Source organism: Xanthobacter sp. NM-59 (assembly GCF_021401125.1).
Lineage (GTDB): Bacteria > Pseudomonadota > Alphaproteobacteria > Rhizobiales > Xanthobacteraceae > Xanthobacter.
In genome coordinates this window covers 1080404-1136273 of the sequence record NZ_JACBFQ010000001.1, presented here as the reverse complement: position 1 = coordinate 1136273, position 55870 = coordinate 1080404, and the positions used below count along the sequence as shown (strand labels likewise).

Below are 55870 nucleotides of genomic sequence, written 5' to 3'. Positions count from 1 at the left end.
GGTTCTGTTCTTCTCGTCCAAGGGGCAGGTGTACAAGCTGAAGGTGTGGCGCCTGCCGGCGGCGGCGCCGCAGGGGCGTGGCAAGGCACTGGTCAACATCCTGCCGCTCGAATCCGATGAGCGGATCACCTCGGTGGTGCTGCTGCCTGAGGACGAGGCGGAGAATGCGCGCCTGCAGATCATGTTCGCCACCACCTCCGGGACGGTGCGCCGGAACGCGCTTTCGGATTTCGCGCAGGTCAACCGCAACGGCAAGATCGCCATGAAGCTGGGCGAGGGCGAGGCCATTGCCGATGTGGGGCTGTGCACGGAAGACGATGACGTGCTGCTGACCACGGCGGGCGGAGCCTGCATTCGCTTCCCTGTGACGGACGTGCGCGTGTTCAAGGGGCGCGACAGCGTCGGCGTGCGCGGCATTCGCCTGGAGGATGACGACAGCATCATTTCCATGGCCATCATCCGCCATGTGGAGGCGAGTGCCGAGGAGCGCTTGGCCTATATCAAGATGCGCCGGGCTCTGCGCGGCGAGGCCGGCGATGCGGCCGAGACTGACATGGACGAGGACGGAAGCAGCGTCGGGCAGCTGGGCCAGGACCGGTATGTGGAGATGAGCGAGGCGGAGCAGTTCATCCTGACGGTGTCGGAGAACGGCTACGGCAAGCGCACGTCTTCCTTCGAGTATCGGGTGACCGGCCGCGGTGGCAAGGGCATCGTCGCCATGGCGGTGAACGAGCGCAACGGCCGGCTGGTGGCATCCTTCCCGGTGGAGGATCCGGACCAGATCATGCTGGTCACCGATGGCGGCCAGTTGATCCGGTGCCCGGTGGATGGCATCCGCATCGTTGGGCGCGCCAGCCAGGGCGTCATCGTCTTCAACACGGCGGATGGCGAGCGCGTGGTTTCGGTGGAGCACATCAGCGAGGATACCGCCGGCGACGATGTCGCGGACGATGCTGGTGACGACGAGAGCGGGGCGCAGGAGGAATGATTCCGCTGGAGAGCTTGGCCTTGTTCGTGCTCGCGTGCGTTGCCCTTGCGGCGACGCCCGGGCCGAATGTGGCTCTCATCGTCGGAACCAGCCTGAGATACGGCAGTCGGGCGGGCATCCTGACCGCCGCTGGAGTCAATGTCGGGCTGGTGGCCCAACTGGCGGTGGTGGCGGCGGGGCTCGCGTATCTGGTTGAAGCCTTCTCCCATCATTTCGACTTGGTTCGCTATGTGGGGGCGGGTTATCTGGTGTGGCTGGCCATCCGTCAGTGGCGCGGCGCGGGGGGCGGGCCTGCGACGTCCGCCCCATCCGCCCATGCCGCGTTCGGGCGTGGACTGGCGGTGGCGTTTGCCAATCCCAAGACGCTTTTGTTCCATGCGGCGTTCCTGCCGCAGTTTGTGACGGATACAGAGCAGCCGCTGGCGCAGATCGCGGTGCTGGCTTTCGTTTTTGCCGCGGTGGCCTTGGTCGGCGACGTGCTGTGGGCGCTGGCTGCGGATCGCGCTCGTGCTGCCCTTTCTGGCCGCTTCGCGCAGATCGCGGATCGGGTGTCGGCCGGCATTCTGGTGGGCGGCGCTGCTGTGCTGCTGGCGGCCGGGCGCCGTTAGAGCTCTTCGAGCGAAGTGGACACGGCTTCGCGCGAGGAAGGTGCGTTAATCGATAAAATGAAGGATTTTCCCGTTCGCGGATGAGGGGGGAATGATCCGGATTGCCGACGCCTGCACACGCTGCATGCCGGTCGAAGTCGCGCGTGATGGGCCTGAGAACATCGTGCGGCTCCAGGTTAGCGGGGCGTGTTCCTGGCCAACGATTGGCCGAGTCCTCTCCGCGATCTAGCTTTGCGTTGCTTTGAAGCACCGTCGTTTTCAGCGCGCAGGGCGTTGCCGCAGCGCGGCGCGTGATGAGGCGGGGTGGCCGCTTTGGTTTAGGCCCGATCGACATTCAGCGCGTGTGGCGCAGCCGATATGCCACCACCGCCGTATTCCTCATGGAGCGGCGTCCTCTCCCGTTTGCTGGGGAGAGGTCGAGGGCAAAACGTTGGGAAGGTGGCCCCGTCGGCGAGGCGAAGGGCAACGCTCCGAACATCTCAAAAGTCTTGACGCTCCTGTCGCTGCACACTGCGGCGGTTCCGGCCCAGGCCGTTCCGGCACAGGCGGTCCTGCCCCCTCTTTCACTCTCCCCTGCGGGCCGGAGAGGGAACGAGCCCTCGCAAACCGTGCGTCTCAAATGTCGATCGGACATAGAGCGGCCAGGATGGGCAACGTCAGAGGGCGAGACCGGGGGGAGAACGGTTGCTACCCCAGTTGTCTCCGGAGAGTCTTCCGCCTGTGTTGATCAGAACGAGACCTCATCGCGCCCCCAATACAGCCGGTGAGGCGTGTCGCGCGCCCTCCGCATGATCGGGCGACTGCCGGTCGCGAGGAGCATTGCGCGGCTCGATCCGCGGTGAGCTTTTGCGGGATGAGGGGGCCGTGTGGTCGAGAGGGGTACAACCCGTTGCATGCGGCCGATGTGCGGCCGAGGTCCCTTGCACGGGATGGGTCATGATCGGGCTCAACAATGAGCGGCTGGTGGGGTTTGACCGTCCGTGACAATCCAGGCCGTTGCGTGGCGGCTGTTCGGCTGATGAAACGCTGCTGGGCGGCGCAGGCGGCGGAGGCAGGTCTGCTCCGGGATGGGTCTTGAAAAGGGCGTGCGAGCGCGGCGCGGCCAACGGCCCCGGTTGCGCTGGCCGGCGGGGGCGGCTAACCCTTCCGCAGCGAAGGTCACGCGCATTCGACGCAGATCGTGGCCGAACCGCAGGGCAGGAACAGGGGAGGGCGCATGAAGCCCCGTACGGCCATTTATGGCGGCTCGTTCGATCCGCTCACCAACGGCCATCTGGACGTGGTGCGCGCGGCGTGCCGCCTGTCCGATCGGCTGGTGCTCGCCGTTGGCGTGCATCCCGGCAAGGCACCTCTTTTTTCGGCGGAAGAGCGCCTGGCCATGCTCACCGAGGTGTGCGCGCCGGTGGCGGCCGAGGAGAATGCCGCCATCGAGGCGATCACCTTCGACGGGCTCATCGTCAATACCGCGCGGGATGTGGGGGCGAGCTTGCTTATCCGCGGGCTGCGTGATGGCACGGATCTCGACTATGAGATGCAGATGGCCGGCATGAATGCCGCCATGGCGCCGGCCATCCAAACCGTTTTCCTGCCGGCCTCCCCCTCGGTCCGCCCCATCACCGCCACGCTCGTGCGGCAAATCGCGGCCATGGGCGGGGATGTCTCCGCTTTCGTTCCGGCGCCGGTGCTGGAGCGCCTGAAGACGCGCTTCCGGCGCTGAGCTGCCATCGCGGATCCCGCTTTCGTTTCGCCCCCCGTGGGGGGCATTTCCGAGGAGAACCTCATGCTGCGAGCAATCGGCCGTGTCTGCGCCGGACTTCTCATCGCGCTCGCCTTCGCCCTGCCGGCGGCGGCCCAGCCGAAGAGCGACCCGCAGAACACGCTTTATCTCGACACCCCCTACGGCCGGGTGGTGATCGCGCTGCGGCCCGATCTCGCCCCCAAGCATGTGGAGCGCCTGAAGCAGCTCAGCCGCGAGGGCTTCTACAACAACGTTCCGTTCCACCGCGTCATTGACGGCTTCATGGCCCAGACCGGCGACGGCCAGTATGGCAACGGCACCGGCGGTTCCAAATATCCGAACCTTCCGGCGGAGTTTTCCAACGTGCCGTTCAAGCGCGGCGTTGTGGGCATGGCGCGCGCCTCCAGCCCCAACAGCGCGAACTCGCAGTTCTTCATCATGCTGGACGAAACCCCGAGCCTGAACGGCCAGTACACGGTCGTCGGCGAGGTGGTGTCGGGCATGCAGTATATCGACAAGATCAAGAAGGGCTCCGCCGCCGCGAATGGCACGGTGACCAATCCCGATCGCATCGTGAAGATGCAGGTGGCCTCCGACGTCAAGGACGCCAAGTGAGAGCATGAGCGCCTGTTCTCCGCCACGGCCCGCTTGGGCACGGGTGGCGGAGAATCGCTCGCGGCGCGCCATTTCGTCCTCTGAAAACGCGCCCACCTGTAGTGAAATCCCCGCGCGGCGGCCTCGCGCCCCCGCCACGCTCCGAAAGGACAATCCCATGAGTGAAGAGATCCTGGTCCTCGAGACCACCCAGGGGCCTGTGACCATTGCCTTCCGTCCCGATGCCGCCCCCGGCCACGTGGCCCGCATCAAGGAGCTGGTGTCCGAGGGCTTCTACAATGGCGTGCCGTTCCATCGCGTCATCGAGGGCTTCATGGCCCAGACCGGCGATCCCACCGGCACCGGCATGGGCGGCTCGGGCAAGAAGCTGAAGGCTGAGTTCAATGCCCTGCCGCACAAGCGCGGCACCGTTTCCATGGCCCGCGCCCAGAACCCCGATTCCGGCGACAGCCAGTTCTTCATCTGCTTCGCCGACGCCCGCTTCCTGGACGGCCAGTACACCGTGTGGGGCGAGGTGATCTCGGGCATGGAGAATGTGGATAAGATCAAGCGCGGCGAGCCGGTGAAGGATCCCGACAAGATCGTTTCCGCCAAGCTCGAGGCCAAGGCCTGATCGGCTTTCGCGGCTGAAACGAAAAGGGCGCCCGCAGGGGCGCCCTTTTTTGTTGGTCGCTCAGGCCTCGTCGTCGGGCTTGGGCGGCACGTAGGTCTGCACCGCCTTCAGGTAGGGCGGGCGCGGAATGGAGCTGTGGGCGGCGCGCAGGGCGGCCGACCAGCGTTCGCGCAGATCATGGAAGTAGGGCTCGCCGGGCTCGATGCGATATTTCAGCTCGGCCTGGAGCTTGTCGGGGCACACCACCAGAACGTCGATGGGCAGCCCCACGCCGAGATTCGAGCGCATGGTCGAATCCATGGAAATGAGGCTGGTCTTGAGCGCGTCCGCAATCTCCATCTCGTAGGTCACGGCGCGATCGAGCACGGGCTTGCCGTACTTATGCTCGCCGATCTGGAGGAAGGGCGTGTCCTGCGTGCACTCGATGAAGTTGCCGGCGGAATAGATCATATAGAGGCGCATGGGCCCGCCGGCGATCTGGCCGCCCAGCAGGAACGACACCTCGAAATTGATGGTGCTCGACTGCTCCATCACGAGGCCGTTCATGTGATGCACCTGGCGGATGGCGCGGCCCACGAGCTGCGCCGCCTGGAACATGGTGCGCGCCTCGCGCAGCTGGTGGCGCTCGCCGGTTTCCGCGTCCTCCACACCCTCGTTCAGCAGGCTGATGACCGACTGGGTGACCGAGAGGTTGCCGGCGGAGGCGATGCCGATGACGTGGCGTCCCGGCTCCTCGAAGATCTGGAGCTTGCGGAAGGTGGAGATGTTGTCGAGTCCCGCATTGGTCCGGGTGTCGGCGATCAGCACCAGACCGTCGCGCACGAGAACTCCACAACAATACGTCATTTGCACCCCCTCATTGCGGGAGCGGCGACTATAGCGACGGCGCCTCCCGTCCCGCAACGTGGGGCAGAGGGAGAAATGGCATTCGGTTCAGGGGTGTGGCGTTCCTGCCAACGGTACCTTCGATCCGGGCGGAATCCGGGCCCGGGTCAGTCCTGTTCCGGCTCGCCGCCGCGGCGGAAGGGGCCAAGATCGGTCAGCACGGCCGCGTCCTCGGCCACATAGGTGCGCTCGTGCTCCAGATATTGCTCCACCGCGGCCCGCAGCCCTGGATGGGCGATGTAGTGGGCCGAATAGGTGGTGGTCGGCAGGTAGCCGCGGGCAAGCTTGTGCTCGCCCTGGGCCCCGGCTTCCACCACCTTGAGTCCGCGCGCGATGGCGAAGTCGATGGCCTGATGGTAGCAGACCTCGAAATGCAGGTAGGGGTGCTCCTCGATGGCGCCCCAATAGCGCCCATACAGGGCCTCCGCCCCGATAAAGTTGAGCGCGCCGGCTATGTAGCGGCCCTGGCGCCTGGCCATCACCAACAGGATCTGATCGCCCAGCCGCTCGCCCGCCAGGGAGAAGAAGGCGCGGTTGAGATAGGGCGAGCCCCATTTGCGCGCGCCGGTATCCGTATAGAAGGCGAAGAAGGCATCCCAGGCGGCTTCGGTGATCTGCGCGCCCGTGAGCCATTCGATGGTGATGTTATCCGCCAGCGCCTCGCGCCGCTCCTTTTTCAGCGCCTTGCGCTTGCGGGAGGCGAGGGCGCCCAGGAAGTCATCATAGCTGCCATAGCCGGCATTGGTCCAGTGGAACTGCCGGTCCGTGCGCTGCAGAAAGCCTTGCGCGGCAAGGCTTTGCCATTCCTCTTCCGTGGCGAAGGTAACATGGGCGGACGAGGCCTCGCGCAGCTGAACCAGCTGCTTCAGCCCGGCGGCCAGCGCCGGGCGGGCGGCGGGGTCGGCCGGATCGCGCAGCAGCAGGCGCCGGCCGGTGACCGGGGTGAAGGGCACAGCCACCTGGATCTTGGGATAATAGCTGCCCCCGGCGCGATGGTAGGCATCCGCCCAGCCCTGGTCGAAGACATATTCGCCGCGCGAATGGCCCTTCAGATAGGCCGGCGCCACGGCCGTCACTGTTCCATCGGCCCCCTCAAGCACCAGGTGCTGGGGCAGCCAGCCGGTCTTGGCGCTGACGCAGCCGGTCTCCTCCAAAGCGGAGAGAAAGGCGTGGCTGACGAAAGGCTCGGGCCGCGCCGCGCCGCCCGCGGCGCAGGCATCCCACTGGGCCGCCGGGATTTCGGACAGGGACGGGAGAATGCGAATGCGGGCGTCGGGCATAAGGATACAGTGTGCACCGCAGCGCCGCCCTGAAAGCGCGACGGACGGTCGCAGGGCCGCCCCTCAGGGCAGGAAGCCCTCGAAGATCATCTGGTCGGCATAGCGCGCGGCGCGGGCGCGATCCTCTGGGGTGCGGACGGTCCAGGTGAGCAGCGGCAGTCCGAACTGGCGGGCCATCTGCGGCGCCAGCGAATCGAGATCGGCCACGCGGTAGGCGACGAACTGGAAATGCGAGGCCGGCCAGTGCAGCAGATGGCCGAGCAGCATCCGTTGAAACACATTGAGGCCCGGCCAGTCGGGCCCGCTGAAGTCGAATTCGGCGACGATGCCTCGCGCGACGGCCGGCGCGTGTGTGCGCACAGTGGGCAGCAGGCGTGGATCAAACGACATGAGCGCGGCTGGGCCGTCATAGGCGGCGATGCGGCGGCTGGCGCGAACCGCAAGGTCGGTATTGGCGTGGCGCTCGCTCTTCAGCTCGATCACCAGGGGCACGCGGCCGTTCACGCGTTCCAGCAGATCGTCCAGGCGCATCATGTGGTCGGTGGAGCCCTTGAAGGGCAGGGCCTGGAGTTCGCGCGCGGTGAGGGCGACCAAAGGCCCCTGGCCGGCGGTGAGGCGCTCCAGGGTGGCATCATGGAACACCATGGGCACACCATCGGCGGAGAGCTGAAGGTCCACCTCGATGGAAAAACCGCCCGCAATGGCCGCATCCACCGCCGAAGGCGTGTTCTCCACGATGCCCTTTGCGGCATCGTGGAGCCCGCGATGGGCGATGGGCCGCGCCGTGAGCCAAGAAAAATCGCCCACCAGAGCTCACCCATCCTTGAGCGTTCTCGCGCGAACGGACCTTCGCTTCACCTGGAGAACGCGTGAACTCAAAACCCCGAAGTCGTTCCGCATCCCGTGGAGCGGGGAAGACTTCGGGGCGCTCCTGTTTAAAGACGTGTCAGGTTCAGGCCACTTCGATGACGGCTTCGACTTCCACCGCCGCGTCGAAGGGCAGGGCGGCGATGCCGACCGCGGAGCGGGCATGGCGGCCCTTGTCTCCGAGCACTTCCACCAGCAGGTCGGAGCAGCCGTTCACAACCTTGGGCTGGTCCACGAAGTCCGGGGTGGAGTTCACGAACGCCACCACCTTCACCACGCGCACCAGCTTGTCGAGATCGCCGATGGTGGCCTTGGTATGGGCCAGCAGGTTGATGGCGCACAGCTTGGCCGCAGCCGCGCCGGTGGCAATGTCCACGCCGCCGCCGAGCTTGCCGGTGATGATCTTGCCCGCCGCGTCGATGGAAACCTGGCCGGAGATGAACAGCAGATTGCCCGTGCGCACCACCGGAACATAATTGGCCAGCGGCGGATTGGGCGTGGGCAGGGTGATTCCGAGTGCGGCGAGCTTCTGTTCAATGGACGAGGTCATGAGGACTCCTTGCGGGTTCCTGCCACACGGTGTGCGCAATTGGGCCCTCCTCTTCGCTGAAGGCGGGGTGGGACGCAAGCGCATCCCTTTGGGAATGCCGGCCGGGAAATGTGGAGGAGAGGCGCGGATGAGGCTTCGATCGGGCGCGTTGGCGCTCCTGTGCATGGGCGGACAACTCGCCTTCTCCCTCGTCCTGTGCGGGCCGGCGGCGGCCATGGCGCTGCTGCCCCACCGGGCCACCTATGCGCTCACCCTGGACGGCTCGCGGCCCACGGGCCAGCTCGAGGACATGAGCGGGAGCATCAATTACCAGCTCACCGGCGACGCCTGCGCGGGCTACGACACCCTGACCCGACAGACCAGCGAGAGCCGGGGCGGGGAAAAGGGCGGCGCGCGGCAGACCGTCACCTCCAAGTCGTGGGAGGCGGGGGACGGCGCGGCCTATCGCTTCGAAAGCAAGACCGACAGCGATGACGAGGTCGAGGAGGTCGCCGCCAGCGTGACGCGCGAGGGGGCGGATACGCTGAAGGTGGTGGTGACCAGGCCCGATGACGCGGTCAAGGTCCTTCACGGCGCCATCCTGATGCCGACGCAGCACGTGCTGAAAGTTCTGGCGGCCGCTGCGGCCGGGGAGGGCACGCTTTCGGCCAAGGTCTATGACGGCGCCAGCGACCCCGCCAAGGTCTATGACACGCTGGCCGTGATCGGGCGGGCCGGCAGCGGCGGGGGGCGCCTGGCGCCCGCGGCCCGCGAAGCCCTGGCCGGGCATCTCTCCTATCCGGTGGCGGTCAGCTATTTCGAGCCCGGTGCCATCGACGAGGGGCCCGCTTATGTGATGAGCTTCACCCTCTATGACAATGGCGTGGTGGGCGACCTGAAGATCGATTACGGCCGGTTCGCGCTCATCGGCAGCATGACCTCCTTCGAGGCGCTGCCGGCGGGCGGCAACTGCCAGCCGTGACGCTCCGCGACAGGGGAGGTGCGCATGCGCGTGGTGCATATAACGTTGCGTGGCCGGGTGCAGGGCGTGGGCTACCGGGCCTGGTGCGCGTATGAGGCGCAGGTGCGCGGGCTGAAGGGCTGGGTGCGCAACCGCTCCAACGGAGCGGTTGAGGCGGTGGTTGCCGGCGACGAGGCGCTGGTGGCAGCCATGGTGGATGCCTGCCGCGCCGGCCCGCCCGGCGCACGGGTGGATGACCTGCTGCTCCACGATGCCGCCGACAGCGCCCTTGCTGCGGGGGGCGAGGAGGTGTTCGTCATCCTGGAGACCCTGTGACCCGTTTGCACCACCTCGGCCGCCTTGCGTTCCCCGGTGCCTTCGCCGTGTGGCGCCGGCGGCCCGATGCTGGTTATAGAAACGGGGTCGCAGGCCGTTGGAGTGCGTCAGTCCCGTGATCGAAATTCAAGCGCGCGCCCCGCACCCGGGTTCACCGAAGGAGAGCCCGGCGGGGATGGGCGAGGCCCTCCCGTTCTGGGCCACGCCAAGGGGTGTGGCCGTCATCGTCGGCATCTGGTGCCTGCTGCATGCAGCCATCGGCGCCTTCCTGGAATCGGCCATCAATGTCGACGACGCGGTCGAGAGCTATCTCGTCCAGTCGCTGGAGCTGAGCTACGTTCCGCGCAACCCGCCCTTCTTCGACTGGCTGCTCTATGGGCTCCAGCAGATCGTTGGCACCGGGCGGCTGAGCTTCGCGATCCTGCGCTACGCGCTGCTGTTCGCCTGCGCCATGCTGATCTACCGCGTCGCGCGGCGGGTGATTCACGATCCCCGTCTGCAGGCGGCGGCTGTCTATTCGCTCTCGGCCCTGTGGGTGATCGGCTATCACAGCCACCGCATCCTCACCCATTCCAACGTGATGATCGTGGCCATCGCGGGGGCCATGCTGACGCTCATCGCCATCGTGCGAAAGCCCAGCGCGGCCCTCTATGCGGGTTTGGGTGCCTGGATCGCGGTCGGCCTGCTGGGCAAGTTCGGGTTTGTGGCGTTCCTCGGCGCCCTGGTGGTGGCCTGCCTCTTCGAGCCCACCTACCGCCGTGCCCTGTTCGACCGGCGCATCCTGATCACGGCCCTGGTGGCGGCCGCGCCGCTGGCCGTCTATGGGCTCGCCCTGCATTTCCTGAAGCAGGACGTGGTGGCGGCCACCGCCCAGACCATCGGCGCCGCCCAATCGGGCTGGGGCGATGTGGTGCAGAGCTACGTGGTGGCGCTCGCGGGCTATGCGCTGCCGTTCGCGGCGCTCGCGGCCTTGATCTTCCTGCCCTGGAACCGTGGCGAAGGCGCGCGGGCGGGGGATGATGCGCAGCATGCCGGCGCCCGTCGCGTGCTGCGCAATGTCATCATCCTCGGCCTTGTGGCCGCGCTGGTCGGGGTGCTCGCCGCGGGTTCCACGAATCTGCGGGATCGCTACTTCCACGTGTTTCTGCTGATGCTGCCGGTCTACATGTTTGCGGAGCTGGAGCGGGTCGGCGGCTGGCGGGCGCGGCTGCCGGCCTATCTCGGCGTGCTGCTGGCGATCGCGGTGGGCGTGCTCGCTGTTCGGGTGGCGATTCCCCTGTGGCCCGATCCGCGGCTGTGTGGGCGCTGCGTGGCGGCGGAGCCGCTCCATCGGCTGGCTCCCACCGTGAAGCACCAGCTGGGCCCGGCGCCGACGCTGGTGGCCGACGACCGCACGTCCGCCGGTCGCCTGCGGGCCGCGGTGCCTGGCGCCCGCGTGGTGATCGTGACCGAGCTGCAATATCGCCCGCCCGCGCGGGAGAGCACCGGTTGTGCGCGCATCACCGGCATCGCCAACGGCCTGCCTTTCCGCCTGCTGCCGCCCCCGGGGCGCAACACCGTCGAAATGCCGGTGAAGTGGTCGTCTCCACTGATGAACCCTCATCGGTGGACCGACTGGCAGCTCACTCCTCTTCCTGCGGATGATCCCCTGTGCCGGTAAGACTGCATCCCGATGGACTGATTTTCCGCCTCGCGCACGAGCAGGACCTGCCCGCTGTGGTCGCCCTGTTCGCCGACGACGAGGTGGGCGGGCATGGCGACACCACCGATGCCGAGGCCTTCGCGGACTATCGGGCCGCGTACCAGGCCATCTGCGCCAACCCTTCCACTTGGCTCTATGTGGCGGAGATCGACGGCCGGGTGGTGGGCACCTTCGAACTCATCTTCGCCCACAGCCTGCCCGGCCGTGGCGTATTGAGGGCGATTCTCGAAGGGGTGCAGGTGGTGTCCGACCTGCGTGGCCGGCGAATCGGGGAGCGCATGGTCCGCCACGCCATGGCGGAAGCGCGTGCTGCGGGTGCCGTTACCCTGGCCCTGACTTCCAACCGGCGTCGCGAGGCCAGCCACCGTTTCTACGAGCGGCTGGGCTTCGCGTCCTCCCATTTCGGTTTCAAGATCGAGCTGACGTAGGGCTATACCTCTACCCGCCACGGACCTCTCAACCGGACCTCTCAACTGGACCTCTCTTGCCGATCCTGTGTGCTATGGTTAGGTCTTAACCATGCGCCGCCGGACGGGAACGTGAGCCCGGCATTACGGCGTGCGTCCCGATCCGAGCGGTCGAGACGGAAGTGGCGGCGGGGCGCGATGCCCCTGGTCGCCATTGGTTGACGTCCCACGGCCGCGAGGATCGGCCGGAACGACAGAGTTTCGGGGAGCGAATCGTGGCACAGGTGCAGACCCAGCCCATAGAGTTTTATTACTGGCCCACGCCCAACGGCTGGAAAATCTCCATCATGCTCGAGGAGTGCGGGCTTCCCTATGAGGTGAAGCTCGTGAACATCGGCAAGGGCGACCAGTTCAAGCCGGAATTCCTGGCCATCTCGCCCAACAACAAGATGCCGGCCATCCTCGACCCCGAGGGCCCCGGCGGGCAGCCCATCTCGGTGTTCGAATCGGGGGCGATTCTCCAGTATCTCGGCCGCAAAACCGGGCTTTTCTACCCGGCCGACGAGCGCGGGCGGGTGGAAGTGGACCAATGGCTGTTCTGGCAGATGGGCGGGCTTGGACCCATGGCCGGCCAGGCCCATCATTTCCGTATCTATGCGCCGGAAAAAATTCCCTATGCCATCGAGCGCTACACCCATGAGGTGCACCGCCTCTATGGCGTGATGAACGCGCGTCTGAAGGACCGGGATTATCTGGCGGGCGCGTATTCCATTGCCGACATTGCCTGCGTGGGCTGGGCCAAGCTGTGGGAACGGCAGGGCCAGAATATCGAAGAGTTCCCGCATGTTAAGGCTTGGCTGGCGCGCGTGATGGAGCGGCCCGCCGTGCAGCGCGGCTTGGCCTTGAGCGCCGAGGAGCGCAGCAACCTCGATATCGCCAAGGACAAGGATGCCCAAGCGGTCCTGTTCGGCCAGCGCGCCCGCGGGTGACATCGGCGCCCGTTCGGGCCTGCGCTCGGGGGCAATGCCGCGCGACGTCGCGTGCGGATTGGGTTTCCCTCCAACCATAGGTGCTCTAAGAGAGACGCCGAAAGCGCATCTCCAGGAGCCGCCGTCCCATGTCAACCGATGCACGTGCTGCCTTCAGCCGGGCGACTGAGCTGCATCGTCAGGGCAAGTTGGATGAGGCGATCGAGATCTACCGCCGGTTGGTGAAGCCCAAGCCGGTGTTCGAGGTGCAGCGCCTGCTGGTGTTCGCCCTGCTGCAGACCCGCCGCTTCAAGGAGGCGCTGCAGGCCGCCCGCCGCACCTGCGAGGCCTTCCCCTCTCTTGCCGGGGCGCATGTGCTGCTGGGGGCCGCCTATCAGGCGAGCCGGACCTGGGACAAGGCACTGGCCGCCTACGAGGCGGCCGCGACCCTCGACCCCACCCTGGGCGAGGCGCATTATCTGGCCGGCAACATGCTGGCGGCGCAGGGGCGCCACGAAGAGGCGGTGACCCGTTTCGACCGCGTTCTCGCGCTCGATCCCCGCGCCGCGGAGGCGTTGGCCAATCGCGCCACGGCCCTCTCGCGTGTCGGCAGGTCGCAGGATGCCCTGCGCGACTGCGAGACGCTCACCACCATGCAGCCGTGGGAGCCGCGCCATTGGATCTCCACCGCGGGCACGCTGCTGGAGCTCGGCCGCTTCGAGGAGGTCGCCGCGGCTGCCGACCGCGCCTTGCACATCGATCCCCGGATGGCAGACGCCCATTTCCTGCGTGGCCAGGGGTGTCTCGGCAATTGTGACCTGGCCGGCGCGCGGGCGGCCTTCAGCACCGCCCTGGCGGTGGCGCCGGATCGCGTCGCCTGGGCGGCGCCGCTGGCGCGCGTGCTGTGCCGGGAGCAGAAGCCGGACGAGGCCCTTGCCGTGTGCGACGATGCGCTGGCGCGCGACCCCGCCTGCGCCCCGGTGCTCCAGGAGCGGTCGGAGGTGAAGCGCCTCATGGGCGACACCGCCGGCGCCCTTGCCGATGCCGAGGCCGCGCTGACCCTCGACCCCACGCTGGCGCTGGCCCACATCTCGCTCGCCACCTTGAGGTTTGACATGGGCGATGTCGCCGGTGGAGAGCGGGCCGCCGCCGCGGCGCTGGCGGCAGATCCCGGCCTGCCCGTGGTTCGCTTCGTCTGCGGCGCGGAGAACCTCGCCCACGGGCGGTGGCCGGAGGGATGGACCGGCTATGAGGCGCGTGGCGGCTTGATGCCGCCGGCCTACGTGCCGCTGTCCTTCGCGCGGTGGGACGGGCGCGAGCCGGTGGAAGAACTGATCGTGCTCGGCGAGCAAGGGCTCGGCGACCTCATCCAGTTCGGCCGGCTGGTGAGGCTTCTGGCCGATCGCGGCATCCACGCCCGCTTCCTCACCGCGCGGCGGAATGCGCCGCTGCTGTCGCGAATCGATGCGCGCGTGCCCGTGATCAGCGATCTCGCCAGCGTCGACACCTCGCGGCCCGGATTGCGCTGGGTGCCGGTGGGCAGCTTGCCGGGGCTGATCGCCCCCAATCCGGCCGACTGGCCGTCCGCTCCCTATCTCACCGTGGATCCCGAGCGCGTGGCCCGCTGGCGGACATGGCGTCTGGCGGAAACGCTTCCGGAGCCGGGGGAGGACGACGCCGCGGCCGAGCCGCCGCCAGATCTCGACGCGCCGCCCGGCTCCGCCGAACCTTCCGCCGATGGCGCGGGCGCAGAGGATGCGCCGGAGGAACCTGCGCCGGTCGTGGTGCGGCCGCCGCCGCGCCTGCGCGTGGGTATCAACTGGCAGGGCAATCCGAGCTCGGCGGTGGATGTGGGCCGTTCGGCGCCGCTTTCGGCCTTCGCGCCGCTGGCGGAGCTCGAAGGGGTTGAGCTGGTGAGCCTCCAATGGGGGTATGGCGAGGAGCAGATCGACGACGTGCCCTTCGCGGACCGCATCGTGCGGCTCGCGGCTGACCGCGATGCCGAGGGCACCTTTGTGGATACCGCCGGCATTCTTCAGCATCTGGATGTGGTGGTGACCATTGATAGCGCGCTGGTCCATCTGGCAGGCGCGCGCGGCCGCCCCGCCTTCCTGGCGCTGCGCGCGGTGCCAGACTGGCGCTGGGGACGGGAGGGAGAGCGCACGCACCTCTATCCAAGTGTGCGCCTTTTCCGCCAAAGCCGGGCGGGGGAGTGGGGCGACGTGTTCACCCGCATCGCGGCCGCCGTCGAGGCGCTCCTGCAGGCGAAGGAGGCCCCATGAGCACCGCAGGCGTGATGATTCTCGCGCCGATCTCGGTTGGCGAGCTCTACGACAAGATCACCATCCTCATGCTGAAGATGGAGCACCTGACCGACGAGGCCCAGCGTGCCAACGTCTCTCGCGAGTTGGACGCGCTGCGGGAGCTGCGCACGTCATCGCGCTTGGCGGACAGTTTTGAAGACCTCTTTGGCGCTCTCCTGGACGTGAATCGCCGCCTTTGGCACGTGGAGGATGAACTGCGGCACCTGGAGGCCAGGCAGGATTTTGGCGCGCCCTTCGTCGCTTTGGCGCGCTCTGTCTATGTGCTGAACGACGAGAGGGCGGTCCTGAAGCGGCAGATCAACCTGCATTCCGGCTCCTGGCTGGTGGAGGAAAAGTCCTATGGCGCGGCCTCGGCGGGGGTCGCCGGCTGACGCCGACTTTGTGGGTTTCGCTGGAAAACCCACTTCAGTGCCTTGCAAAGCCGTCTTCGGTTCGGCATAGGAGAGCGAGCGGGAGACGTGGCCGAGAGGCTGAAGGCACTCGTTTGCTAAATGAGCAGACCCCCAAAAGGGTCTCGAGGGTTCGAATCCCTCCGTCTCCGCCACCTTCATTCTCTAGCTCTTTCCTTTCAATGGGTTAGAAGCGAAAGTGTCTAACCCTTCATTCGGGTTAGACGATTTTTGTTCTCCCTCCATTCCATAGGCGGCCGCCATGGCCTGTTCCGCGAGCAAGGCTTGGTTCGCCGCAGCGGTGTAGCGCGACACCTCCTGATCCGTTTTGTGGCCCGTGATGGCCTTGATCTGCTGATTACTGCACCCTGCTTCCGCGAGGCGGCGCGCTGCGGCCTTTCGCAGCCCGTGGGCCGAGCACTGAGGGAGGCCCGCCGCGTCGCATTGCTCTCGGAACCAGTTGCCGAATCCTGCCGGCGTGAACGGCTTTCCGAACGCCGTCACGAGGAAAGTCATGTTCTCCCGAGGCGTGCCCGCCATCACAGCGAGCAATGTGGGGTGCATCGGAATTTCGAGGCGCGCCGCGGTCTTTTGCTGGCGCACCTTGATCTTGTTGCCGGTGACGTGTTGCCGGCCCATCGTCACGGCATCTGAGCGGCGTTGCCCGGTGTAGAGCATGAGGGCGAGGGCAAGGCGGGGCTTGGTGCCGATCGCGTGCCGTCTTTCAAACGCCGCGATCTCGTCTTCAGTCCAAGTGTGGAACCCCTCGGTCTTGGCGCTATAGCCACGCATCCGCAAGGTTGGGTCATCCTGTCGCATGCCGATGTCGAGCGCGAGACCGAATAGGCTCTTGAGCCGATCGAGTAGATTATTTGCGGCGGCTGGCGTTTCGTGCATGGCGCCAATGATCGCCTTGATATGCTTGCGCTCGATCGCCACCACGCGCTTGTCGCCGTGCTTGGCCCGGAACCGCTCGATGATTCCGCGATAGGTTGCCTGGGTGCTCTTTGCCAGCCCCTGGAACTCGGGGGAGCCGTAATAGGTGGCAATGAGCGCGTTGAATGTGCCGGGCTTGGAGCGATTAAGGCCGGGCTGAACGACGGGCGCAGCCTCACGGGCGAGGCACGCCTGATATTCCTGCATGAACTCCGGCGTCCACGGGACCGACTGGAAATAATGATCCTCCTGCCCCTTCCGGCGGAAACGGACGCGCATCTTGCCGTGCCGGTCGGCGAACTCGGACACGTATCGGGGTAGGCGGCGGCTCATTTCTTCAGCACCTCGTCCCACTCGTTGGGGATGTCGGGATGCTCCTGCTTTTGCTCTCCGAAGAGAAGTACGGCGCCGTCACGCGTCAATTTCACCCCGGCAATCCGTTCCATGCCCACGCCAGCCGCCAGCGCCGCCTTAATGAGGCGGGTGATGTCAGCCTGGGTGCAGGGGGTGGAACGGCGCGCCATCGGTGCTCACACCTCCAGCGTTCGCAGAGGGGTGAGCATGGCGAGTTCGCCGGTAGCAGCTTCCACGCTGGCGCGGTTGTCGTAGCTCACGGCTACGCGCGCCAAGACGGCGAGCTTGAGGCGGTCGGGCACGTCGCCTTCACCGTTCCAGTCCGTAGCCACGTCGCCCACCGCGTCGGAGGCCGCGCCGATCAACAGAGCAATAAGCGTGTCATCGTCGGAATGATCGACGCGCAGATACAGCTTAGCCTCGGCCAGCGTCACAAGGTCAGCCATCGGCCTGCCCCTCTGCATTGCCCGGCGCGGGCTCGTTGATGGGAGCGGGCTCACGGCCGGCCGGGCGCGGGTTCCAGCCCTCCACCTGCCGCACCTCGTCGGGATCGAGGACGCCCGTGTCGATGGCGATCTTATGCGCTGCCCAGCGGGTGGCCGGGTCGCCGCGCAGAAAGCCGGACAGGTCGAGCTCCAATTCATAGGAGCCACCGGAAGGGAACACCGAACGGGCAAACTCCGCCTCGATCTTCCGCGCCCACGGGGCGAGGCAGAAGGTGGCGAACCAGAGGCCGGCCTGAGCGGCGTTCGTGAACGTGTTGTTCTCATAGGCCTGCACGATCGGTGGCGGCACCTGAAAGAGGCGGCACAGCTCGATCACGCCGAACTTGCGCGTTTCAAGCAGCTCCGCGTCCTCTGGCGAGATTTGCGAGGCGGTCCACTTCATGCCGCCGTCGAGGATCAGCGTGGAGCCGGCTTTGCCCGCGCCGCCGTGGCGCGCCTGGAAGCCCTCGCGCAGGGTGGCGCGCTGCTCCGGCTTCATGGTGCCCGGCACCTCGATCACGCCGGAGGGTGCGGCGCCGTTGTCGAGGAACGCCGTGGCGTGCCGATTCGCCGCCGTCACGCCGCTGACGGTGTCCGCCGCGCGGGAGAGGCGCGAGCGGCCGATCTTTCCGTCATCGGTGCGGTCGCGCAGGTGGAGCACCTCGCCTTCGAGATAGCGGCGGGTATTGCCCCGGCCATCCGACACGTCATAAGCGAGCCGCCCGCTCGACAGCTCCGCCACCGTCACCATGCCCCAGGGCACCCAGCGGAAGCCGGCGAGCTGCCCGTTGCCTCTGCGCAGGATCACGGCGAGGCCGTTCCCCGTTAGCAGGGTGCTCGCCACGAAATGCTCGAGGAAATCCGGCCACGTCATCTGATCGTTGACGCCGCCCCGCACGATCTTGCCCATGGGATGCGCCGGCATCTCGATCCGGTTGCCCTCGCCGTCGCGGAGATAGACCAGCGCGGGAACATAGGCGAGCGCGGTGGCAATGGCATTGGTGCAGGCGAGCACTGTCGAAAGGTTCTCTGCCGCCCGCGCAGAGAGCCCCGCATAGTAGCCGAGGCCCGGCGCCAGGGCGGGCCAGCTCGGATCTTCGGCGGCGCGCTTCTCATAGCCGGCCCATCCGGCAATGCGCTCGATCATGCCCATTTGGTGGCCTCCGCAAGGATCAGGGCGCGGCGGCGCCGTTCGGCATCGGCGCCATGCTGCCGAGCGCGCAAGGCGATCTCAGTCCCGGAATAGGCGGGCCATGCCTGCACGACAGAGATTTCAGCGAGGCCCACGGTGCGCAGAGTGCGCCGCGTGCCCTGCCAGCTCTCGCCGCCCTTCGGCACTGTGAAGCCGAACGACATGCCGCCCAGGTCGCCACGTTCCGCGAGAGCGAGCACGTCCCGGCCTGCCTGGGTGTCGGGCAGGTCGAGGGAGAAGGCGAGGCCCTTGGCGTCCTCAAGAAGCCGCAGGGTGCCCGAACGGGTGCGCCCCAGCACCTTGCCGGGATCGTGGTCCAGCAGCGCGAGCACGTCGCTTCCCAACGCACGGAAGGCGCCGGGGGCGATGATCTCAGTGAAGCCGGCAATGCGGGCTTCGGTGTTGAAGGTGGCGGCATAGCCTTCGAGGCGGCGCCCGGCGGCGCGCACCTCGGGGAAGGCCCTCCGCTCCATGTCAGGCGCCGCCATCGCTCAGGCCCCCATGGCCGGGGTCTCGGTCGTCACGTCCTCAATGGAGACGAATGCCTTGGGGTGGCGCACCGCGAAATCCACCGTCGCCATGGCACGGATTGAGACATTGCCCTTGGAATAGGCCGTGCTCTCGAAGGGGTTCACGAGGATGTCGATTTCCGACCAGATGCCAATCAGCAGCTCGGACCAATCCGCGTAGATCAGGCCATGCTCGGTGCCGGCACCGAGGGTCTTCGGCACCTGGTTCGAGAAGGACGTGGGAATGTTGTGGAACACTGTCGCCACACCGAGCGGCCGACCCATGCCGTCAAGGGCAAGGCTTGCCACCTTGCGCAGCTCCGGGGTGGTGAGGATGGCGCGGCTCGCCCCGACATTCTCGGTGTCGGCCTTGGCCTCGGCTTCCGCCACCGCCTCGAAGATGGAAGCGGGAGAGGCCACGGTTTGAATGCCGGTGGTGGAGAGCACACCTTTGGGCTCGTTGGTCCCGCCGCCCTGGATGGCCGCGCGGTCGATGGCGAGGGCAAGGTTGCGAGCCAGCATCTGGCGCAGCAGCCCTTCCACGTCAGGGCTTGCCTGCAAGAGCATGTTGCGGCTGAACTCGGAGAGCGCGCCGGCGTGCTTGGGCGAGAGGGTGATGCTGTCGAAGTCGGCATCGTCGGAGGTGAGGGCCGCGTTCTCCGCCACCCAGCCCACCGCAGGGCTATCCGTCTCGCGGGGAATCGAGAGGTTGCCGGTAAGGCCGGACAGGACGCGGGCGCCCAGGCCGCGCACCACAGAGGCGGCAGTGAGCGCATTCACATACTGGTCCGGACGATGGTCGGTCGGCACCAGCTCGGCGCCGGTGGAGGTGGTGAGCGCGCGCGTCTCGAACACCTCGGTCGGAATGAAGAAGCCCTCGGGAGAGCGCCCCGCGCGCTTCGCCAGCTCCGCTTGCATCTCGCGCTCGCGGCCCCAATCGACGCCTTGGAGGCCGGCGGCACCAGCAATGGCGCGGAGGATGGAGAACTGCCGCAGCTCCCGGTCCAACACCGTGTCACCGTGGAGGGGCTTGCCCACCTCGGCACGGTCGGCCGCATCGATCCTGCGGGCGCGCTCCAGCTTGGTGTCCAAGGCGCGCAGCTCGGTTTCCGCCGCCGTGAAGGTCGCGTCGTCGTCGGCCTCGTGGGCGGTGTTCATGCGAGCGACGATCGCCGCGCGCTGTTCGATCAACTCACTCGTTTTCGGCATGATAAGGGTCCTTCTATGGGACGGGCACGCCATCTCGGCGGGCCACCTCCGGCATGCGCCGGCGATCTTGGAAAGGGGGCAAATCAATGGTCGTCCTCGCGGAATGCGAGCGCGATCGCATCGACGACATCCGCCATAACCTTCTTCTCAACACGTATCAGGCTTTTGTATTTGTCAGACTTGTGCAGGTGAGCTTCCGTAAGCGCTGTTAGCTCCTCCGCGCTAAGCGGATCTCGATTCGTAATAATCAATGGGTCGTGGTAGTAATACACTCCGCCAGGGATATTTATTTTCGCATCTATATTAAATAGCCTAACTGTAATTTCGCAGAGCGGATTGTAGGAAAATGCCGGATGTATTTTCGGACATGCAGATTGAAAATAGCTCTTTGAGTTGTCGAATGCATAGATGTCGATCAGCGTACAGATGGCTTGCTCAAAGGTGTGATCCTCTGGAAGCTTGCGAGCCTTACGAAAATTGAAGTTCTCCCATTTGCCTGACTGGTGCGGAGTGAACTGTGAGCTGCGCAGAGATCCGAAATCAGAAACAGCCTCGGCAGCGCGGGAGGGCTTGTCTGTAATGATCATCGCCAGAAGTACGCGCGCAGCGTCGAGGGTTGTCATCTTTGGCGCATTCACTCCGCGTGCACCGCTCGTAATCAAACCTGATTCACGAAGAACGCGCGTGTAAACGGCAACAGTGGCCTCCGGCACTCCTGTCGCCTCCGCGATGGCCTTGACCAACTGTCCGATGAACACCGTTTCCCCCTATATGTGTGATAGACATATAGCGTTGGCCGGTGAGGCGCGCAAGCCCTATTTGAGTTTTGCGCTCATAGGCGCTGCGCTCGGTTCCGGTGCGAGCGACAGGTTGTCGTTTGCGGTGCTGTTCTTAGCTTTCCCGTCTGGCACGCCTAACGCTTCGAGCTGGCATGCAGGCTGGCGTAATAGGCCTCCTTCAATTCCTGGCAGAGGCGTTGAGTGTGATAGGCCGCGAACAGAAGCTGCTCGACATGCTCGCTCGGAAGGAAGTAGCAGTCCTCTCGGCCTCCGGTGAGCCCGGCTCTCACCTTCGGATCGCCGTCGAAAGCATCTTCCAACAGGGTCGAGGCGATGCCGGCCGTCAACACCATGTCGCAAACCATGGGCTCAAGGTCGGAGACGGTTGGAGCTTCAGGCATAGTGGTGGCGTTTGCCGCAAAGGTGGTCTTGGGCATTGGTTGCTCCAGATGTCGCGATATGCGATACCCGAAGCATTAATCAAGCCGTAGGGTCTCGTCAATACCCTAGGTATTAATAACGCCTGGGGTGAAATATGCTGACAAGTGAGCAAATTCGTGCGGCTAGAGCTCTTATCAGATGGGAGCAAAAGGACCTTGCCGAGGCGTCGAAGGTGTCTTTGCCATCGATCAAGCGCCTTGAGGCGAAGCCTGGCCCTCTTGCGGCTCAGGGTAGAACCGTAGAAGCTTTGCAGCAGGCCTTGGAGGCCGCCGGCGTCGAGTTCATCCCTGAGAATGGGGGTGGGGTCGGGGTGAGGCTAAAGAGGGGATGTCAATGCCCAGATATTATTTAGTTACATTCGATTTGCCAAACTCCAGTGGACGAACAAACGAATATAAAAAAATTCGTGACAAGCTCCAGTTTAGATTTGGGTGCACACATTATCATCAAATTGTAAAGCAGTGTGCAATAATAGAAACGTCAACAGATGCGAGGAGTGTTAGGGATGTTATCGTTCAAACTGTTGGAATAAATGTAAATATATTGGTTGTTCGTTTGCGTAAGGGGTATGCATATAAATTGCTAAATCCTATTCAGAGGCAGGTCGCAAAAACAGTTCTTTCCAAGATACCGTCTTCGTGAGGCGGACATATCTTCGTAGCGGAGAATGGCAAAGGGCCTGGCGTCAGGCTCAGAAAGGCTAAGGATGGTCGAGAACCTTAAGGGCCGAATGATCGAAGACGTTCCTTATAGCGGCCTTGTCGAGAGTCTGACGAAAATCACGCTGCTATGTCATACAGCAGGAGAGCTTAAGAATAATCTAACTAAGGATGATCTTATGAGTCTAATCTCTCAAATTGCGGAGATTGGACATAATGCGCAAGCTTTTTCGGGGGCTTCTCTCGAAGAGCTGCGATATGTATCAGATTATTTGCTGTCTGGTATGCATATTGATCGGGAGAGGAGTAACTAGCAAAATAGGTGTGAGAATCACGCTCGCACCTATCCTTGCCTACAGCCACATAGGCCCTTCCCCTCGATAGACCGCAGGCCCTTCATCCTTCGCCGCCAGCCCGCAGGCCATGATGGCGGTGACGATGCCGTCGATACGGTCCAGGCTCTTGGACTTCGAGGGCTTCCGGTTGCCGGCGGCGTCCTGCTCCACGATGACGTTGCCGGCCTGCCAGCGCAGCAGCGGATTGTTGTTGTGCTGCATTCGCCGTTCCAGCACCGTGCGCTCGAAGGCGTCGCAGGCTGCCGCATAGGTCTTGAAGCCCGGCACGAACTCCACCAACGGAAGTTCGATTCCCTCATCGTTCAGCAGCTTCGCCAAATCCTCGAAGCGCCAGCGATCGAAGGCGATGCCCCGTACATCATAGCTCTGTCGCACGTCCGCCAGCCGGCGCGCGATGGCTTGCCGGTCGGTGGCCCGGCCATTGGTGCGCTCGATCCATCCGTCATCTGCCCACCGGGGATAAGGCACCCTGTCGCGCTCTGCTCGCTCTGCGATGGTGTCCGCCGGCACCCAATGCCACGTCAGCAGCCTGCCGGCCTCCGGGAACCACAGAGAGAAGGCCGTAAGGTCGCGGGTGCTCGATAGGTCGAGGCCGCCATAGCAGGCTTGCCCCTCCAACTCGATCGGATCGAAGGGCTCGCCGTTGGCGTCCCAATCGGCTTGTTCGATGAAGCGCCCCTCGGCTGCAACGCGCTGGTTCAGGTTCAGCAGCCGGAAGGATGGCTCGAAGGATGGGGAGCGAAGCGCCCGCGCCGCCGCGTCCGCGAACTGGTCTTCGTTCAGGAACACCCCCAATGCGGGGTTGGCGGCTTGCCACGCCTCGCGATCGTCCAGGGCGCAGTCCTTCGGTGCGGTGTGAAGCTGCACATAGACGGTGGGGTCCGGCTCCGCGTCCAGCATCTCGGAGAAGAAATGCAGGTCGTCCGCCGCCTGGGTGGAGATGGTGACACCCAGCGCCTGGGCACGCTTTCCCATGCCGGTGGCGAGGTTGTCCCACAGCTCGCGGGAGCGCCATTGCGCCACCTCGTCGGCAATCCAGAAGGAGGGCGCCAGGCCGTGCGCCTTCCGGGCATCGGAGGTGAGGGCGCGCCAGATGGATTGCGACTGTTCGTCCACAACCTCCTTGTGCCAGTCCTTGATGTTGACACGCGCCGCCATCCACGGCGTGGCCTCGATATAGGCGCGCGTCATGCGGTACAGGACGCCCGCCTGCTCGCGATCGAGGGCGGCGGCATAGCACTCGCCATAGGGTTCCATCATCGGCCCCAAGAGATGCGCCAGGGACAGGCCCGCCAGCACCGCGCTTTTGCCGTTGCCACGCGCCACACTGAGCGCTGCCAGCCTCACCCGCCGCCGGCGCAGGTCGTCAACGTCGCCATAGACGCCGCGCACGAACTGTTCCTGAAAGGCCAGCAATTCCATGCTCTCGCCGGCCCTCAGGCCGGACACGATCGGCAGTTCGCGCAGGAAGGCCATTACGCGCTCGTCGGGCGGCATTCCTTCCTTGTCCCAGGGGTGAGAGACAATCGCGGGAGCCGCCTTTGCCGCCGCGCGCAGACGGCCGGCACCGGGTCCACGCTTGCCCATTACCGCCGCCTCCAGCCATCTAATTGAGTTTTCGTGTTCCGCGCCGGTCCTGCGCCGCCAGCCCTGAGCGATTTCCCATGCCAGGGGTGCGCCGGGTCGAGGGGCGAGCCATCCGGGTTGCACCCCTTCCTCGGCTTGGCGGTTCGGATCGCGCCGGCCTCATCACCACGCGCGGTCTTCGCGGAGTGACAAGACGGGCAGTAGCTCGCGAGCCCATCATGTCCGGGGAAGGCACTCCCGCCCTCGCTGATGGGCACCACATGGTCCACGGTGTTGGCACGGGTGAGCCGGCCTTCCCCTGCACACCCCCGGCACATGGGTTCGATCGCGAGGTGCGCAGCGCGCAGACGTGCCCAGGCCGCCGTGTTGTAGGGCCAATCAGCCATGGGCCGCCTCCCTCAGCTTCTTGGCACGGGTGCAGGCGGATTGCTTCGTGATGCCCACCACGCGGCCGGCTACGGTCGGGGAACACCCCGCATCGATCATCTCGCGGAACAGGGCCACGCCTTCAGAGGTGAGCGTCTTTCCCTTCCCACTCCCCACGCTCATGCCGCCGGACTGGAGCAGTGCTTTGGCGCGGGCACTCCATTCGAGAACACTGGTGCTGTTGTCCTTAGGGGACAGGTTGCCCTCCAGAGGATCACCGCCGCTAAGATCGCTAAGAACGCTAAGATCGGTCCTTTGACCATCAGGCAAACCCTTATCCTGATTGGGTTCAGCGGTGGTCTGTGACGCCTCCGGTTTCTTAGCCTCGCTTCTTAGGGGCTCATCGTTCTTAGGGATGTCATGGCCGCCGCTAAGATCGGCGTCATTCACCAGATCCAGCGCAAACCCTTCATCTTCAACGGGTTCCTCAGGGATTGACCGTCTGTCCTCTCCGTTTCTTTGTTTCTTAGCGTTCTTAGCGCCCCCTGCATCGTCGTTCCCGCTAAGAAGGTCTTTGCGGTCAGGGTGAACGTACTTCCCCCGTCCGGCCTTCAGCACTTCGCCGGCCTTGCCCATCTGGTGCAGGAGGTAGTCCACATTGTTCCGCTTCATGCTCGCGGCAATGGCGATCTCGCCCGGTGACATGGGCTCGTCCGCGCCCTCCAGAGCGTCGAGGATGGCGCTGCGCTCTGTGGTCCGGCGCACCGCGGCGGCATCGCCCGTGATGGTCCACAGCCCGCCGCTGAACAGCATGGCGGTTTCCTTCTCGTCTACGTCGCGGCCGCGCACATAGAGCGTGGTGCCACTGCTGTCCCGGTCCAACACCAAGGTCGTGTCGGCGCAGGCGGACAGGCCGTTGGAGCCGCTCAGACTTTCCAGGGGATCGTCCGCGCCGCCCTTGCGGGTGTGGTGGAGCCCGACGATGGCAATGCCGTGCTCGGTCGCCCACCGCTGAAGCGGGGACCAAGCCGCGTAGTCGTTCTCATAGCTGTTGCGGCTCGCGTTGCCCGCCGGCTTGATCCGCTGGAGCACGTCGATGATGACAAGGCGCGGCTGTCTCACGCTTTGGCGCCAGCCGTCCAGGGCCTCAATGAACCCCTTATCGAGGGCGGGAGCATCCGTCACCCACTCCAGACGGGACAGGTCCGGCCGGTCCTCCGCATTGGGATAGAGCGTGGCGATGCGGCGCTGGATGCGTCGCGGCCCGTTTTCCATGTCGATATAGAGCACATCACCGGCCTCGCACTCGACCGAGCCCATGGCATAGCCGCCTGTGGCGACGGCTAAGGCCCAGTCGATTGCCAGCCACGTCTTGCCGAGCTTCTGCCGTCCGGCGAGTACCGAAAGGCCCTCGGGCACATAGCCGTCCACGGTCCAGCGAATGGGCTCGAAGGCTGTTGCCATGATGGCAACGGTGTTGGTGCGCGTGAAAGACACATGCGGCCGGGTCGGTTCGCTCGTCATGCGCTGATAGTCGTCGATGGGGATCGGCTCATAGCGGTTCATGCGACCACCGCCTTTCTGGTCACCAGCACAGACAGTTCCGGCATGCGCGCGGGTTTCATGTGGCGCCGATAGAGAAACAGGAGATCTTCAGAGACGGCGATGCGCGAGGCATGCCGGAGATGATCGAAGGCCCGCGACCAGTCCAGCACCACACACCCGTCACAGCCGGCCTGAAGCCATGCCAGCGGATTGGCGTAGAGGTTCAGATTGCAGTCGAAGGCATAGGTGAGGGGATCGAGGATGGCACCTTCACCAAGGGCGAAGGCCCGCCCGTGCCATGTCGCGAGCGCTCCGGTGCGCGGTTGCCAGAACACCAGGTCTTCGGCTTCCTCGAACACCAGGAAGGGCGCACCCTCGGGGGCGTCGTCGAAGCATCCGTCATCTGCAACCGAGCCCTTGGCGACACGAATCGGCATGCGGCTCGTGATGGTTTCCACCGCGACACCGGCCCGACGCAGCCAGTCAAAATGCCGGAACTCCATCAGCGGGTATTGGTGGAGCGTTGCCCAGGCGGGCCGCTCCGTGCTATCAAAAGCCTTGATGCCGCCGCCGTGGTATCCCGTTTTGCTGCCGCTTCCGATGCCAGTCGGGGCGGCAGTTTCGTTTTCGGGGAGGGGAGGGCCGTCGCGGTTAGACGGTTCCGGGAAATCCCCTTTTCGCTCAACGTCCCCGTTGAGTCTGGTTAGACAGTCTAAGTTGTTGGAGGGTGCGGGCTTCCGCAGTCCCTCCGTCTCCGCCACTCTATCTGCCTTATGTGACTGATATTTCAGGGAAGTCTCGTCTCGCAGAAATGCCTGCCCTAGCATCTGCCCCAGCGCCGAGACCGGATTCCTGCGGGTTTGGCCGAACAAAGACGGGCGTCAGCCGGATTGAATCTGTAGGGCTTCTTTCCGTGCTCTCGAATCTCAGGAACACACGCGATGACGATCTCATCGCGCGGGCCAAGCATCTCGGATGCTGTTCAAGAGGAAATGCGGAGCCAAGGATGCATCGGAGCGGTCCGCCACGGCGCTTTTTTGTCTCCAGCTGACCCGAGGCAGCCATTAGGAATGCCCGCTTCGGGGAGTGCTTCTGGCCCAGAAATAGCCCTGAAAGCAGACCTCGGTGAACGTTCGGACCACGTAGTCACGGTCCGAATCCCGTCCGGCGGATTGTAAGACCACCGCTCCCGAAGAGGGAGGGGCGTCACGTGCGCGTCAAGGTTGTTTTAACCAAGATCTAACTACCGTCTCCAGGCAAATTGTCTGAATGAGTGGAGATTCGTGGATGGGGCCATGCCATGGCGACATAGATTGCGGCTATGGCGCGCAAATAGGTCCGCCCGACATGTAGAAATGACTATTTTCTCTATTTTGTTCTCGTTATGTTTCCGCTTGAAACGAGAAAGCGAATCGCGGCAGCAGGAGTTCTTATGGGTAAAGTGAGTGCCGCTATCCTGTGCGCAATCACCGGTGGCTTCGCTGCCGCTGCTACCATCCTATTTGGGCTTGGGTGGGGTGCCTGAGACTGGGCAGGTAGCACATACAGATCCGACGAGGGCAGATTACGTAGACCTGTTACTCACCATAGCGACCATCTTCCTTGACGCTGTTGGCTTGGCCGTCACTGTCGGAGCGTTGGCCGTCGGTTTGGTCGCATTCAAGACGTTGCGTGAGATCAAGGACGAGGCCGCCAACGGAGCGAAGGAAGCTGCTGAGGGAAAAATCACCGAGACCATGGCTGCCGACTTGGAGTCAAACGTGAATGCCAAGGTGCGCGATAAACTCCCGGTAGCGCTGCAAGCGGCCCTCATGGATGACGAGCTTGGGCACAAAATCCTGCGCGAAATGGCTCAGCAGGGAGAACTCGATACCGTCCTTGAGCGTGTAGCAATGCGGATGCAGAGCGGTGGCCCCGACCCAGAGCTGGAAACCGCAGAGCGGTACGTCGCCGACGAGGACGAGTAAGCCTGACGAAAACGGAGGGAGAGATCATGGATCGAAGCATGAGCAACGCGGCAACATCAAACGGCTGGGAGGTCAGGCTGCCCTCCCGCGAATACCTCAACCTCGCTCCGGAGGTTCGCGCTGAAATTGACGGGTATCTCTCTGAATGCCCGGTCAAGCTCGGTGCAATTGCGGAGCGACTGGGCGTCAAGGTCCTGCTCTCAACACTTCCCCGTGGCACTTCGGGTCAGATCGCGCAAGAAGACGGAGAGTTTGTCATTCGCATCAACCGCCACGAGGCGAAGCACCGCCAGAGATTCACCCTTGCCCATGAGTTGGCGCATTTCCTTTTGCACAAGGATCGGGTTGAGGCAGAAGGCGGTTGGTCGGAGAATGTGTTGCTGCGCTCTGGGCAACCCGCCAACATTGAGTATGAAGCCAACAGGCTAGCGTCAGACTTGGTGATCCCTTCTACCGCACTGGCGGAGGCAACGGCGGAATACTCAGGGCCGATGACGAGCGAGATCATCGAAGACCTCGCTCGGCGCTTTGGCGTCTCCACGGCAGCTATGGAAATCAAGTTGCAGATGGCCTGAGGGGGTGATCGGCGATGGATGTTCAAGAATACTTGGTCACACTAGGCATTCGTCCTGCTGAGCTGAGCGGACTGAAGGAGCTGCCGGGCAGCGCTAAAGATCGGTTGACTCCGCTTGTGTTGCTAGCTCCTTGGCTGGCAACGACACCCTTGTCCCGAGCGCTCGACAAATTTGAAAAATCATACCCCTCTCGCCCATACTTCATCGACGTAGACACATACTATCGCATCATCGATAATCACAACGAAGCCAAGGAACTTTGGGAGCGGCTGGCGCAGAAGCCAGCAGACCTTGACGCGTGGTGGAAGCTCTTGTCGAACTATCCGAACGCAAATCCCTGCTTGTTGATGGCTCAGCAGCCGATTGAGAGGGTACGCGATCAGATCACATGGGCACGCGAGAATAATCGGACATTTTGCATCAGGGTGAACCTTGCAGAGGATGTTGGATCAGGCTTTCCGCAGTGGATGCCTGCGCTGGCGGCAGAGCTGGCAGAGGAAGGCGCCTCAGATTATACTATAGTTCTTGAATTTGGTTGGATCAAAAATCCACTTATGGTGGTGGCGATCGCGAGTGGTTATATTACTACGTTTTTCTCGGATATCCCGCCGACAATCCCGCTCGCGATTTCTTGCACTTCCTTTCCCAGAGACTTCACCCCTTATGACGGGGCGGAGGAGGAAGGATTTTCCAATCGCGAGCTAATCGCCGAAATCCGACGTGCCACCAACCGTCCAAGAATCGTGTACGGGGACTGGGGAACCACAAGACCCAGAAGCTATCAGCATGCGAGTCAGCCAAAGAATAGAATAGATTATCCAACAGATAACTCGTGGGTTTTTGCTCGAGATCAAGCTGAAAGCGTGGAATTTCAGGCCGCAGCAATCAGAATCACTGGCAGCAAATACTGGTCTGGAGGCCTTGGAATATGGGGTGAGCAGCTCATTGAGGGAACCGCCGCAGGGCAAGCCTTCGCGATCGATAGCATGCCTAAGATGTATGCCGCACGGATCAATATTCACCTGCACCGGCAAGCGTTCTATGGGCATCTGCCTCCGCCAGCTGCGCTGGACGAGGTTTGGCGAGACGACGACTTCTAGTCATGGCTAGCCCATCCTGCTGGAACACGGCGGTTAAGCGCCGCCGTGTTCCAGCCAGCGTCCTGGATGCCTCGAAATTGGGCGGATCTTGCCGCGACGGTGTCGACCTCATTGAGGTGGCCCGTAAATGCGAATAAGTATCACAGTCTCTTCATTAAGAGGCCTTGTTTTCTAAGCTGGCGAGGGAAATTGATGGACTTCTCTAAGCTTGGCAGAGCGAAGAAGGCGCAGGCGCCGATCGATCCGATCCGGATTTTCGAGACGCTGCCGAGCTTGTCCGGCACATTCAATGATCTATGGCGTGGCCAAGACAAGGCGCTCACAGAGTGGCATACCGCCCGAGGCCAGCAGGACGTACTGGTCTCGCTCAACACTGGGGCCGGTAAGACAATTGTCGGCCTTCTGATAGCGCAGAGCCTTGTCAACGAGGGTTTGCAGAATGTTCTGTATGCCTGTTCAACTATAGATCTGGTGCGACAGACGTCGGAGGAAGCGGATCGCATCGGCATCGACCATTCGATCCGCGTGCGCCGCAAATTCTCAAACGACTTGTTCGAGATGGGCAAGGCGTTCTGCATCACAACCTATGCGGCGCTGTTCAACGGGCACAGCGCGCTGCTCAATCGTTTCTTCCCGAAGGCTATCATCTTTGACGACGCTCATGTCGCCGAGAGCCTGCTGCGCGACGCGTTCACTCTGCGCGTCGACGTATACGCTCATGAGGAAATGTTCAAACAGATCGCCGAGCTGTTCAAGCCACACTTCCAGGAACTCGGCATTGCGGGGCGTTTCCGCGATGCGCTTGACTTATCGCGGGATTCGACCGCGTTCGTCGCTCCGAATGGCCTTTACGAGCGCAGCGAACGTCTGCTCGAGATCCTGCTGCGACATGGGATCAAGGATCATGATGACCTGACCTATCCGTTCGCTTGGCTCGAAGACCGGATCAATGCGTGCGCTGCGGTGTTCACCCGCGGCGCGTTCGAGTTGACCCCGCCGTTCCTACCGTCGCTGGCGCTCGACATCTTCCAGCAGAAGGTGCGGCGCGTTTATCTCTCGGCGACGCTGCAGAGCCAGACCGATTTCATTCGTGCGTTCGGCCGCAAGCCGAACGTGACGATCACCCCGTCGAACGATGCCGGCAACGGCGAACGGCTGATCGTCAGTGGGCGCAAGGTGAAGGGCGGCTTCGGTCCGGACTTCGCGGAAAAGCTGGTCGAGACGCAGAAGGTCGTGATCGCCATTCCGGACTACGCGCGGGCTAAGTCTTGGGCGAAGGTGGCCGAGCCGCCGGCGCGGGAGAATTTCTCGGACCAACTCGATGCGTTCCGCAAGGCCGACGATGGTGCCTTCATGCTGGTCTCTCGGGTCGATGGCATCGACCTGCCGCACGACACCTGTCGGATCATGATCATGGAGGGCCTGCCGTCGGGAACCTCGCTGTTGGAGCGCTACCAGTGGGAGTTCCTGAGGATGAACAACGTCCACGCAGTGCGCATCGCCAACCGGCTCGCGCAACTGTTCGGCCGGATTAATCGCGGCCGCAACGACTATGGCGCCTTTCTCGTCCAAGGCAACGACCTCGACAAATGGCTCGGCAACGACCGAAACCTCGCGCTGCTGCCGCCGCTTCTGCAGAAGCAAGTGCTGATCGGGCGCGAGGTTCAGGAGGCATTCGGTATCAATAGCGGCAAGCAGGCAATCGCACTGATCGAGCGCGTGCTCGGACGCGACGAAGGGTGGCTCGACTATTATCAGCGCGAGGTGAAGCTCGCCGAACTCGACCAAGATCAGCTTGCCCGGCACAATGTGGCTGAACCCTTTATGATCGCGGCGGCGCTCAGCGAAGCCAAATACGCCGCAGCGATGTGGAACGACGATCCGACGAGCGCCCGGAGGGAGCTGGAGAAAACCGTTGACACGACGGCGCAGCACGACACGCCGCTCGGTGGATGGCATGCGTTGTGGCTTGGCGCCGCCTTCGAGCGCGAGGGCGACAAGGAAGCGGCGCGCGCCGTCTATGGTCACGCCATGCGCCGCCTCGGCAATGCTATGATCTTGCCGCGCCCGACGCCCAAGGCCGGCGAAAAAGATATCCCCGAGCTGAATGCGTTCGGGCGTTCGATGCAAAGCCTGCAGCGTTACAGCCACGGCAACAAGTTCGAAGCGGAGGTGGAAAAGCTCGCGCAGACCCTCGCACTGATCAACGACGGTGATCCCAAGCAGGCAGAAGCGGGCGTCCGCGTGCTCGGCGAGCTGTTCGGCTTCACCGCCACTAGACCCGACAATGACGAGGGAACCGGACCCGACGTCCTCTGGCGTGACGATGTGAACCCACGCCAGCTCGGGTTCGAGCTTAAAACAGACAAGAACGATCCCGCGACCTATTTCAAAAAGGAAGTGTCGCAGGGCCATGACCATCTCGAATGGATGGCGCAGACCTATCCAGATCACAAAATCCTGGGACTCGTCTATGTCGGACCGGCGGGGAAGGTGCACGCCACGGCCAACCCCTCAGCGAACATGAGCCTGTGCCGGCCGTCGGCGTTAGCTGCCTTGCTCAACGAGCTGCTGGCGCTGATTGAGGATCTCCGCAAACACACTCCGGTGGAGCGGGCCATCGCCATTGCCAAGGAAACCGAAAACCACCGTTGGGACATCGAGGCTATCTTCGAGCGCCTCGATCCGCAAACCATGATTAAACAGCTGACTCGGCGTTAAGTGCGGGCATGAGCTACGGGAGCAGTAGTGCGCCCCAGATAGCTTAACGTAAGAATAGTGCCCATCTTCATCGTTTCTGGCCCAGCTAGGACGATAGATGCGCGCATGATTTTTCATATCGGGCTTGTGCGCCCAACGGCAGGCGTGGCGTCGCGTAACGTCTGTTGTTGGTGTCATGCAACCGTCCACAACGACGCATGTCGGTCGATGAGGCTGAACGCCCAAAATGGGAGGCAAGGTGAGGTTTCAAGTACCCCAGCTCCGCAAACCAATGAGTCTTGGAGTGCAACAAGTATTTACCGGGGCTTACACACAGACGGTTGTCGCTTCCCGTCCCAAAGCATCAGTGAGCAACTGCAGGGCGTCGTTCAGCAGCGGCCATGCCCAGTTTTCATAAACCTCGCCTTCCGCGACGGAGAGCGACAGGGTGCAGGATGTTCTTGAGGTGGCGGAGGCCGCGTGTGTGCCCGCCGCAAGATGAAGCGTCGGCGACAGGGTGAGGCCGAGACGCATCGCGTAGGGGTCATCGGTCGGACCTGCGACATGCCGCTCGTCGCTGGGGCCGCTCGGTTGATAGCTCATGCAGAGGGGCAACCGCTCCTGGATATCGTCGTGTGGCCTGCCGAGGGCGACGGAGGCGTGGTGCTTGTCCGTCGGGTTGAGGCTGAACTCGACGCCCATGTCGGGCTCGGCCGCGTGGAGCTTGATGAAGAGGGCCGGATTGCACCACGCCCGGATGATGGCCTCGGACGGGGCGTGGATCAGGCGGCGGTGGCGGACGAGAAGCTGGTGCTGGCCGGTGGCGGAAACGTGCGGGAACATGAGACGACCTCTCGCGTGAGAAGAGCGCCTCATCCCGGCCTGGGTGGCTTTACGGAGAAGGTCGAGAGAAGAGCCCAGCGGAAGAAGCCGCTGGAGTAGAAGAGATGGGAAGAAAGAGGTCTGTTGTTGGTCTTGAGGCAGAGGGACCCAGGCCAGGGATGAGACGCTGCCGGGCGGGAGTGCTTCGGCTCACGTCATATAAAGAGGGGCCTGGGGCCGAAATACACGGCACCTCTTCAGGGTATGAACCCGCCGTGGCCCTGAGTTTTCAATCCGCTGCCTTTTGGATCAATGCCGCGATCCTGTCCGCCAGTTCGTCTTCGCTCAGTTCGCTCGCGGCCAGCGCCAGCCAGGTGGTCACTGCCGTGGCGTCGTCCATGGCGAGTTCATAGCCGTTGAGGGCCAGGAACAGCTCGCACACCACGAAGGAGGTGCGCTTGTTGCCATCCACGAAGGGGTGGTTCTTGGCGATGCCATAGGCATAGGCGGCGGCCAGGGCCGCCATGTCGGAGGTGGACACCGGCGCTCCGACGGCCTCGTCCGGCTGCATGTAGTGGTAACGGTTCTTCGGGCGATCGAGAGCTGTCTCCAGCAACCCTTCGTCCCGTACGCCCCGGCCGCCGCCATGCTCTGCAAGCTGGGCGTCATGAACAGCCAAAACGACGGCTTTGCTCACCCAGCGCGGCTCGCCCCGATGGTGCCCGCTCATTTCGCAAGTTCACGCAGCACGTTGCGGCGCTTCTTCATGATCTTGCGGGCTTCCTCCATCTGCGCCTCGAACTCGGGCTCGTAGGGCGACAGGTGGTAGCCGTCCGGGGTCTCGGTCAGATAGAGGGTGTCGCCCTGGCCCACCTTGAGGCGCGCCAGCACCTCCTTGGGCAGCACCGCGCCCACCGAGTTGCCGATCTTTCCAAGCTTCAGCGCAACCATGACTATGCTCCCTTCTGTATGAACGAATGTATGAACCATATAGCGGCGTCAAGGCCAGTCCGCTCGGCTGCGCCAAGCAGGGAGCGGACGGACTTCGTGCGGCTCACCCCTCGGTGAACGGCTCCCAATCCTCGATCAGGCGATGAACCGGCGTGAAGTCGGTGTAGCGCTCGTGCAGGCGGGCGGCGAGGTCCGGGTCCCCGGTCTCGCCGATGGCCGCGATCACGGCCTCCAGCGTCAGGGCCATGAAGGGCACGCCATCGGTCCGGTCGGCCAGCATGGTGCGGTAGAGGTCCACGGCATTCCAGACGTCGCGATTGCCGGCCGGGGCGATGACCACGAAGATGGCGCGGGCGCCCGGCCCCAGCCGTTCGCGGATGAGGGCGGCGAGGAGGTGTTCAGCAGTCAGCTGAACCAGCGGATCAGCCAGGAGGTCTGGCGCTTCAGGATCGAGGTGAAGGGCGCAGGTGCGGGTCAGCTCCCGGTAGCGCGCCGTGCTGCTTCGGCCCGGCTGGCGCCTGGCCTCGGAATATTTCATCTCGATGGCAATGAAGGCCGGGCTGCCGTCCGGGGCAAGGCCGCTCACGAAGAGGTCGAAGGCGGTGTAGTCACCGAGATAGGTGGGATCGCCCCGGCCGGGCGAGTGCTCGAAGGCGAGCTTCCTGACTTCGCCGAAGAAACCGGGGAAGAGGTGGTTGAAGAGCGCGAGGCCGTGGTCGGGCGCAGTCTGGCAGCGGGCAAACAGGTTGAAGGTGAGCGGCTGGCTCGACAGGAGGTTCTCCCAGAGCCTCTGCTCTTCGATGAAGGCGCCAATCTCCCGATAGGCCGTCGCGCGGCGGGTCAGGCGGGCGATGTCGGGGGTCAGGAGGTTGCGGCCCCGGCGGGCGTCGTCTGGATCGAGGCGGCTGCCGAGGATGCGCTGGCGTCCGTCCCGGCTCCGATGCCAGCCCGGTGCCAGGCCTCGGCTCTCCCGCCAGATGGATTGAAGCAGGCGGGCACAGCTCGCAAAGCGGGTGTCACCCAGCTCATTCACATGGTAGTGCTGGAGAATCTCACGAGGCACAATAGGGAGAAGTGAGTTCTCATAACCATATGTATTATCTGACATTTCGTCACCTGATTGCTGATCAGTGACGATATTTCCTGTCACCCTGCGACAACATTACGCAGCTTCGCGACCGTCTGATTCGGCTTCCAAAACTCTATATTTATTGTCCGGCAAATTCCGGGCGCCTTCGCCAACCTCCTGTGAGGCGCTTTCATGTCCTTCGATTCGTTCTCCTCTGCAGTAATTCTCCCGCAACTTTCCACCCAGTCCAGTGGGCAGTTCATGGGGCCATTTGCACCTGCCCTTCGTGTGACCGGGGCGAGGGGCGACATGGCGTGGTGCGGGAGGCTGAGGCGGCCCACGCGCTACATCAGCCGAGATGAACTGTGTCGCCTTTACGAAGGCATCCTGTTTGCGAACTATCAGGGCGCTGTGTTGAACGCCGAGGTTACCTTCTCTTGGCGCCTTGCCGGTTACGAGGGCACCATCCAGATGAATGGAGCCCTCAATCGGGTCTTGGACCGATTCCGAAAATTCGCGGCTCATCGAGAAATGAAAGCATATTATTACGCGGTCAATGAACACGGTAAGCATAATGGATATCATACGCACATGTCATTTCATATCCCGGACAAATACCGGGACGATTTTCGCCGGTGGCTGAGTGACATCAATAGTGATACGGCTAATGCAAGGCGCACGAAGGGGTTCATTTTCCTGCGAACCCATAAACAGGATGCTGTGCATAGCCAGTGGCGCTGGTTCCAGTATTGCATGAAAGGCCTTGACCCAAGGTTGCTGAAAGGCGAGGCAAATGGAGAGGGTTATGAGAAGCTTGACACCAACAAGCTTGCGGCCGTGTGGCGCAGCGAAACCGGCAGCATTGACATAAAGCGATTGCGAATTGCTCGTGCGATGGGGAAAAAGGCCCAAGCTGACGCCGGATATAAGCCGCCATTTACGATGCTCAACGTAAGGCCTGAGTATCGATATCAGGATAGCGAGTGCAGGCGCGGACTGATTGACCATAATGAAGTTTTGAGAGAAACACTCAAGGCATTGGACTCGATGGATCTTGTTTAGCTCAGGGCAGGATATCCGGTCGGCTCGATCCCAGTTCCGTGAAGTACCCACGCTGGAGAGCTGTGGATGTGACAGCCGAGTTGACTGAATCGACCCGCAGCGGACGCACTCCACTGCGGGTTCTTTGCTGTGTCAGATGAATTCATACATATGCGCCCTCCCCGGCGGGCTCTTAACTGGCACGGCTGCACGGTGCGTCCGCGATTGCCGCGTGTCGGTGACGGCATGAAGGCCCAGGGACGGCAGGTGCGGCGGCCTCGATGAAGCGGTTCCTCGGCGAACTGTCGTGTCGTGCATGTCTGGCGGGCGCTGGTGGTGTAAACGGCTCCGTTTTTTGGATCTTCATGAATAGGGAGCCTCCGTTTCGTCTTTACAGAAATCGAGCGCCAAAAGAGACGGAATAACAATGCGTTATGAATGGTCCACGTGGCTAAGCGCGATTGGGGGCGTGTCGGCCTCGGTCTTGGTGCTCCAAGCGCGCCAGCAAGGCGGCGAGGCCACGGTCTGGTTCAGCGGCGGGGTGGCCGTCGCGGACGATGGTGCCCCGGCCGGGATAGAAATTCCATTCGTCGATTTTGAGCTGATAGGCGGTCTTGCGCTCGAAACAGATGTCGAGGGCGTTTAGGCGATGGATGGCATGAACCATCCGGGGCGGGTCATCGGGCAGCGGAGCGTCGCTGGGGAAAATGCTTCTGCTCATCTTGGTTTTCTCCTCCTGCTGCCGAGGTGGTGGCAGAGCGCACCGGGGCATGGGTGATCTGGGGCAGATGGTCAGGGGAGAGGGAGAGGACGGCAGGGCGATCGTCATCGCAGGGGGGTATTGCGAATATGGTGCGCGACGCCGCGCGTGAGTAGTGCTGACCTGCGTCTCGTTTGCCGGGGGCGCCCTCGCGCCGTGCTGCTGGGCAAAACAAAAGCCTCCGCGCCGGGTTGAACGGCAGCGGAGGCTGTCAGAGTCCGATTTGTCGAAGGTCTCAGGTGTTCGTGGGTGGCCCGAAAGGTCCCCATGGTCCGGGATTGAATGTGGGCTCAGGTGGGAGTTCGTCCCGGCTGCGGCCCAGCAGCGCCAGCAAGGCGTCGATGCCCCGTTCGGGCAGCAGGCCATAGCCGTGCCGAACGATCCGGCCACCGGTGAGGTAGAACGTCAGATCCTTTATTTTGAACACCTCCATGTCGTCATCCATTGTGAAGGGGATGTTGAAGATCTCCAACATCTCGATGAAATCTCCCGTGGGGTCGTGTCCGCCGATCCAATCAGCGGGGAGGGCTTGGTTCTGCATGGTGATGTCTTTCCGTGTGTGGGAGGCTGGGGCGTCAATTGTCTGGCCGTGTCGTGCTGGCGGCATGGAAGGCGCACTCACCCGGCGCCGCTGGGCAAAGCATCCAGCCAATTGCGCGCCTCATCCATGGTGATGAGGGTGCGCCGGCCCACCTTCTTGATGCGGAGCTTGCCGCACTCGATTTCCTTGTAGGCCAAGGTGCGGCCGATGCCGGCCCACTTGCAGAACTCAAGAATGGAAAGGGCGCCATGCCCGTCTGCCTGTGCCATCGTGATCTCCGTTGATGTGGCACTGGCCCATATAGAAGCGGCTTTTCCGCCGACTCATCGCAGGCGGACAAAAATTGGCGCGCCCGGTTCTGACGAAGCAGGCGATTACGCTCCCGCTGGGCTGCACCTGCTTGGGCGTGCAGCAGGAGCGGAGGCGGGCGTGGCGCGAATTCTGCGATCAGCGATAGTTGTTGGTATTTTAGTAGTGCTCTTTGCGGGCGAGGCCACCGCGCAGCAAGGCGTGACCTACGGCCGCTGGGCCGACAATCCGGCAGGGTGCGGCGACGCCCAGCATAGCGGCGTCGTGAACTTCGAAGGGTTCGTCTTCAACAAGCTCGCCTGCCGCACGAAGACGACACGGACCTTCTATGGCGGCGAGGAGCGGGTGATGACCTGCGACATTGGCGAGACCAAAGGCAGCGAGGGGCTTCTCACGTTCGTCCGCACGTCCGACGCCACCCTGGAACTGGAAATGCACATCTTTGCCCCGGCGGCGCCGATCAACGGCCGGATCGCGCTTTTCGCGTGTCCGGCCCGCTGAGGCGGTGGGCGGGCATCATTTTCGCGGGAGCAACCCTGCCTTTTCGCTCTACCTGCGAAACCCGGAAGCACCGACCGAAAATGACGTGGCACGGGGATATCATCCCCGCATCCGCTTCCCGTCCGACGAGGAACATTCATGAGCATGATCGCTGTTGTCTTGATGCTTGCTGGTGCTCTTGTCCTCGGCTTGTTCCTGGCAGGTGCAGCCATGGGAGAGGCGCTGATGGCCGGAGATCGTCACCGTTGAAGGGGCCAGGCTCTCTCAACAGGTGAGAGCCAAAAATGACTCGGATTATTTCGCAGCATTCACTGTCGAATTGCATGCACGAGCGCTGTTCTCAAATACCACTGCGACTGCGCCAACAGGGGCGCCGGGCGCCTTGCTCGCGGCCAGCTGCCCAATCACACTTTTTGCGTGCGCAGGCGCCGGAAATCATCCTGCTACGCCCAAGATTGACGTAGGTGTGTGGTAACCGTTCCGACCCACGCGATAACAGGGGGGCGGAACATGCGCGCGACAGGACGATGGCGGGGTGGGCGGACGGACGCGGTGGCGGTTGCCGCTGCCCAGCTCTGAGGCCCGCTCATGCGTGTACGCATTCATCGCGGGACGAAGGAGATCGGCGGGACGGCGGTGGAGCTGGAGGCCGAGGGGCAGCGCCTGCTGCTCGATTGCGGCCTTCCGCTCGATGCCGAACCCGATGTTCCTGTCGTGCTGCCGGAGGTGGCGGGTCTCGCCGCGCCTGATCCCTCCCTGCTTGGGGTCGTGCTCTCCCACGGCCACCGCGACCATTGGGGGCTACTCGGCCACGCGACCGGGGCCCCTCCGGTCTATATGGGGGCGGGAACCGAGCGCATCCTCGCCGCTTCGTCCTTCTTCATCAAGGACGTGCCGGCGCTGCAGGCGGCGGCCCATCTTGAGGATGGCCGGCCGCTCGCGCTCGGTCCCTTCACCGTCACGCCCCATCTGGTGGACCATTCCGCCTTCGACGCTTATGCACTCACGGTGGAAGCCGGCGGGCGGCGGCTGTTCTATTCCGGGGACATCCGCAGCCACGGCCGCAAGGGCGCCCTGTTCGACCGGCTGGTGAATTGCCCGCCCAAGGACATCCACGTAATGCTCATGGAGGGCTCCAGCCTCGGCCGGCTCGATGAAGGGGCGCGCTTTCCCACCGAGGCCGAGATCGAGACGGAGCTGACCCAGGTCATCGGCCGTACGCCCGGCATGGTGCTGGCGGCGGCCTCGGCGCAGAACATCGACCGGGTGGTGACGATCTTCCGCGCCGCCAAGCGCAACGGGCGCACCCTGATGGTGGACCTCTATGCGGCTGAGATGCTGCACGCCACCGGGAAGGACACCATCCCGCAAACCTCCTGGCCTGAGGTGGCGCTGTTCACGCCCTGGCACCAGCGGGTGAAGGTGAAGAAGGCCGAGCGCTTTGACCTGATCGAGCGCCATAAGGCCGACCGGGTGTTCCCGGAGGACCTCGCCGCGCACCCGGAGCGCTATGTCGTGCTGTTTCGGGGAAGCCTGCTCGATGACCTCGTGAAGGCTCAGTGCCTGGTGAGCGCCCACGCCGTCTGGTCGCAATGGGCGGGCTATCTGAAGGATGAGAAGACGGCCGCGCTCCTTGCGGCACTGAAGGCGCAGGGCATCGGCTTCGAGGTCATCCACACCTCGGGCCATGCGGCCATCCCCGATCTGAAACGGCTTGCCGGCGCCATCGCGCCGCAGACCCTGGTGCCGATCCACACCTTCGAGGCGGACCGGTTCCCGTCCTTGTTCGACAATGTCGTCGTGCGGCGCGATGGCGAATGGTGGGAGGTGTGAATGGCTGAGTTTTGGCACGGGATCACAGATCAGGGCATGGAAGCCCTCGCGGAACTGGCGGCCCAGCCCGGCTGGTGGCAGGATGTGCTCCGCGACCCGAGCCTTGTCATCGGCGTCCGGAACCAATATCTGAATGTTTACTGGAATGGACAGTCTATATTTAAAGTAAAAATTGGAAAAAATGGACGTATTTCCGTAAGTACGCATCCTAAATACATACTCAATCCGGATTTGAAGGCGCAGATCAGCCTTGACGGGGCCACAGGTGCGTTCCAGTTCGATCCGGATGTCCTCCTTACTCGGAAATATGTTCCCGGCGTATCGCTGGAGAAATTGAAGAGAGCAGCCAAGCGCTATGCGGGCAAGGAGAAACAGGGCGTGCAGCAGATTGCTGAAGCCAATCCGAACCTGATCGATGTTGAGATCGCTTTCCGGGAGAAGATTGATAGCAGTCGGGTGCCGCGCATTGATTTTGCGACGTTTGAGGATGGCGGCTCCGGCATCGAGTTGGCATTCTGGGAGGCCAAGCGCTTTGGCAATTCCGATTTGTCGGATGATGAAAGCAGCGGCGTGATCGCGCAAATCCGCGGATACGAGACATTTTTGAATGATCAGCGCGGCGTTGTCGTCAAAAGCTATCAGGTCGTTGCCAATAACCTCGCCCGCATCTCGACGATGAGCGGGGGCACGCGGCGGCTCTCGCCTCTTATCCAACGTGTGGCTGATGGAGAGGCGCTGCACCTCACTCGGCCCGTGGATGTGCACCTTGTGGTCTTTGGCTATACCGCGAAACAAAAGAAAGAGATGCTGGACCCCTTGCTGGAACGTATAGGCCGGCACCTTGGGTCAAATCGCTGCCTCGCGCGGGGGGATGCCGCTGGTCTGCAGTTGAAGCTGTAGCTCAGCCCTGGCCTTCCTGTGTCGCCGCGAGCGCGCGCATGAGCTGCTCGGCATCCGCCCCGGCCCGGTGCCGGGGCGGCGCGGCTTCCAGCGCGGCCATGGCGCTCTCACGGTGCGCGTCGGGCAGGCTGAGCAGAAGGGCCGACCAATTGCCGAGGGCAAAGCTCGGCTTCAGGCTGCTGACGCTGAACAGGGTGCGCAACCAATAGGCATCATAGGGGCCGCCGTCGCACCAGACGAGGCCACTACCCAGCTTTTCATTGAGCAGAGCCGCGACATCCTGCGGGGCCATGCCGGCCGAAAGCTCGCTCATGGCGATACCGTGCACCCGTCGTGACGCCAAGCTCCAATGGCCGAAGCTGCGCCAATCGTCGGTGGGCCGGATCAGGGTGGACCAGACCGTGATGGGAGCGTCCTTCCGAGGCCACACCGCGAGGCCCACCTCGATGGGATAGCTACCCTCCTCCAGGGAACTCGCCTCGAAGTCGATGATGCGCACGGGCCAGGAAAGGGTCATGTCGTTCGCCATCCTCGTCGATCTCGTGGTTTTTTGACGGCATGTCTGCGGGCCTGAGCTGGAGCTCGTGGAGCATGCGCACGGACCTCTCTTTACAGAAGTCCCTGAGAACGCTTGTCTCTTTCCAATGTGTTACGGAGGCCAAAATCGGCCGGAAGCTCAAGATGAACTGGAGCGGGCGGGCCGCTCCGATGCCTTGAACCTCGCGTCACCAGAATGGGCACCGAAGCCGAAGTGGGTCCGCTCGCGTGGGGAGCAGTCAGACGGTTGGGTCTTCCCTGGCTGGGTCCAAAGTTAGTGGAATCTGCAACTTAGCGACGTAGTGCGGGTCTCGCTGAAAACGCGTCGCTCCAGCCGGAAGCGAGAATTTCCGCAGAATCTGGCTCTGGTAATATGGCGTCACAAGCTGTGGGTCGGCGAAGACTGTGAAGAGGCCGGATGGCTGGTTATAGTTCACTCGCCCCCGAGGCCAGTCGGTCCAGCCACCTTCCAGTTTATACATTGCCTTACGGCTATCCCACTCCTTGTGGTGGGCAAATTTTTCCACCCAATTCTCACCGGCCTGCTCAGCTTCGGGCCAAGGCGTCGATTGAGACAGGAATTCAAATTTTCCGACGACCTTGGTGACCCAAAAGATGGCTACTTGCGGTACGCCCGCTTTGCGAAGGGCGGCCCGGCGGAGCGCCTTTTCCTGGAACTTGGCAATGAAGTCATGCGCGGCCTTTTCTTCGTCGGGCGTCATCGGGCGTCGCGTGAAGGTCATTTGACGGCCTTTCTCTGAAAGAGCGTTAGCAGGTGGGCGATGCGCCGGAGCTGGCGGGCTGGCCCGAGACCTTGAATTTCGCGCCGCTGTAATGGGCATCGAAGGCGAAACGGGTCCGCTTGGGTGGCAGGCGGAAAGCTTGGAGGATCGCTGCGCGGAAGCCGTCGCCGGCCAGCTGTCGGTCGATATAGGCGGTGAAGACTTCATCGCGCACATGATAGACGACGCGCCCGCGCGGCCAGTCTTCATATTCGCCCATGAGCTTCAGCTTCTTCCGCAGCCTCGGCCAGAAATCGTAATGGGCCATCGCCTCGGTTTTGAAGTCGCCATAGTCCTCCGCCTCCGGCCACGGTGTGCGGCAGGTGAAAAGCTCGGGGCGGCCCGCCTGCATCACGAACCAGAAGATGCCAACGCAGGGAACCGCATCGGCGGAGTGGGAAGGGGCAGAGCCGATGCCAGTCTGTTGCTTCGAGGTCATCATGAAGGGCTCCCGCGCGGTCGCGAGTAAGGGTGGAATGCGGCGCACAGGGCACCGTGAGGCGCGGGGCTATTTCTTGATGTCGACGCGGGTGGCCACAGCAGAGGGGGCAGCATGACGGGGAACCCGCGACGCTTCACTTCGCCGCCGTCCCGGGGCTGCCCGCCGGGCAGAAATGATAGGTCGTGGGATCACCGGCCCCGGATGCTGCCGTGTCGTTATCCCGCGTCCTCACGATCAACATATCGGGAGGCTGCGGCGTGAGCTCATAGATGCGCGGTGAGAACTCGCCTTCGCTCTCGCACTCCATCTTCAGGATATAGGAGGCGGAAAGGGGCTGCACCGACCGGATCCTGCAGTGATTTTCGTATTGGTGCAGTTCCGTCTTGTCGATGTAGAGGTGATCCATCCCGTCGGGATCGCCGCAGCCCCCATATTCACCAAAGGAATAAAGACCGGGCCGGATCTGCGCCAACGGCCCCTTCTGCGCAAAAGCCGGGCTGATGAAGCCGATGGCCAGCACAGCCAGGGCCGGAAGAGCGAAGGCCATGGGTCGTGCGATCGTCGGATGCGCTGCCATTCTGGGACCTCTGTGATGTTGCGGAACGTGTCGGTGCCCCTGCAAAGAGCAAAAGGGCATCTCTGCATTTACGATGCTTGCTCAGCGTGAGGAGCAACGGCTTCAGCAGAAGACTTTCTGTCTTCGTCACTGCCCGACGCGGTGACGACGCGAGCGGGATGCTCCTCACACAACGCAGAAGATGAAGTTCCGGGGGGCGGTCGCCGGTCGCGGCGATGCCATGCACTACCGGGACTTCACGGTGGCGCAAAACCCCTTATTGAAGGCAGAGTAAGTGGGGATTTTCTTGGTCTCGCAAACTTTAAGGCAGAGTCCATCAAAATCCTGGCGATTGCGAACCGTGAAGATGTTATCCAGCGCGCTCAATCCCCGCTGCGTCGACATGGACATATCGCTGGTGTCGGTGCAGTCGGTGAGGTTCTTGCACGCGTCCAGAGCCTGCCGATGCAGCCACCTGCACTCTTTGTCGGTCCATCTTTCCACGTCCGGGACGACGATCTGCGCCGACACGCTTGCTGGGAGCAACGAGGAGAACAGTGCAAGCGCGATCAGGGAAAGACGCTTTGGAAAACCCGACATTGTGACCTCGTCCTGTTCGATGCCGTTACGCCCTCAGGGCGCACCCTGCATTCACGTTGCTCGCTCAGTTTGTGACAGCAAGCTGCGCAGACGTTCCGGCCGCACCGCCTCCACATGGTCACGCCAGGGGGCCAGGAAATGCGCCAGCTCCATGAGACCGCCGGCCTCTAAGGTTACCTGAAGGCGCCCGTCTTCCAGCTCCTGCATCTCCTGCGTCGGGTGGAAGGCGGTGTTGCGGGCCTCGGCGGCAGCGGCGGGAGCGAACAGCAGCTCGATGCGCTCCGGCTCTTCCTGGAAGAAGCCGAAGGAGCGATCGGCATAGGCCCGAAGGTCGAAGCCTTCCGGCCGGCGGCCGGGCTCGGCCAGCTCGGTGACATGGTCGATGCGGTCGAGGCGCAGCAGATGGGGCTTCGGCCGGTCAAGAAAACCCGAGACGATATAGTGGCGCGTGCCCAGGATGAGACCGAACGGCACGAGGCGATAGAGGTGAGGCTCTTCCTCCCCGATCTTGCGGTAGCGGACCTCCACCGCGCGCTCGGCCAGAAGGGCGTGGCGGAGGGTCTTCAGCACCTCGGGCCGGCAGAGCTGCGCGGGGCCGGGCACATGGGCCCACACCTCCGTGCTCAGATGGGCCTCGATATCCGGGTCAAGGCGCAACGCCTCCTTTGGCAGCAGGGCCGCGCCGATCTTCCGCCGGAGGCTGTCGAGCAGGTCGGCCCGCGCGGGGTCACGGGCCCGCATGGCCTCTGCAAGGTTGCTGAGTTCCGCCAGTTCCTCCGCCGTGGGCATGGTGAGGAAGCTGAAGCCCTTGGGCAAAGGCAGGCGGTAGCGCACCTTCGGTCCATTCGACTCGTAGTCTGGCAGGCGCTCCAGTTCGCCGAAGGCTTCCTCCACCAGATCGCGCATGCGCTCGGCGGTGCGGCGGGACAGCTCATATTCCTGCTGGATGTCGTCGATGGTCCGGCCGCTGGTGTTCGCGGCAAGGTACAGCGCCAGGTCCAGGGCGACTTTCACCTTGCTGAAGCGGCTGTCCTCAGTGGGCTTCCTGTCCTTGCTTACCATGGAATGAATCCGCCCTTCCCGTTCCGCCTTCCACCCGCCCGTGCCGGACGTCGCAGCGCCGCAACTTGAGAGCGAGTGAGTGGAGGCACAATGCGGCATTTTATCTGAAATCTCGATTATCCGAAAAGTCGATTAACTCACCGATCCCCTCAAAATCCCATTGGGGATCGGAAGCTCGATGTGCCGCGTGACCTGCGCCAGCCCCGCTATGCCTGCCTGCGCCAATTGGTGATCGAGGCCCGCAAGACGGCCGGCCTCACCCAGGCGGCCGTGGCCGAGCGGCTGGGTCGTCCGCAATCCTATGTGGCCGACATCGAACGCAACGAGCGCCGCATCGACGTGATCGAGTTTCTCGCTTTGGCCGAAGCCATCGGCGTCGACCCCTTGGGCCTGCTCCGGCAGGTGCGCGACGTGCCGGCCGAGTGAGATGGCGTGGCGGCCGGGGCCGAGAAGGCGCGCTTATGGTGTCATCTGAAGGCGCATCCAAAAACGCGTGGGGCCCCCTTTGTCCACATAGATGCGTCCCGTGCGGCATTGGCCGCCGTGGTCCGTGAAGCTCACCTCATATCCGGTGAGGCCATCGCCATCCGTCTGCGGATCATAGTGATCGACGATCAGGCATTTGCCGGCAGGAAGGCTCGGAAAGTGCCGGGTCGAAACCGAAGTGGTGAGTGGCCCGCCGGTCTCGGGATCGGAAAGCTGCGCCGTGATGCCGGCTGAGGCGACCTCGATCCCGGTCAACGGCTCCGCCCCAGGATTGGCGAGGCAGACGGACATGCGCCGGTCATCCCCGTGCCGCCGCAGCCAAAGGGCCACCTGCTCGCCTCGGCCTGTCGGGCAGGGAATAAAGCTGCCGAGCGGCTCGGGGCTGCGCGGGAGGAACTCCACCGGCACACTGGAAATGGCGGGCACGAACGGGTTCCCTCGGCCGATGGCCTCGACGCTGGCAATGAGCAGGGTCGCGCCGGCTGCGTTGCAGGCCCGTTGCGCCGCCGCCAGGGCCGGACGCACCAGCCCGCCGTCATCCGTTTCGCAGAACTCACCGACGACAGTGACATCGCGCTGTGCGAGGTCGGCCGCGACGGCGGCTTTCTGCTCATCCAGCGCCGCCGCTGAGGCCACGGGCTCGCCGGGGCGTGTGCGGTAATAGACCACGATTTTCTTGGCGGACATGCGGGACATCCTGGAATCGGCGGAACGGTTGCTGCGATGGACGGGAGTACCTTCTGCCGTCCTGCTATGAAGCCAGCCCCCGTGCCTTCAGGTTGGACCGCAGCCCCTCGACCCCGCCGAGGTCCCGCACCACGATGCGCACGTCGAGGGGCCACGCCCGCGCCAGCTCCAGGGCGCGCAAGATGGCGTCGTTGATCCAGCGGTCGTCATTGCCGAAGGCCCCGCCGCCGAGCCGGGTCAGGTACACGCGTTGCGAACCGCCGCGCGCGAGGTTCTCCAGGGCGCAGAGCAAGGTCGCCTCATAGGCGGCCTCCAGCACCAGGCTCGCGAAAGTGGCCCACAGCGCCTTGGGCACGCTGCGTTGGTAGCTCACCGGCAGCGCCGAGCAGAAAGCCTGCGTCACGTTCTGGCCCGGCGTCTCGGGCTCATCCGTCACCTCCACATCGGCATGGACCCCGATCCGCAGCAGGCCACGTAGGGTGCCCAACCCTTCGGCGTCGAGACCCGCCACGGCCGCGTCGATGGCGGCAAGGCCGTCCTTCGTGCACAGGGCGTAGCCGTTGCGCATCTCCCACAGATCGCTCACGGGGCGGCCGGTCAGCGCGCCGAGCCGGGCGCCGAGGTCCGCCAAGCCGTCGAGCTGCCGGTCGCGGGTCTGGCCGATGCCGCCACCCACGGGGGCGAAATAGTTGCGGAAGATGGTAGCTGCGCCGGCTGCTATGGCGCAGGCTGGGCCCTGGGTGGGGTCACTCTCGTACTTGGCAACGCCACGCTCCGGGGTCACGTCGTAGCCCACCATCTCCAAGAGGTTGAACTGGGACGCCACCTGGAACAGCGCCCCGGCGTTCTCCTGCCGCCGATGCAACCGCCGGGCATCCGCGTGGATGAAGTCGACCTTCAGGCCGCCCGTGTCGCCCGGCACCCCAGCGCGGCGCCGCAGCTCGTCCAGCGACACCAGCTCCAAAGTGCCGATGCCGAAGGACCGGCCATTGGCACCCGAGTGCAGGCGTCCGTCCCGGACCTCCAGCCGGTCCTTTGTCTCGTGATAGCCGGCCTCTTCAAAGCCCGTCAGTCTGCCAAACCAGCTCATGCGTCCCCGCGATGTGGTGTGCGCCAGGGTGCGACCAACCCAATGGCAATCCGCATTTCTCTCGTGGGTTGAACTTATACACCGGCGCTACGTCAATTCCGGGCATAGGTCGAATGGTGCATGAGACGGCCTCCGGGACATGGGTAGCTTGTAGCCCATGGGCTACATTTTCGGCATGATCGAAATCCGACAGACCGCGACTTACGCGAGATGGTTCGTCGGGCTTCGGGACATGAGAGCGGACGAAGATCCTCGCGCGCATCGAGCACCTCACCATCGGCGATGCAGGCAACGCGGCGCCGGTGGGCGAAGGCGTCAGCGAGATGCGCATCCATTATGGGCCGGGCTATCGGGTCTATTTCGTCCAGCGGGACAAGGTGCTGGTGATCCTGCTGTATCGCGGGAACAAAGGCATCCAATCCCAAGATATAGACGCAGCGAAGGTGCTGGCGCGCGAGACGAAGGATTGAAGCGATGGCCATCAAAACCACTTACTGGGACGTGGCCAAACACCTCGACAGCGACGAGAGTATTGTCGTGTTTCTGGAGGTTGTGCTCGAAGAAGACGATTCCGTGTTGCTCACCGCCGCGCTGGGCGACATCGCCCGCGCCAAGGGCATGACCGAGCTGGCCCGGAGGCGGGCCTCTCGCTGGAGAGCCTCTACCGGGCGCTGAGCGCGGAGGGGAACCCCGAGTTGGCCACCATTATGAAGGTGATCGGCGCCCTGGGCCTTCACCTGACCGTGGCACCGAACCAGGCAGCCTGAAGAGGAGTGCTCGCCTGACTTGCGGAGGCACACTGCGTCCGACATCCTGGCCGAGTACCAGATGCCAAGACATGGTGCATCATCGCGCTCCGAGTGGAAGAAGCGGCACCTCTGTCGGTGACGACGCCGCGTAAGTCTGCGTGTCATCCCTTCTTTGGCGCCAATTCCCTCACATTGCTCTCCGGTACGATCCCAAGCTTCGGAAAGGCCGCCCGGATGGTGTCGGCAACGTAGGACGGCGCGAGATGGGCATAGTGCTTCTCGGTGATGCGCGTATCAGCAGCGCGCCGCGTACCAATGAACGAAGCGCCTCTGGGCACGCGTTCAGCAGTCGTGCGCATTCGGCGCCACTGAGGTAGCGGATCGCCTTCCACCTGACCGGCGGCGAGGCCGGCGATAGCCCGCTCTTCAAGCTGCTGCTGGATCTTGGACCCGATGTCAGGCCGCGTGCCGTCCTCGCCGGCAAGGGCTAGAACGCCAAGGCCAACCGGGCGCGGGCCCGAGCGCGCGGCATCGCGCCCGCCATCCCGTTCAAATCCAACACGAAGGACCGCCCAGCTTTCTCGCCCGAAGGCGCTCTATAAGAGCCGAGCCCGCATCACGCAGTGCTTCGGCAGGCTCAAGCGCTTCAAGCGCGTCGCCCTGCGCTGCGGGAAGACGGAGCGCGGCTTCCCCGCAATCCTCGCCCTCGCTTTCAGCTTCATCCTTATCAAATCCGCCCACACCGCCTAACTTCAGGTGGAGGATAGTTTAATTGCCCGTATGGAGTGCGTCGTTGTACGAGAGTGCTTTCGGCCCGAAAGAACACCGATGATCCACCAAGACTTCGACTATGCGCAGTTCAAAGGCGCTGTGCTGCTGGTTGGCAGCGGCATGTCGGCCGACAAGGAAAGCAATTTGCCTAATGGCAAATTGGTAAGCGACGGGCTTATCCAGCGCTTGGTACGTCCGCCTATGGCCACGGCAGACCAAAGCCTCGGCCTTACGACCGGCGCCAGAGCGACCATCGAGAGGATCGCTCTTGATGCTCCTTTTGAGGTCGTTCTGCAGCACTATCCAGACATACTATTTTGTCAGGATGCCCTTCGGCAAACCTACTCACAAGGCCGGTGGAACCGCTATCATCTTGCGGTGAAAGAGGCAGTTGACGCTGGACACTTCGCTCACATCATCACGACGAATTACGACACGCTCTTCGAACACGCTGGTATCGCCGCAACTCCGGTCATCGATAAACCTCAGCGTGACACAATAGACCTTGCCCGCGAGAGAGCCTTATTCAAGATCCACGGCTGTGTCAGCCAGCCATCATCGCTCGTCTTCCGCCTCTCCCAGGAGGGTATGCTCCCCAAGTGGAAACAAAATTTCCTGATGGAGCTCATCCGTGGCCGCGACCTTGTAGTGGTGGGCTACTCGGGCCGTGATTTCGATATCTGTCCGGTCCTCTTCAGGTCTCCCTATACACGCATGGTGTGGCTGTTCGGTCGAGCCGACCCGCTCCAAGAGCTGAGCTATGCCAGCCATAATCTACGCTACGTCCATCAGCATCCTCAGGACTTTCCAAACGTCTTTGCAAGCGGCGGCGGGTTCGACAGGATGTTTTCGGCGCTCCTTGTTGGCAAATCGAGATTCGAGGCCGATTGGTCAGAACCGAAGCTCGTAGCGTCGCTTTTCGCCGCTGAGGCCGCCAAGCAGGATGCCTTCAACCTCTGGCGAGCCGAGTTCCTGCATTCCATCGCATGTCCCGTAGGGACCGCTGCTGCACTCGCGCAGTTAACCCCGGTAGCGTCACAGAGCCTGCAGGCGCTTGATCTACGCGCTAGCATGCTCGAGCGTGTCGGTTCGTATCGCAAGTCGATTGACGTCGTTCGGACGATCAGCGCCCGCCGGGACCGGACGGAGAACCCAGACGATTGGCTTCGAGATCATTTTGTCGAAGCAGGCAGACACTATACGTCCGGCAATATCGTCGGGCTGTTACGGGTCAGACGACGGCATGCCCGTGCAGCGGATACACTGGTAGAGGATCGCATAGCATTCGATACCCACGTGCACGACGCTCAATGTGCATATCTAGACATGCTCGTAGCGAAGGCCCTTCGACAGCTTCCGGTGATCGGTAAAGTCGTGAGGAGAATCATCGGGGAAAACCTCGATCCCGACAGGATGAGCGTCGCAGCAAAAGTCCGTTACAGCCGGGGAGAATGGCAGGATCTCCATCTCATACGGACGGCCGCTGACGATCTCAAAGTGCAACTTCAGATAGGAAGTGCGACTGACAATGCTGCCGATATCGATCGCCTGCTACCATTGCTCGACAGTTTTTCCCAGCTGAACAATATTGTTGGGCGGGTCGCTGCCTACAGAAGAGTTTATGACAAGGATCAACTAACCTGCCAAGAGCTGTTGGAGGCGTTGGCCGCATTCGGCCATTATGGCGAGTTCTGGAAGGCCTTTCGATCGTTCGGAACTCTATTGAGCGATCGGGTCTACTGGAGCTACCGCTCCCTGTGCATCTACTCGTATCGAGGTTGCGAATATTCCGCCCTGCTTAAGCTGCGGTCATCCATCGCCCTGCGTGCAGCGCTTGTCAGAATGGATCTGGCACGCAGGGGTAGCGTAAGCAACAGGCCTTGACATGCGCTCTGCCATCGCCAGGGCGGCCACTGCTGATAGACTTATTGATCAGCCCGCTCAGGTGTTACGCTTCGCTGTTGCCTTCCGCCGGAACGACCGGCTTCGGATCGCCTGGCTTCTGAGCCAGGAAGGTCGCCCACGCCTCCATCAACTGACGCCGTTTTTCGAGAGCATCCGCACGCCGGTAGGCGCGCTCCACGGCGTCACCCACGGTGTGGGCCAGCGCCGCCTCCGCGACCTCCCGTGGAAAGGGCGTCTCCTCGCCCGCCCAATCTCGAAAAGACGAACGGAAACCGTGCACCGTGTCCTCGATCTTGAGACGCCGCAGCAGCATGTCCAGCGCCATCACCGACAGAGCCTTGCCCGGCTTTCCTCCGGGAAAGATGAAGGCGTCGCCTTCAGGGTGCTCCTGAAGCTCCTTCGCGCGCCGCAGCACATCCAGGGCTGATTCGGAGAGGGGCACACGGTGCGCCCGCCCGGCTTTCATGCGGTGTGCCGGAACCGACCAGACCCTGGTGTCGAGATCAATCTCCGACCAGACGGCCTCTCGGATTTCCCCGGAGCGCGCGGCGGTCAGGATCAGGAACTCAAGCGCAAGGCTCGATGAACCCGAGAGGGCGTGCAATCGCGTCATGAAGGCGGGCACCGCCGAATAGGCCATAGCGGCGTGGTGACCGCGCTGGAGCTTCTGGCGTTTGGGCAGGAGGCTGTCGAGATGGCCACGCCAACGGGCGGGATTTTCGCCCGACCGATCGCCCTTGGCCTTGGCCGCATCCAGGACGCGCTCAATGCGCCCGCGCAGCCGGGAGGCCGTTTCGCTCTTCGTGGTCCAGATGGGCTTCAGCACCGAGAGCACATCCTCGGTGGTGATCTCGGCAACCGACTTGGACCGCAGCGGCGCCGCATACTCCGTCAGGGTCATACGCCACTGTTCGAGGTGCTTGGCATTTCGGAAGCCGGGCGCGATGTCGTTCACCAGGGCGTCCGCTGCCTCGCCGAAGGTGGGAATGACCCGCTCGCTCCGCTTCAGATGCAAGGGATTGATGCCCTCCGCCAGCTTCGCCCTGGCCGCATCTGCCAATTCCCGCGCCCGTGCGAGGGAGACATCGCGTGCCGAGCCGAGCCCCATTTCCAGCTGCCGGCCCTCCCATCGAAACAGGAAGATCCACCGCCGGCCGCCATTGCTGGAGATAGACAGGTAGAGATTGCCTCCATCGGCATGGCGTCCGGGTGTGGTGAGGGTCGCCACAGTGCGTGCATTCAGTCGCTTGGTCTCGCGTCCCATCCGCCACCCTACTGCCCCAGCATCTGCCCCAGCGCCGGGCCGGGATTGTAGCGGACGACGCGGAACGCCGACAAACGCCAAGCGCTATAATCCACTGACGCTCATATATTTTCTAAATGTTGGCGGGAGTGGGCGGATGTCTGCGACATGAAGTAGGTCGGACTCCGTCTCCGCCATTCTATCTGCCTTATACAATTGACCTTTAAGGACTTTCCGCTCCCTTGAAGAGTGGTGTGCCCCTGCTGTGACTGCGGATTCCAGCGGGCTTGGGCGAACGGAGGCGGGCGTCAGCCGGGGTGAATTTGTAGGGCCTCTTTCGATGCTCTCGAATTTGAGGGGCGTACGTGATGGCGACCCCATCGCCGAAGCCCGCTGGAATCCGGAGCCGCCGCGTGCCCGCGGGGGGCGTGGTTTCCGGCGTCTCTCCTGCCGAGGCTTGCCTGCGGAGCTTCTCAGGCTGCGCGACGGCGGACCGCGTCGCCCATGGGGCCTGCGGCCAGGTTGGCGGTGAGGCGGCGCAGCAGCCATGCCGTTTGCTCGAGATGGTCCATGGCCTGCCACAGCATCTGCCACTGCGCGGGCGCCACATTGGGCGCGCGGGCCATCAGCTCCTCACGCATCTTGCGCAGGACATCGGACCGCTCGGCGGTGAGGGCGCGGATCATGTCGACTGAATCCTCGTCGAAACTCTCCAGCTCCGCGATGACCGAGGTGAGCATGGCGTGGGTCGCCTCCGCGAGGTTGGCGGCGGTCGGCACCACCTCGGGGATCTTGGCGAGATCCGCCAGGGTCTTGGCCATGGAGCCAAGGGCGGCATGCAGCCCATGGACATATTGGTTGCAGTTCCAAAGGCCCATCAGCGCGTCCTGCTCGGCGGGCGCGCCGGGATTCTGCAGGGCCCGCTTCAGGAACGCGTCGATGTCCCGGGCTAGCTCGTCGCCGGCCTGCCGCAGATCCTTGGGGGAGGCGTTGGCGGCGTTGGCGGTGGTTTCATCGTCGTCCGCGGTGGCGCCGGGATTGTTCCGCACCTGGTCGAGGAAGTGGGGCAGGCGGCGCACCAGGCGGCGCTGCTCCTGCTCGGCCAGGGTCACGGCCGTCACCGACTGGCTTTCCGCATAGCCGGTGATGAACATGGGCTTGCTCAGGTTCTCCGTGGCGGTCGGCGGGCTCCAGCGCTCGATGAGGGCAAACAGCGGGCCGTTGAAGGCGGAGGCCGCCACCGCCGAGACGATCTGGAACAGCCAGTGCACCGCCGTCACCTGCAGCGCGGCATCCGCCGTCAGATCGGTGACGAAGGCGCGGATGAGGGGGATACCCGTATAGTGCTCGATGGTGAGCAGCGGCAGCAGGATGGCCGTGCCCACCAGCTTGAGCACGAGCTGGTAAAGATTGAGCTGGCGCGCCGTGCCCTTCAGGCTCGACCCCTGCGCCAGGGTCATGATGCCGGAACCAAGATTGGCGCCCACCACGATGAGGAAGGTTTGGTCGATGGCGAGCACGCCGGCCGCCGCCAGCGCCACCACGATCACCGAAACCGTCTGCCCCTGCACCACGGCCGCGAGCGCGGTGCCGGCGATGAAGCCCCAGAAATAGAACTGGTCGGCGAAGGACAGGACCGCCTTGAGCGTTTCGGAGTCGCGCAGCGAGCTGGAAGCGTCGGTGGTCAGCTGCACGCCATAAAGCAGTAGGAACAGGCCCAGCATGGCCGCGACGAAGTTGCGGTAGCGCGCATCACGGTCATAGCCCAGCAGATAGGCAAAGCCGATCACCGCGATGCCGCTCATGATGACGAGGTCGATGTCGAACGACGCCAGCAGCAGCCGCAGGGTCGAGCCCGCATAGGACCAGGTGACGATGGGCATGGCATTGCGCACCGTGGCCGCCCCGGCCGAGACCAGGCCGATGACGATGAACGTCACCGCATTGGTGCTCTGGATGGTTGCCCCCGCGAGCACGCCCACCAGCGAGGCACGGAGCGGATGGCCCGTTGCCCGCGCGACGAGGCGCTGGAAGCCCGGACCCACCACCTGCTTCATGTTGGCGGTGAGAAATTGCGTGCCGATGAAAATGAAGCCGAGACCGGCGAGCAGCCCGATAAGGACAGACATGCAAATGCTCCGCGGCGGAAACTCACAGGTGTCGCGACGCGGACCGGCCTGACCGCGCCCCAACGCGCCCCTGGGTTCGGGAACGGATGACCTGAGCAGATGCCGCTTCGAGAAAGGCTGCAGACCCTAAATCGAATGGCCCAGCTTGTGCAATGCAACAATGATCGAGGGCTGAAGCGACAGGCGGATTTCACCCGCCTGCCACGGGAGAGCTACGGCGCGATGCCGGCGCGGCTCTTCCGGTGCCGGCCTGCGAGGCGTCAGAAGCCGGTGGCGGTGCCCGAAAGGTCGTAGGCGTCGGAGCCCTCGATCTTCACCGAGGTAATCTCGCCGACGCGCAGCGGACGGCGGGCGGCCACCTTCACCGTGCCGTCGATCTCGGGCGCGTCACCCTTGGTGCGGCCGATGCCGCCGAAGGGGGTCACCTGATCGATGATGACCTGCTGGCGCGTGCCCACCTTGCGCTTCAGCCGGCGGGCGGAAACCGCCTGCTGGGCGCGCATGAAGCGATCATAGCGCTCGGCCTTCACCTCTTCCGGCACGGGGTTTTCCAGCCCATTGGCCACCGCCCCCGCCACCGGCTCGAACTTGAAGGCGCCGGCGCGGTCAATCTCGGCTTCCTGCAGGAAGTCCAGCAGCTCCTGGAACTCGTCTTCCGTCTCGCCGGGAAAGCCGACGATGAAGGTGGACCGCAAGGTGAGGTCCGGCACCTTTTCGCGCCAGGACTGGATGCGGGCCAGGGTCTTTTCCTGGGAGGCGGGGCGCTTCATGCGCCTGAGCACGGAGGGGCTCGCGTGCTGGAAGGGAATGTCCAGATAGGGCAGCACCTTGCCGGCGGCCATCAGGTCCATCACCGCGTCCACGTGGGGATAGGGATAGACATAATGCAGGCGCACCCAGGCGCCGAGATCGCCCAAGGCGGCGGCAAGGTCGAGGAAGCGGGTGGCCACCTCCTTGTCGCCATCGGCGCTCTTCCACAGGCTCGGCGCATAGCGCAGGTCCTGGCCATAGGCCGAGGTGTCCTGGGAGATGACGAGCAGTTCCTTCACGCCCGCCTTCACCAGCTTTTCCGCCTCGCGCAGCACCTCGCCGGCGGGGCGCGAGACGAGGTCGCCGCGCAGCTTGGGGATGATGCAGAAGGTGCAGCGGTTAGAGCAGCCCTCCGAGATCTTCAGATAGGCATAATGGCGCGGGGTGAGCTTCACCCCCTGGTCGGGCACCAGGTCCAGGAACGGGTCGTGCTGGGGCGGCACGGCCTGGTGCACGGCGGCGAGCACGCTTTCATATTGCTGGGGGCCAGTCACCGCCAGCACGCCGGGATGGGCGGCGGTGATCTGGTCGGGCTCCGCGCCCATGCAGCCGGTGACCACCACCTTGCCGTTTTCCGCCAGCGCCTCACCGATAGCCGAGAGGCTCTCCGCCTTGGCGCTGTCGAGGAAGCCGCAGGTGTTCACGATGACGAGATCAGCCCCCGCATGGCTCTTGGTGAGCTCATAGCCCTCCGCGCGCAGGCTGGTGATGATGCGCTCGGAATCCACCAGCGCCTTCGGGCAGCCGAGGGAAACAAAGGAAATGCGGGGCGACTTCTGCGCGGTCTCGGCCATGATGCGCGGCGGCTTCTCGAAAGTTGGGGCGATGTCCGGGAATGAAGGCGCAGGGGTTAGGGGACGCGGGGCTCGCCGTCAATCCCGGCAATGCGGCGCGCGCGGCGGGGCGAGGCAAAGGCTGGTGCCGGAGTGCTTCCGCGGGAGCCACTCAGCCACCCATCCGGCGTGCCGGCGGATGGGTGCGGGCACTCTGCCGCTTCTGGCGAATGTTTCCGCGCTGCCGATGCCGCGCGCGGCGGGCCGCTGGCCCGGGTCCGTCATCGGGTGGCGGATGGTGCGCTGCAGCATGTGAGCGTCAACTCTACCGCAGCGCGAGGCTGGGGCCTTGCCGGCTGTCGTCTTCCCACACACACTCGCTGGTATAATAACGAAGACTCGGAAACCCTTGAGGAGAGGCCCCATGCTGGCTCTGCTGCCGATCATCGCCTGTGGCCTTCTGGCCATTGCTTATGGGGCCTGGGCGGTCCGTAGCCTCATGGAGGCCGATCCCGGATCGGCCCGCATGCAGGAGATCGCCGCCGCCATCG

58 protein-coding genes, 1 tRNA gene and 1 pseudogene (2 of these 60 cut by a window edge) are annotated in these 55870 nt (G+C 63.7%); 26 read left to right on the top strand and 34 right to left on the bottom strand.

Going from position 1 to position 55870, the window contains the following annotated elements:
- From gyrA to L0966_RS05260, 5 genes are all read left to right on the top strand, one after another.
- Positions 1–988 carry the end of a DNA gyrase subunit A gene (gyrA, locus tag L0966_RS05280; protein WP_234050760.1) on the top strand. The gene continues 1766 nt to the left of window position 1, outside the view, so the window shows 988 of its 2754 coding nt (coding positions 1767–2754); its start codon lies off the left edge, out of view; its stop codon occupies positions 986–988.
- Positions 985–1596 carry a LysE family translocator gene (locus tag L0966_RS05275; protein ID WP_234050759.1) on the top strand — a complete coding sequence of 204 codons (612 nt, stop codon included), beginning with the start codon at positions 985–987 and terminating at the stop codon, positions 1594–1596. The genes gyrA and L0966_RS05275 overlap by 4 nt, the downstream gene beginning before the upstream one ends.
- 1216 nt (positions 1597–2812) lie before the next feature.
- Positions 2813–3313 (top strand): pantetheine-phosphate adenylyltransferase, encoded by a 501-nt coding sequence (gene coaD, locus L0966_RS05270; RefSeq protein ID WP_234050758.1) that lies wholly within the window; start codon positions 2813–2815, stop codon positions 3311–3313.
- Positions 3314–3376: 63 nt separating this feature from the next.
- Entirely contained in the window at positions 3377–3949 is a 573-nt protein-coding gene (locus L0966_RS05265) for a peptidylprolyl isomerase (RefSeq protein WP_234050757.1), read from the top strand.
- A gap of 157 nt (positions 3950–4106) precedes the next feature.
- Complete coding sequence (locus tag L0966_RS05260; RefSeq protein WP_234050756.1) at positions 4107–4562, top strand: peptidylprolyl isomerase; 456 nt, start codon at positions 4107–4109, stop codon at positions 4560–4562.
- Positions 4563–4622: 60 nt separating this feature from the next.
- On the opposite strand, the gene L0966_RS05255 is transcribed toward L0966_RS05260, so the two are convergent.
- From L0966_RS05255 to L0966_RS05240, 4 genes are all read right to left on the bottom strand, one after another.
- Complete coding sequence (locus tag L0966_RS05255) at positions 4623–5408, bottom strand: proteasome-type protease (RefSeq protein ID WP_234050755.1); 786 nt, start codon at positions 5406–5408, stop codon at positions 4623–4625.
- A 146-nt stretch (positions 5409–5554) separates the two neighbouring features.
- Positions 5555–6727 carry a GNAT family N-acetyltransferase gene (locus L0966_RS05250; RefSeq protein ID WP_234050754.1) on the bottom strand — a complete coding sequence of 391 codons (1173 nt, stop codon included), beginning with the start codon at positions 6725–6727 and terminating at the stop codon, positions 5555–5557.
- 63 nt (positions 6728–6790) lie between these two features.
- Positions 6791–7534 (bottom strand): glycerophosphodiester phosphodiesterase family protein, encoded by a 744-nt coding sequence (locus L0966_RS05245; RefSeq protein WP_234050753.1) that lies wholly within the window; start codon positions 7532–7534, stop codon positions 6791–6793.
- Positions 7535–7679: 145 nt separating this feature from the next.
- Positions 7680–8144 carry a RidA family protein gene (locus L0966_RS05240; RefSeq protein ID WP_234050752.1) on the bottom strand — a complete coding sequence of 155 codons (465 nt, stop codon included), beginning with the start codon at positions 8142–8144 and terminating at the stop codon, positions 7680–7682.
- Between the two features lie 127 nt (positions 8145–8271).
- Here L0966_RS05240 and L0966_RS05235 point away from each other — a divergent pair, with 127 nt between their 5' ends.
- The 8 genes from L0966_RS05235 to L0966_RS05200 all read left to right on the top strand — a co-directional run bounded on the left by L0966_RS05235 (position 8272) and on the right by L0966_RS05200 (position 15365).
- Complete coding sequence (locus L0966_RS05235) at positions 8272–9105, top strand: cell envelope integrity EipB family protein (protein WP_234050751.1); 834 nt, start codon at positions 8272–8274, stop codon at positions 9103–9105.
- Positions 9106–9129: 24 nt separating this feature from the next.
- The gene (locus L0966_RS05230; protein ID WP_234050750.1) at positions 9130–9420 is read left to right on the top strand and encodes an acylphosphatase; all 291 of its coding nucleotides are present in this window, start codon (positions 9130–9132) and stop codon (positions 9418–9420) included.
- Between the two features lie 175 nt (positions 9421–9595).
- Positions 9596–11080: a glycosyltransferase family 39 protein gene (locus L0966_RS05225; RefSeq protein ID WP_234050749.1), complete on the top strand. Its 1485-nt coding sequence runs from the start codon at positions 9596–9598 to the stop codon at positions 11078–11080.
- Positions 11071–11550, top strand: a complete 480-nt coding sequence (locus L0966_RS05220; protein ID WP_234050748.1) for a GNAT family N-acetyltransferase — start codon at positions 11071–11073, stop codon at positions 11548–11550. Before L0966_RS05225 ends, L0966_RS05220 begins: the two co-directional genes overlap by 10 nt.
- Before the next feature lie 254 nt (positions 11551–11804).
- Positions 11805–12518 carry a glutathione binding-like protein gene (locus tag L0966_RS05215; RefSeq protein ID WP_234050747.1) on the top strand — a complete coding sequence of 238 codons (714 nt, stop codon included), beginning with the start codon at positions 11805–11807 and terminating at the stop codon, positions 12516–12518.
- A 128-nt stretch (positions 12519–12646) separates the two neighbouring features.
- Positions 12647–14779, top strand: a complete 2133-nt coding sequence (locus tag L0966_RS05210) for a tetratricopeptide repeat protein (RefSeq protein WP_234050746.1) — start codon at positions 12647–12649, stop codon at positions 14777–14779.
- On the top strand, positions 14776–15192 hold the full coding sequence (locus L0966_RS05205) for a DUF6165 family protein (protein WP_234050745.1): 417 nt from the start codon (positions 14776–14778) through the stop codon (positions 15190–15192). The genes L0966_RS05210 and L0966_RS05205 overlap by 4 nt, the downstream gene beginning before the upstream one ends.
- Positions 15193–15273: 81 nt before the next feature.
- Positions 15274–15365: transfer RNA gene (locus tag L0966_RS05200), tRNA-Ser, on the top strand.
- A gap of 10 nt (positions 15366–15375) precedes the next feature.
- On the opposite strand, the gene L0966_RS05195 is transcribed toward L0966_RS05200, so the two are convergent.
- From L0966_RS05195 to L0966_RS05140, 12 genes are all read right to left on the bottom strand, one after another.
- Complete coding sequence (locus L0966_RS05195; RefSeq protein WP_234050744.1) at positions 15376–16479, bottom strand: tyrosine-type recombinase/integrase; 1104 nt, start codon at positions 16477–16479, stop codon at positions 15376–15378.
- Complete coding sequence (locus L0966_RS05190; protein WP_234050743.1) at positions 16476–16670, bottom strand: hypothetical protein; 195 nt, start codon at positions 16668–16670, stop codon at positions 16476–16478. The genes L0966_RS05195 and L0966_RS05190 overlap by 4 nt, the downstream gene beginning before the upstream one ends.
- A gap of 6 nt (positions 16671–16676) precedes the next feature.
- Positions 16677–16946 carry a head-tail connector protein gene (locus L0966_RS05185; protein WP_234050742.1) on the bottom strand — a complete coding sequence of 90 codons (270 nt, stop codon included), beginning with the start codon at positions 16944–16946 and terminating at the stop codon, positions 16677–16679.
- On the bottom strand, positions 16939–18138 hold the full coding sequence (locus L0966_RS05180) for a phage portal protein (protein WP_234050741.1): 1200 nt from the start codon (positions 18136–18138) through the stop codon (positions 16939–16941). Before L0966_RS05180 ends, L0966_RS05185 begins: the two co-directional genes overlap by 8 nt.
- Positions 18129–18665 carry an HK97 family phage prohead protease gene (locus L0966_RS05175; RefSeq protein ID WP_234050740.1) on the bottom strand — a complete coding sequence of 179 codons (537 nt, stop codon included), beginning with the start codon at positions 18663–18665 and terminating at the stop codon, positions 18129–18131. Before L0966_RS05175 ends, L0966_RS05180 begins: the two co-directional genes overlap by 10 nt.
- A gap of 3 nt (positions 18666–18668) precedes the next feature.
- Positions 18669–19895 (bottom strand): phage major capsid protein, encoded by a 1227-nt coding sequence (locus L0966_RS05170; protein ID WP_234050739.1) that lies wholly within the window; start codon positions 19893–19895, stop codon positions 18669–18671.
- Positions 19896–19978: 83 nt separating this feature from the next.
- Positions 19979–20653: a hypothetical protein gene (locus tag L0966_RS05165; protein ID WP_234050738.1), complete on the bottom strand. Its 675-nt coding sequence runs from the start codon at positions 20651–20653 to the stop codon at positions 19979–19981.
- Positions 20654–20808: 155 nt separating this feature from the next.
- Positions 20809–21111, bottom strand: coding sequence for a hypothetical protein (locus L0966_RS05160; RefSeq protein ID WP_234050737.1), 303 nt, complete (start codon positions 21109–21111; stop codon positions 20809–20811).
- A 1016-nt stretch (positions 21112–22127) separates the two neighbouring features.
- Entirely contained in the window at positions 22128–23627 is a 1500-nt protein-coding gene (locus tag L0966_RS05150) for a terminase large subunit (RefSeq protein ID WP_234050735.1), read from the bottom strand.
- Positions 23628–23716: 89 nt separating this feature from the next.
- Positions 23717–24034: an HNH endonuclease signature motif containing protein gene (locus L0966_RS22450; RefSeq protein WP_370640639.1), complete on the bottom strand. Its 318-nt coding sequence runs from the start codon at positions 24032–24034 to the stop codon at positions 23717–23719.
- 61 nt (positions 24035–24095) lie between these two features.
- Positions 24096–25649, bottom strand: coding sequence for an AAA family ATPase (locus tag L0966_RS05145; protein ID WP_234050734.1), 1554 nt, complete (start codon positions 25647–25649; stop codon positions 24096–24098).
- Positions 25646–26389, bottom strand: a complete 744-nt coding sequence (locus L0966_RS05140) for a hypothetical protein (protein WP_234050733.1) — start codon at positions 26387–26389, stop codon at positions 25646–25648. Before L0966_RS05140 ends, L0966_RS05145 begins: the two co-directional genes overlap by 4 nt.
- 855 nt (positions 26390–27244) lie before the next feature.
- Here L0966_RS05140 and L0966_RS05135 point away from each other — a divergent pair.
- The 4 genes from L0966_RS05135 (at position 27245) to L0966_RS05120 (ending at position 31991) form a co-directional block, all read left to right on the top strand.
- Positions 27245–27595 (top strand): hypothetical protein, encoded by a 351-nt coding sequence (locus L0966_RS05135; protein ID WP_234050732.1) that lies wholly within the window; start codon positions 27245–27247, stop codon positions 27593–27595.
- Positions 27596–27633: 38 nt separating this feature from the next.
- Complete coding sequence (locus tag L0966_RS05130; protein ID WP_234050731.1) at positions 27634–28170, top strand: ImmA/IrrE family metallo-endopeptidase; 537 nt, start codon at positions 27634–27636, stop codon at positions 28168–28170.
- Between the two features lie 14 nt (positions 28171–28184).
- Positions 28185–29270 carry a beta family protein gene (locus L0966_RS05125; protein ID WP_234050730.1) on the top strand — a complete coding sequence of 362 codons (1086 nt, stop codon included), beginning with the start codon at positions 28185–28187 and terminating at the stop codon, positions 29268–29270.
- Positions 29271–29462: 192 nt separating this feature from the next.
- Positions 29463–31991 carry a DEAD/DEAH box helicase family protein gene (locus tag L0966_RS05120; protein WP_234050729.1) on the top strand — a complete coding sequence of 843 codons (2529 nt, stop codon included), beginning with the start codon at positions 29463–29465 and terminating at the stop codon, positions 31989–31991.
- 306 nt (positions 31992–32297) lie between these two features.
- On the opposite strand, the gene L0966_RS05115 is transcribed toward L0966_RS05120, so the two are convergent.
- The 4 genes from L0966_RS05115 to L0966_RS05100 all read right to left on the bottom strand — a co-directional run bounded on the left by L0966_RS05115 (position 32298) and on the right by L0966_RS05100 (position 34851).
- The gene (locus L0966_RS05115) at positions 32298–32813 is read right to left on the bottom strand and encodes a hypothetical protein (protein WP_234050728.1); all 516 of its coding nucleotides are present in this window, start codon (positions 32811–32813) and stop codon (positions 32298–32300) included.
- A 268-nt stretch (positions 32814–33081) separates the two neighbouring features.
- Positions 33082–33489 carry a type II toxin-antitoxin system death-on-curing family toxin gene (locus L0966_RS05110; protein ID WP_370640626.1) on the bottom strand — a complete coding sequence of 136 codons (408 nt, stop codon included), beginning with the start codon at positions 33487–33489 and terminating at the stop codon, positions 33082–33084.
- Between the two features lie 29 nt (positions 33490–33518).
- Complete coding sequence (locus tag L0966_RS05105; protein ID WP_234050726.1) at positions 33519–33743, bottom strand: AbrB/MazE/SpoVT family DNA-binding domain-containing protein; 225 nt, start codon at positions 33741–33743, stop codon at positions 33519–33521.
- 103 nt (positions 33744–33846) lie between these two features.
- Positions 33847–34851, bottom strand: coding sequence for a hypothetical protein (locus L0966_RS05100; protein ID WP_234050725.1), 1005 nt, complete (start codon positions 34849–34851; stop codon positions 33847–33849).
- Between the two features lie 153 nt (positions 34852–35004).
- On the opposite strand from L0966_RS05100, the gene L0966_RS05095 reads away from it, so the two are divergent.
- A complete protein-coding gene (locus L0966_RS05095; protein WP_234050724.1) occupies positions 35005–35874 on the top strand; it encodes a hypothetical protein in 870 nt (289 codons plus the stop codon).
- A gap of 430 nt (positions 35875–36304) precedes the next feature.
- On the opposite strand, the gene L0966_RS05090 is transcribed toward L0966_RS05095, so the two are convergent.
- From L0966_RS05090 to L0966_RS05080, 3 genes are all read right to left on the bottom strand, one after another.
- Entirely contained in the window at positions 36305–36574 is a 270-nt protein-coding gene (locus L0966_RS05090; protein ID WP_234050723.1) for a hypothetical protein, read from the bottom strand.
- 274 nt (positions 36575–36848) lie between these two features.
- Positions 36849–37154: a hypothetical protein gene (locus L0966_RS05085; RefSeq protein ID WP_234050722.1), complete on the bottom strand. Its 306-nt coding sequence runs from the start codon at positions 37152–37154 to the stop codon at positions 36849–36851.
- A gap of 77 nt (positions 37155–37231) precedes the next feature.
- Positions 37232–37423 carry a DNA-binding protein gene (locus tag L0966_RS05080; protein ID WP_234050721.1) on the bottom strand — a complete coding sequence of 64 codons (192 nt, stop codon included), beginning with the start codon at positions 37421–37423 and terminating at the stop codon, positions 37232–37234.
- Position 37424: 1 nt separating this feature from the next.
- On the opposite strand from L0966_RS05080, the gene L0966_RS05075 reads away from it, so the two are divergent.
- The 3 genes from L0966_RS05075 (at position 37425) to L0966_RS05065 (ending at position 40697) form a co-directional block, all read left to right on the top strand.
- Positions 37425–37964: a hypothetical protein gene (locus tag L0966_RS05075; protein WP_234050720.1), complete on the top strand. Its 540-nt coding sequence runs from the start codon at positions 37425–37427 to the stop codon at positions 37962–37964.
- Positions 37965–38552: 588 nt separating this feature from the next.
- Positions 38553–39797: an MBL fold metallo-hydrolase gene (locus L0966_RS05070; RefSeq protein ID WP_234050719.1), complete on the top strand. Its 1245-nt coding sequence runs from the start codon at positions 38553–38555 to the stop codon at positions 39795–39797.
- Positions 39798–40697, top strand: a complete 900-nt coding sequence (locus L0966_RS05065) for a hypothetical protein (protein ID WP_234050718.1) — start codon at positions 39798–39800, stop codon at positions 40695–40697.
- 1 nt (position 40698) lies between these two features.
- On the opposite strand, the gene L0966_RS05060 is transcribed toward L0966_RS05065, so the two are convergent.
- The 6 genes from L0966_RS05060 to L0966_RS05035 form a co-directional block, all read right to left on the bottom strand.
- A complete protein-coding gene (locus tag L0966_RS05060) occupies positions 40699–41214 on the bottom strand; it encodes a hypothetical protein (protein ID WP_234050717.1) in 516 nt (171 codons plus the stop codon).
- Between the two features lie 259 nt (positions 41215–41473).
- Entirely contained in the window at positions 41474–41977 is a 504-nt protein-coding gene (locus L0966_RS05055; RefSeq protein WP_234050716.1) for a hypothetical protein, read from the bottom strand.
- Positions 41978–42002: 25 nt separating this feature from the next.
- Positions 42003–42458: a hypothetical protein gene (locus tag L0966_RS05050; RefSeq protein ID WP_234050715.1), complete on the bottom strand. Its 456-nt coding sequence runs from the start codon at positions 42456–42458 to the stop codon at positions 42003–42005.
- Positions 42459–42591: 133 nt separating this feature from the next.
- Positions 42592–43005, bottom strand: coding sequence for a hypothetical protein (locus L0966_RS05045; RefSeq protein ID WP_234050714.1), 414 nt, complete (start codon positions 43003–43005; stop codon positions 42592–42594).
- Positions 43006–43260: 255 nt separating this feature from the next.
- Entirely contained in the window at positions 43261–43614 is a 354-nt protein-coding gene (locus tag L0966_RS05040; protein WP_234050713.1) for a hypothetical protein, read from the bottom strand.
- 51 nt (positions 43615–43665) lie between these two features.
- Positions 43666–44676, bottom strand: coding sequence for a YafY family protein (locus L0966_RS05035; protein ID WP_234050712.1), 1011 nt, complete (start codon positions 44674–44676; stop codon positions 43666–43668).
- A gap of 180 nt (positions 44677–44856) precedes the next feature.
- Here L0966_RS05035 and L0966_RS05030 point away from each other — a divergent pair, with 180 nt between their 5' ends.
- Positions 44857–45102 carry a helix-turn-helix transcriptional regulator gene (locus L0966_RS05030; protein ID WP_234050711.1) on the top strand — a complete coding sequence of 82 codons (246 nt, stop codon included), beginning with the start codon at positions 44857–44859 and terminating at the stop codon, positions 45100–45102.
- 33 nt (positions 45103–45135) lie between these two features.
- Here L0966_RS05030 and L0966_RS05025 read toward each other — a convergent pair whose 3' ends face one another.
- Entirely contained in the window at positions 45136–45849 is a 714-nt protein-coding gene (locus L0966_RS05025; RefSeq protein ID WP_234050710.1) for a hypothetical protein, read from the bottom strand.
- Between the two features lie 64 nt (positions 45850–45913).
- The gene (locus tag L0966_RS05020) at positions 45914–46939 is read right to left on the bottom strand and encodes a hypothetical protein (protein WP_234050709.1); all 1026 of its coding nucleotides are present in this window, start codon (positions 46937–46939) and stop codon (positions 45914–45916) included.
- A gap of 248 nt (positions 46940–47187) precedes the next feature.
- Between L0966_RS05020 and L0966_RS05015 the strand changes: the two genes are divergently transcribed.
- The 3 genes and pseudogenes from L0966_RS05015 to L0966_RS05005 all read left to right on the top strand — a co-directional run bounded on the left by L0966_RS05015 (position 47188) and on the right by L0966_RS05005 (position 50343).
- Entirely contained in the window at positions 47188–47409 is a 222-nt protein-coding gene (locus L0966_RS05015) for a type II toxin-antitoxin system RelE/ParE family toxin (RefSeq protein ID WP_370640638.1), read from the top strand.
- 4 nt (positions 47410–47413) lie between these two features.
- Positions 47414–47706, top strand: a pseudogene (locus L0966_RS05010) (addiction module antidote protein).
- Positions 47707–48516: 810 nt separating this feature from the next.
- On the top strand, positions 48517–50343 hold the full coding sequence (locus L0966_RS05005) for an SIR2 family protein (protein WP_234050708.1): 1827 nt from the start codon (positions 48517–48519) through the stop codon (positions 50341–50343).
- Between the two features lie 64 nt (positions 50344–50407).
- Here L0966_RS05005 and L0966_RS05000 read toward each other — a convergent pair whose 3' ends face one another.
- From L0966_RS05000 to rimO, 3 genes are all read right to left on the bottom strand, one after another.
- Complete coding sequence (locus L0966_RS05000; RefSeq protein WP_234050707.1) at positions 50408–51628, bottom strand: site-specific integrase; 1221 nt, start codon at positions 51626–51628, stop codon at positions 50408–50410.
- Positions 51629–52080: 452 nt separating this feature from the next.
- A complete protein-coding gene (locus L0966_RS04995) occupies positions 52081–53736 on the bottom strand; it encodes a Na/Pi symporter (protein WP_234050706.1) in 1656 nt (551 codons plus the stop codon).
- A gap of 260 nt (positions 53737–53996) precedes the next feature.
- Entirely contained in the window at positions 53997–55340 is a 1344-nt protein-coding gene (rimO, locus tag L0966_RS04990) for a 30S ribosomal protein S12 methylthiotransferase RimO (protein WP_234050705.1), read from the bottom strand.
- Positions 55341–55743: 403 nt separating this feature from the next.
- On the opposite strand from rimO, the gene L0966_RS04985 reads away from it, so the two are divergent.
- Positions 55744–55870 carry the beginning of a sodium-translocating pyrophosphatase gene (locus L0966_RS04985; RefSeq protein WP_234050704.1) on the top strand. 2015 nt of this gene lie beyond the right edge of the window, so 127 of the gene's 2142 nt are visible here — the first part of the coding sequence; the start codon lies at positions 55744–55746; its stop codon lies beyond the right edge, outside the window.

Excerpts from the sequence above, each read along its gene's own strand:
- L0966_RS05275 (WP_234050759.1), top strand. The coding sequence starts at position 985 with ATGATTCCGCTGGAGAGCTTGGCCTTGTTCGTGCTCGCGTGCGTTGCC.
- coaD (WP_234050758.1), top strand. The coding sequence starts at position 2,813 with ATGAAGCCCCGTACGGCCATTTATGGCGGCTCGTTCGATCCGCTCACC.
- L0966_RS05265 (WP_234050757.1), top strand. The coding sequence starts at position 3,377 with ATGCTGCGAGCAATCGGCCGTGTCTGCGCCGGACTTCTCATCGCGCTC.
- L0966_RS05260 (WP_234050756.1), top strand. The coding sequence starts at position 4,107 with ATGAGTGAAGAGATCCTGGTCCTCGAGACCACCCAGGGGCCTGTGACC.
- L0966_RS05255 (WP_234050755.1), bottom strand. The coding sequence starts at position 5,408 with ATGACGTATTGTTGTGGAGTTCTCGTGCGCGACGGTCTGGTGCTGATC.
- L0966_RS05250 (WP_234050754.1), bottom strand. The coding sequence starts at position 6,727 with ATGCCCGACGCCCGCATTCGCATTCTCCCGTCCCTGTCCGAAATCCCG.
- L0966_RS05240 (WP_234050752.1), bottom strand. The coding sequence starts at position 8,144 with ATGACCTCGTCCATTGAACAGAAGCTCGCCGCACTCGGAATCACCCTG.
- L0966_RS05235 (WP_234050751.1), top strand. The coding sequence starts at position 8,272 with ATGAGGCTTCGATCGGGCGCGTTGGCGCTCCTGTGCATGGGCGGACAA.
- L0966_RS05230 (WP_234050750.1), top strand. The coding sequence starts at position 9,130 with ATGCGCGTGGTGCATATAACGTTGCGTGGCCGGGTGCAGGGCGTGGGC.
- L0966_RS05225 (WP_234050749.1), top strand. The coding sequence starts at position 9,596 with ATGGGCGAGGCCCTCCCGTTCTGGGCCACGCCAAGGGGTGTGGCCGTC.
- L0966_RS05210 (WP_234050746.1), top strand. The coding sequence starts at position 12,647 with ATGTCAACCGATGCACGTGCTGCCTTCAGCCGGGCGACTGAGCTGCAT.
- L0966_RS05205 (WP_234050745.1), top strand. The coding sequence starts at position 14,776 with ATGAGCACCGCAGGCGTGATGATTCTCGCGCCGATCTCGGTTGGCGAG.
- L0966_RS05195 (WP_234050744.1), bottom strand. The coding sequence starts at position 16,479 with ATGAGCCGCCGCCTACCCCGATACGTGTCCGAGTTCGCCGACCGGCAC.
- L0966_RS05190 (WP_234050743.1), bottom strand. The coding sequence starts at position 16,670 with ATGGCGCGCCGTTCCACCCCCTGCACCCAGGCTGACATCACCCGCCTC.
- L0966_RS05185 (WP_234050742.1), bottom strand. The coding sequence starts at position 16,946 with ATGGCTGACCTTGTGACGCTGGCCGAGGCTAAGCTGTATCTGCGCGTC.
- L0966_RS05180 (WP_234050741.1), bottom strand. The coding sequence starts at position 18,138 with ATGGGCATGATCGAGCGCATTGCCGGATGGGCCGGCTATGAGAAGCGC.
- L0966_RS05175 (WP_234050740.1), bottom strand. The coding sequence starts at position 18,665 with ATGGCGGCGCCTGACATGGAGCGGAGGGCCTTCCCCGAGGTGCGCGCC.
- L0966_RS05170 (WP_234050739.1), bottom strand. The coding sequence starts at position 19,895 with ATGCCGAAAACGAGTGAGTTGATCGAACAGCGCGCGGCGATCGTCGCT.
- L0966_RS05160 (WP_234050737.1), bottom strand. The coding sequence starts at position 21,111 with ATGCCCAAGACCACCTTTGCGGCAAACGCCACCACTATGCCTGAAGCT.
- L0966_RS05150 (WP_234050735.1), bottom strand. The coding sequence starts at position 23,627 with ATGCCGCCCGACGAGCGCGTAATGGCCTTCCTGCGCGAACTGCCGATC.
- L0966_RS22450 (WP_370640639.1), bottom strand. The coding sequence starts at position 24,034 with ATGTGCCGGGGGTGTGCAGGGGAAGGCCGGCTCACCCGTGCCAACACC.
- L0966_RS05145 (WP_234050734.1), bottom strand. The coding sequence starts at position 25,649 with ATGAACCGCTATGAGCCGATCCCCATCGACGACTATCAGCGCATGACG.
- L0966_RS05130 (WP_234050731.1), top strand. The coding sequence starts at position 27,634 with ATGAGCAACGCGGCAACATCAAACGGCTGGGAGGTCAGGCTGCCCTCC.
- L0966_RS05125 (WP_234050730.1), top strand. The coding sequence starts at position 28,185 with ATGGATGTTCAAGAATACTTGGTCACACTAGGCATTCGTCCTGCTGAG.
- L0966_RS05120 (WP_234050729.1), top strand. The coding sequence starts at position 29,463 with ATGGACTTCTCTAAGCTTGGCAGAGCGAAGAAGGCGCAGGCGCCGATC.
- L0966_RS05115 (WP_234050728.1), bottom strand. The coding sequence starts at position 32,813 with ATGTTCCCGCACGTTTCCGCCACCGGCCAGCACCAGCTTCTCGTCCGC.
- L0966_RS05105 (WP_234050726.1), bottom strand. The coding sequence starts at position 33,743 with ATGGTTGCGCTGAAGCTTGGAAAGATCGGCAACTCGGTGGGCGCGGTG.
- L0966_RS05100 (WP_234050725.1), bottom strand. The coding sequence starts at position 34,851 with ATGTCAGATAATACATATGGTTATGAGAACTCACTTCTCCCTATTGTG.
- L0966_RS05095 (WP_234050724.1), top strand. The coding sequence starts at position 35,005 with ATGTCCTTCGATTCGTTCTCCTCTGCAGTAATTCTCCCGCAACTTTCC.
- L0966_RS05090 (WP_234050723.1), bottom strand. The coding sequence starts at position 36,574 with ATGAGCAGAAGCATTTTCCCCAGCGACGCTCCGCTGCCCGATGACCCG.
- L0966_RS05085 (WP_234050722.1), bottom strand. The coding sequence starts at position 37,154 with ATGCAGAACCAAGCCCTCCCCGCTGATTGGATCGGCGGACACGACCCC.
- L0966_RS05080 (WP_234050721.1), bottom strand. The coding sequence starts at position 37,423 with ATGGCACAGGCAGACGGGCATGGCGCCCTTTCCATTCTTGAGTTCTGC.
- L0966_RS05070 (WP_234050719.1), top strand. The coding sequence starts at position 38,553 with ATGCGTGTACGCATTCATCGCGGGACGAAGGAGATCGGCGGGACGGCG.
- L0966_RS05065 (WP_234050718.1), top strand. The coding sequence starts at position 39,798 with ATGGCTGAGTTTTGGCACGGGATCACAGATCAGGGCATGGAAGCCCTC.
- L0966_RS05060 (WP_234050717.1), bottom strand. The coding sequence starts at position 41,214 with ATGACCCTTTCCTGGCCCGTGCGCATCATCGACTTCGAGGCGAGTTCC.
- L0966_RS05055 (WP_234050716.1), bottom strand. The coding sequence starts at position 41,977 with ATGACCTTCACGCGACGCCCGATGACGCCCGACGAAGAAAAGGCCGCG.
- L0966_RS05050 (WP_234050715.1), bottom strand. The coding sequence starts at position 42,458 with ATGATGACCTCGAAGCAACAGACTGGCATCGGCTCTGCCCCTTCCCAC.
- L0966_RS05045 (WP_234050714.1), bottom strand. The coding sequence starts at position 43,005 with ATGGCCTTCGCTCTTCCGGCCCTGGCTGTGCTGGCCATCGGCTTCATC.
- L0966_RS05040 (WP_234050713.1), bottom strand. The coding sequence starts at position 43,614 with ATGTCGGGTTTTCCAAAGCGTCTTTCCCTGATCGCGCTTGCACTGTTC.
- L0966_RS05035 (WP_234050712.1), bottom strand. The coding sequence starts at position 44,676 with ATGGTAAGCAAGGACAGGAAGCCCACTGAGGACAGCCGCTTCAGCAAG.
- L0966_RS05025 (WP_234050710.1), bottom strand. The coding sequence starts at position 45,849 with ATGTCCGCCAAGAAAATCGTGGTCTATTACCGCACACGCCCCGGCGAG.
- L0966_RS05020 (WP_234050709.1), bottom strand. The coding sequence starts at position 46,939 with ATGAGCTGGTTTGGCAGACTGACGGGCTTTGAAGAGGCCGGCTATCAC.
- L0966_RS05005 (WP_234050708.1), top strand. The coding sequence starts at position 48,517 with ATGATCCACCAAGACTTCGACTATGCGCAGTTCAAAGGCGCTGTGCTG.
- L0966_RS05000 (WP_234050707.1), bottom strand. The coding sequence starts at position 51,628 with ATGGGACGCGAGACCAAGCGACTGAATGCACGCACTGTGGCGACCCTC.
- L0966_RS04995 (WP_234050706.1), bottom strand. The coding sequence starts at position 53,736 with ATGTCTGTCCTTATCGGGCTGCTCGCCGGTCTCGGCTTCATTTTCATC.
- rimO (WP_234050705.1), bottom strand. The coding sequence starts at position 55,340 with ATGGCCGAGACCGCGCAGAAGTCGCCCCGCATTTCCTTTGTTTCCCTC.